This window comes from Fusibacter bizertensis, assembly GCF_029914245.1.
In the GTDB taxonomy this organism is placed as follows: domain Bacteria; phylum Bacillota; class Clostridia; order Peptostreptococcales; family Acidaminobacteraceae; genus Fusibacter_C; species Fusibacter_C bizertensis.
Genome location: NZ_JARYZI010000009.1, coordinates 1 through 57,671 on the forward strand (window position 1 = coordinate 1; position 57,671 = coordinate 57,671).

The 57,671-nt window shown below is 35.9% G+C and carries 58 protein-coding genes and 1 riboswitch (1 of these 59 running past the window's edge); of the genes, 6 read left to right on the plus strand and 52 right to left on the minus strand.

The features are described from left to right. Positions 1-191: 191 nt before the first annotated feature. The 19 genes from hchA to QE109_RS12815 all read right to left on the minus strand — a co-directional run bounded on the left by hchA (position 192) and on the right by QE109_RS12815 (position 20,950). Positions 192-1,043, minus strand: a complete 852-nt coding sequence (hchA, locus tag QE109_RS12725) for a glyoxalase III HchA (RefSeq protein WP_281094914.1) — start codon at positions 1,041-1,043, stop codon at positions 192-194. Between the two features lie 20 nt (positions 1,044-1,063). Continuing rightward, positions 1,064-1,972, minus strand: coding sequence for a N(4)-(beta-N-acetylglucosaminyl)-L-asparaginase (locus QE109_RS12730; RefSeq protein WP_281094915.1), 909 nt, complete (start codon positions 1,970-1,972; stop codon positions 1,064-1,066). Between the two features lie 41 nt (positions 1,973-2,013). Further along, positions 2,014-3,318, minus strand: a complete 1,305-nt coding sequence (locus QE109_RS12735; protein WP_281094916.1) for a type II toxin-antitoxin system HipA family toxin — start codon at positions 3,316-3,318, stop codon at positions 2,014-2,016. Next, positions 3,315-3,665 (minus strand): helix-turn-helix domain-containing protein, encoded by a 351-nt coding sequence (locus QE109_RS12740; RefSeq protein WP_281094917.1) that lies wholly within the window; start codon positions 3,663-3,665, stop codon positions 3,315-3,317. Before QE109_RS12740 ends, QE109_RS12735 begins: the two co-directional genes overlap by 4 nt. 683 nt (positions 3,666-4,348) lie before the next feature. Then, positions 4,349-5,305 (minus strand): NAD(P)-dependent alcohol dehydrogenase, encoded by a 957-nt coding sequence (locus QE109_RS12745; protein ID WP_281094918.1) that lies wholly within the window; start codon positions 5,303-5,305, stop codon positions 4,349-4,351. Between the two features lie 58 nt (positions 5,306-5,363). Next, positions 5,364-5,933 (minus strand): Crp/Fnr family transcriptional regulator, encoded by a 570-nt coding sequence (locus tag QE109_RS12750; protein WP_281094919.1) that lies wholly within the window; start codon positions 5,931-5,933, stop codon positions 5,364-5,366. A gap of 84 nt (positions 5,934-6,017) precedes the next feature. Beyond that, positions 6,018-7,100, minus strand: a complete 1,083-nt coding sequence (locus QE109_RS12755) for a glycoside hydrolase family 5 protein (protein ID WP_281094920.1) — start codon at positions 7,098-7,100, stop codon at positions 6,018-6,020. Between the two features lie 35 nt (positions 7,101-7,135). Next, positions 7,136-8,230 (minus strand): VanZ family protein, encoded by a 1,095-nt coding sequence (locus tag QE109_RS12760; RefSeq protein WP_281094921.1) that lies wholly within the window; start codon positions 8,228-8,230, stop codon positions 7,136-7,138. A gap of 234 nt (positions 8,231-8,464) precedes the next feature. Beyond that, positions 8,465-9,529 carry a protein kinase family protein gene (locus tag QE109_RS12765; RefSeq protein WP_281094922.1) on the minus strand — a complete coding sequence of 355 codons (1,065 nt, stop codon included), beginning with the start codon at positions 9,527-9,529 and terminating at the stop codon, positions 8,465-8,467. A 93-nt stretch (positions 9,530-9,622) separates the two neighbouring features. Beyond that, complete coding sequence (locus tag QE109_RS12770) at positions 9,623-11,713, minus strand: oxidoreductase (RefSeq protein ID WP_281094923.1); 2,091 nt, start codon at positions 11,711-11,713, stop codon at positions 9,623-9,625. Between the two features lie 71 nt (positions 11,714-11,784). Then, positions 11,785-12,492 carry a DUF4386 domain-containing protein gene (locus QE109_RS12775; RefSeq protein ID WP_281094924.1) on the minus strand — a complete coding sequence of 236 codons (708 nt, stop codon included), beginning with the start codon at positions 12,490-12,492 and terminating at the stop codon, positions 11,785-11,787. A gap of 9 nt (positions 12,493-12,501) precedes the next feature. Continuing rightward, positions 12,502-13,425, minus strand: a complete 924-nt coding sequence (locus QE109_RS12780; protein ID WP_281094925.1) for an NAD(P)-dependent alcohol dehydrogenase — start codon at positions 13,423-13,425, stop codon at positions 12,502-12,504. Positions 13,426-13,621: 196 nt separating this feature from the next. Next, positions 13,622-16,237 carry a helix-turn-helix transcriptional regulator gene (locus QE109_RS12785; RefSeq protein WP_281094926.1) on the minus strand — a complete coding sequence of 872 codons (2,616 nt, stop codon included), beginning with the start codon at positions 16,235-16,237 and terminating at the stop codon, positions 13,622-13,624. Between the two features lie 67 nt (positions 16,238-16,304). Continuing rightward, positions 16,305-16,727 (minus strand): GFA family protein, encoded by a 423-nt coding sequence (locus QE109_RS12790; protein WP_281094927.1) that lies wholly within the window; start codon positions 16,725-16,727, stop codon positions 16,305-16,307. A gap of 255 nt (positions 16,728-16,982) precedes the next feature. Further along, positions 16,983-18,014, minus strand: coding sequence for a serine hydrolase domain-containing protein (locus QE109_RS12795; RefSeq protein ID WP_281094928.1), 1,032 nt, complete (start codon positions 18,012-18,014; stop codon positions 16,983-16,985). A gap of 166 nt (positions 18,015-18,180) precedes the next feature. Beyond that, on the minus strand, positions 18,181-18,510 hold the full coding sequence (locus tag QE109_RS12800) for a hypothetical protein (RefSeq protein ID WP_342637144.1): 330 nt from the start codon (positions 18,508-18,510) through the stop codon (positions 18,181-18,183). Positions 18,511-18,673: 163 nt separating this feature from the next. Further along, positions 18,674-19,423 carry a CPBP family intramembrane glutamic endopeptidase gene (locus QE109_RS12805; RefSeq protein WP_281094929.1) on the minus strand — a complete coding sequence of 250 codons (750 nt, stop codon included), beginning with the start codon at positions 19,421-19,423 and terminating at the stop codon, positions 18,674-18,676. Between the two features lie 23 nt (positions 19,424-19,446). Next, complete coding sequence (locus QE109_RS12810; protein WP_281094930.1) at positions 19,447-20,406, minus strand: alpha/beta hydrolase; 960 nt, start codon at positions 20,404-20,406, stop codon at positions 19,447-19,449. Positions 20,407-20,410: 4 nt separating this feature from the next. Next, complete coding sequence (locus QE109_RS12815; RefSeq protein ID WP_281094931.1) at positions 20,411-20,950, minus strand: helix-turn-helix domain-containing protein; 540 nt, start codon at positions 20,948-20,950, stop codon at positions 20,411-20,413. 245 nt (positions 20,951-21,195) lie between these two features. On the opposite strand from QE109_RS12815, the gene QE109_RS12820 reads away from it, so the two are divergent. Beyond that, entirely contained in the window at positions 21,196-21,813 is a 618-nt protein-coding gene (locus tag QE109_RS12820) for an HXXEE domain-containing protein (RefSeq protein WP_281094932.1), read from the plus strand. Between the two features lie 57 nt (positions 21,814-21,870). Next, positions 21,871-22,446, plus strand: coding sequence for a TetR/AcrR family transcriptional regulator (locus tag QE109_RS12825; RefSeq protein ID WP_281094933.1), 576 nt, complete (start codon positions 21,871-21,873; stop codon positions 22,444-22,446). Between the two features lie 64 nt (positions 22,447-22,510). Here QE109_RS12825 and QE109_RS12830 read toward each other — a convergent pair whose 3' ends face one another. Both QE109_RS12830 and QE109_RS12835 read right to left on the minus strand, forming a co-directional pair. Beyond that, positions 22,511-22,882: a VOC family protein gene (locus tag QE109_RS12830; protein WP_281094934.1), complete on the minus strand. Its 372-nt coding sequence runs from the start codon at positions 22,880-22,882 to the stop codon at positions 22,511-22,513. A 23-nt stretch (positions 22,883-22,905) separates the two neighbouring features. Further along, positions 22,906-23,337 (minus strand): SRPBCC family protein, encoded by a 432-nt coding sequence (locus tag QE109_RS12835; RefSeq protein ID WP_281094935.1) that lies wholly within the window; start codon positions 23,335-23,337, stop codon positions 22,906-22,908. Between the two features lie 150 nt (positions 23,338-23,487). On the opposite strand from QE109_RS12835, the gene QE109_RS12840 reads away from it, so the two are divergent. Continuing rightward, positions 23,488-23,613, plus strand: coding sequence for a hypothetical protein (locus tag QE109_RS12840; RefSeq protein WP_281094936.1), 126 nt, complete (start codon positions 23,488-23,490; stop codon positions 23,611-23,613). A 377-nt stretch (positions 23,614-23,990) separates the two neighbouring features. On the opposite strand, the gene QE109_RS12845 is transcribed toward QE109_RS12840, so the two are convergent. The 5 genes from QE109_RS12845 to QE109_RS12865 form a co-directional block, all read right to left on the minus strand. Then, positions 23,991-24,284 (minus strand): hypothetical protein, encoded by a 294-nt coding sequence (locus tag QE109_RS12845; protein WP_281094937.1) that lies wholly within the window; start codon positions 24,282-24,284, stop codon positions 23,991-23,993. 319 nt (positions 24,285-24,603) lie between these two features. Beyond that, positions 24,604-25,437 carry a hypothetical protein gene (locus QE109_RS12850; RefSeq protein ID WP_281094938.1) on the minus strand — a complete coding sequence of 278 codons (834 nt, stop codon included), beginning with the start codon at positions 25,435-25,437 and terminating at the stop codon, positions 24,604-24,606. Continuing rightward, the gene (locus tag QE109_RS12855) at positions 25,434-26,732 is read right to left on the minus strand and encodes an FtsX-like permease family protein (protein ID WP_281094939.1); all 1,299 of its coding nucleotides are present in this window, start codon (positions 26,730-26,732) and stop codon (positions 25,434-25,436) included. The genes QE109_RS12850 and QE109_RS12855 overlap by 4 nt, the downstream gene beginning before the upstream one ends. Further along, positions 26,722-27,393, minus strand: coding sequence for an ABC transporter ATP-binding protein (locus QE109_RS12860; RefSeq protein ID WP_281094940.1), 672 nt, complete (start codon positions 27,391-27,393; stop codon positions 26,722-26,724). Before QE109_RS12860 ends, QE109_RS12855 begins: the two co-directional genes overlap by 11 nt. 131 nt (positions 27,394-27,524) lie before the next feature. Further along, positions 27,525-28,124: a putative periplasmic lipoprotein gene (locus QE109_RS12865; protein WP_281094941.1), complete on the minus strand. Its 600-nt coding sequence runs from the start codon at positions 28,122-28,124 to the stop codon at positions 27,525-27,527. Between the two features lie 165 nt (positions 28,125-28,289). On the opposite strand from QE109_RS12865, the gene QE109_RS12870 reads away from it, so the two are divergent. After that, entirely contained in the window at positions 28,290-29,567 is a 1,278-nt protein-coding gene (locus QE109_RS12870; protein WP_281094942.1) for a DDE-type integrase/transposase/recombinase, read from the plus strand. A 602-nt stretch (positions 29,568-30,169) separates the two neighbouring features. Here the strand turns inward: QE109_RS12870 and QE109_RS12875 are convergent. From QE109_RS12875 to QE109_RS13000, 26 genes are all read right to left on the minus strand, one after another. Further along, a complete protein-coding gene (locus QE109_RS12875) occupies positions 30,170-31,312 on the minus strand; it encodes a Fic family protein (protein WP_281094943.1) in 1,143 nt (380 codons plus the stop codon). Positions 31,313-31,698: 386 nt separating this feature from the next. Then, on the minus strand, positions 31,699-31,827 hold the full coding sequence (locus QE109_RS12880) for a hypothetical protein (protein WP_281094944.1): 129 nt from the start codon (positions 31,825-31,827) through the stop codon (positions 31,699-31,701). A gap of 30 nt (positions 31,828-31,857) precedes the next feature. Beyond that, entirely contained in the window at positions 31,858-32,217 is a 360-nt protein-coding gene (locus QE109_RS12885; protein ID WP_281094945.1) for a hypothetical protein, read from the minus strand. Then, entirely contained in the window at positions 32,217-33,086 is an 870-nt protein-coding gene (locus QE109_RS12890) for an AraC family transcriptional regulator (RefSeq protein WP_281094947.1), read from the minus strand. The genes QE109_RS12885 and QE109_RS12890 overlap by 1 nt, the downstream gene beginning before the upstream one ends. A gap of 288 nt (positions 33,087-33,374) precedes the next feature. Further along, on the minus strand, positions 33,375-34,925 hold the full coding sequence (rlmD, locus tag QE109_RS12895; RefSeq protein WP_281094948.1) for a 23S rRNA (uracil(1939)-C(5))-methyltransferase RlmD: 1,551 nt from the start codon (positions 34,923-34,925) through the stop codon (positions 33,375-33,377). Between the two features lie 66 nt (positions 34,926-34,991). Further along, complete coding sequence (locus QE109_RS12900) at positions 34,992-35,708, minus strand: Crp/Fnr family transcriptional regulator (protein ID WP_281094949.1); 717 nt, start codon at positions 35,706-35,708, stop codon at positions 34,992-34,994. A gap of 135 nt (positions 35,709-35,843) precedes the next feature. Further along, positions 35,844-36,038, minus strand: coding sequence for a 4Fe-4S binding protein (locus tag QE109_RS12905; RefSeq protein ID WP_281094950.1), 195 nt, complete (start codon positions 36,036-36,038; stop codon positions 35,844-35,846). A 100-nt stretch (positions 36,039-36,138) separates the two neighbouring features. After that, the gene (gene ygiD, locus QE109_RS12910; protein ID WP_281094951.1) at positions 36,139-36,903 is read right to left on the minus strand and encodes a 4,5-DOPA-extradiol-dioxygenase; all 765 of its coding nucleotides are present in this window, start codon (positions 36,901-36,903) and stop codon (positions 36,139-36,141) included. A gap of 99 nt (positions 36,904-37,002) precedes the next feature. Continuing rightward, positions 37,003-38,205, minus strand: a complete 1,203-nt coding sequence (locus QE109_RS12915) for a hypothetical protein (protein ID WP_281094952.1) — start codon at positions 38,203-38,205, stop codon at positions 37,003-37,005. A 29-nt stretch (positions 38,206-38,234) separates the two neighbouring features. Then, positions 38,235-38,363, minus strand: a complete 129-nt coding sequence (locus QE109_RS12920) for a hypothetical protein (RefSeq protein WP_281094953.1) — start codon at positions 38,361-38,363, stop codon at positions 38,235-38,237. A 34-nt stretch (positions 38,364-38,397) separates the two neighbouring features. Next, positions 38,398-38,862 (minus strand): RNA polymerase sigma factor, encoded by a 465-nt coding sequence (locus tag QE109_RS12925; protein ID WP_281094954.1) that lies wholly within the window; start codon positions 38,860-38,862, stop codon positions 38,398-38,400. A 269-nt stretch (positions 38,863-39,131) separates the two neighbouring features. Further along, a complete protein-coding gene (locus QE109_RS12930) occupies positions 39,132-39,803 on the minus strand; it encodes a flavodoxin family protein (protein ID WP_281094955.1) in 672 nt (223 codons plus the stop codon). Continuing rightward, positions 39,800-40,369, minus strand: a complete 570-nt coding sequence (locus tag QE109_RS12935) for a TetR/AcrR family transcriptional regulator (protein WP_281094956.1) — start codon at positions 40,367-40,369, stop codon at positions 39,800-39,802. The genes QE109_RS12930 and QE109_RS12935 overlap by 4 nt, the downstream gene beginning before the upstream one ends. Before the next feature lie 256 nt (positions 40,370-40,625). Continuing rightward, complete coding sequence (gene metA / locus QE109_RS12940; protein WP_281094957.1) at positions 40,626-41,531, minus strand: homoserine O-acetyltransferase MetA; 906 nt, start codon at positions 41,529-41,531, stop codon at positions 40,626-40,628. 11 nt (positions 41,532-41,542) lie between these two features. After that, a complete protein-coding gene (locus tag QE109_RS12945) occupies positions 41,543-42,832 on the minus strand; it encodes a homocysteine synthase (RefSeq protein WP_281094958.1) in 1,290 nt (429 codons plus the stop codon). Positions 42,833-42,977: 145 nt separating this feature from the next. After that, positions 42,978-43,077: riboswitch (SAM riboswitch) on the minus strand. 158 nt (positions 43,078-43,235) lie between these two features. Continuing rightward, positions 43,236-44,342, minus strand: a complete 1,107-nt coding sequence (locus QE109_RS12950) for a DEAD/DEAH box helicase (RefSeq protein ID WP_281094959.1) — start codon at positions 44,340-44,342, stop codon at positions 43,236-43,238. A gap of 152 nt (positions 44,343-44,494) precedes the next feature. After that, positions 44,495-45,307, minus strand: coding sequence for a polyphosphate kinase 2 (ppk2, locus tag QE109_RS12955; RefSeq protein WP_281094960.1), 813 nt, complete (start codon positions 45,305-45,307; stop codon positions 44,495-44,497). Continuing rightward, positions 45,282-46,160, minus strand: coding sequence for a diguanylate cyclase (locus QE109_RS12960; protein WP_281094961.1), 879 nt, complete (start codon positions 46,158-46,160; stop codon positions 45,282-45,284). The genes ppk2 and QE109_RS12960 overlap by 26 nt, the downstream gene beginning before the upstream one ends. A gap of 111 nt (positions 46,161-46,271) precedes the next feature. After that, positions 46,272-47,612, minus strand: coding sequence for a threonine ammonia-lyase (ilvA, locus tag QE109_RS12965; RefSeq protein ID WP_342637148.1), 1,341 nt, complete (start codon positions 47,610-47,612; stop codon positions 46,272-46,274). Further along, on the minus strand, positions 47,600-49,309 hold the full coding sequence (gene ilvB / locus QE109_RS12970) for a biosynthetic-type acetolactate synthase large subunit (RefSeq protein WP_281094962.1): 1,710 nt from the start codon (positions 49,307-49,309) through the stop codon (positions 47,600-47,602). Before ilvB ends, ilvA begins: the two co-directional genes overlap by 13 nt. A gap of 30 nt (positions 49,310-49,339) precedes the next feature. Beyond that, positions 49,340-51,010 carry a dihydroxy-acid dehydratase gene (gene ilvD / locus QE109_RS12975; protein WP_281094963.1) on the minus strand — a complete coding sequence of 557 codons (1,671 nt, stop codon included), beginning with the start codon at positions 51,008-51,010 and terminating at the stop codon, positions 49,340-49,342. Beyond that, positions 51,003-52,013 carry a ketol-acid reductoisomerase gene (gene ilvC, locus QE109_RS12980; protein WP_281094964.1) on the minus strand — a complete coding sequence of 337 codons (1,011 nt, stop codon included), beginning with the start codon at positions 52,011-52,013 and terminating at the stop codon, positions 51,003-51,005. Before ilvC ends, ilvD begins: the two co-directional genes overlap by 8 nt. Before the next feature lie 78 nt (positions 52,014-52,091). Then, positions 52,092-52,328 (minus strand): ACT domain-containing protein, encoded by a 237-nt coding sequence (locus QE109_RS12985; protein ID WP_281094965.1) that lies wholly within the window; start codon positions 52,326-52,328, stop codon positions 52,092-52,094. A 414-nt stretch (positions 52,329-52,742) separates the two neighbouring features. Then, positions 52,743-53,963 (minus strand): FprA family A-type flavoprotein, encoded by a 1,221-nt coding sequence (locus QE109_RS12990; protein ID WP_281094966.1) that lies wholly within the window; start codon positions 53,961-53,963, stop codon positions 52,743-52,745. A gap of 189 nt (positions 53,964-54,152) precedes the next feature. Further along, entirely contained in the window at positions 54,153-55,094 is a 942-nt protein-coding gene (locus tag QE109_RS12995; RefSeq protein WP_281094967.1) for a DMT family transporter, read from the minus strand. 149 nt (positions 55,095-55,243) lie between these two features. Next, a complete protein-coding gene (locus QE109_RS13000; RefSeq protein ID WP_281094968.1) occupies positions 55,244-56,413 on the minus strand; it encodes a PucR family transcriptional regulator in 1,170 nt (389 codons plus the stop codon). Between the two features lie 323 nt (positions 56,414-56,736). Here QE109_RS13000 and QE109_RS13005 point away from each other — a divergent pair, with 323 nt between their 5' ends. Together QE109_RS13005 and QE109_RS13010 are read left to right on the plus strand one after the other, a co-directional pair. Next, positions 56,737-57,243: a DUF6323 family protein gene (locus QE109_RS13005; RefSeq protein WP_281094969.1), complete on the plus strand. Its 507-nt coding sequence runs from the start codon at positions 56,737-56,739 to the stop codon at positions 57,241-57,243. Between the two features lie 45 nt (positions 57,244-57,288). Further along, positions 57,289-57,671, plus strand: partial view of a DUF6179 domain-containing protein gene (locus tag QE109_RS13010; RefSeq protein ID WP_281094970.1) — the 5' end (the start) only. The gene runs 1,039 nt beyond the window's last position; 383 of the gene's 1,422 nt are visible here — the first part of the coding sequence; it begins with the start codon at positions 57,289-57,291; the stop codon falls past the right edge of the window.

The following is a 57,671-nucleotide window of genomic DNA, read 5'->3' on the forward strand; positions in this document are numbered from 1 at the left end:
TTTGTCATGCTCACTTTTCAAGAATAAATCTAAATAAAATTCTAGTCTTATTTACTTGACTTCATATAGTTAGTCTATGACTTACAAAATCACGTTATTCGAGTGATTATTCCATACATACCCAATCTGACTGTGGAGTATGCAAAAGCTGAACATGATATTTATCTAGATAATCATAGAACTCTAAATCGTTATAAATTATTCAAAAGTGTAGTTGCAGCAAGTTTACCTAACTCATTTGAAGCCAGTGGACTCGCACCAGTAATTAATCTTCTATCTATACATACCGTTTTATCAGATTTTGTGTTGACAATTTTCGCTCCTAGTGAAATGAGACGTTCATTTAGCGCGTAAGGCATTTTCCCCGGTAAATAGCCAATCTTCGGTGTCATCCGATCTACCGAATCTGGAAACACAGCCATTTGATATCCATCGAAAATAAATTTTTGATGATTCAATGCTGTTGACAAAAAAGCTCCTGGTCCATGACAGAGACTTATAATATACAAGTCATTTTTAAATGCCCAGTTTAAAACCTTAGCAACATTCTTGTCTTCTGGGAGGCCTAATAAAGCGCCATGTCCGCCTGGTATAAATACAGCTGCATACGATTCAGTTTTATTTAACAACTGATTCACTTCAGCCTCTAAACTAATAGGTTTCATAAAGCTATTATTATATTCCTCGAAAATAGATTGAACATATTTATCATTTTGGGGGAAAGCCCACATTTCAAAAACCACTGGTTTTCCAGTCGGTGTGGCTATTTCGAATTCAAATCCTGCATTTTTAAGATGAAGCATCGGTAATAAGGTTTCAACAGGATGATTCCCAGTAGAAAAAAAAGTGCCATTTGCCATGCCCATATTTTTATCTTCTGTTAAAATTATCAATATTTTTGACTTTTCTCCTTGATACTTTTGATAAGCAATATTTTCAAAATCGGTTTTATTGGCAGTAGCCAACTTTAAAGACATCTTTGAAGGACTATATGACCCATCCGATTCAAGTGTTGAATTAAATCCAAATATTTTCTTTAACATGTTAACCTCCTATAGTATGTTTATAAGTTTGCTATAGTATATGTTGTCTTTTTTCCATCCTCATTGTTTGAAATATAAATTTTGGGTTCATGTTGGTCAGATGCCACTACAAATGGAAATTCCACATTTGTACCAACGCCCCACTCCCCTTGGTTATTAATGCATACCAGCGAAATCGCTCCAACTACACCATTTTTCCGCTTTAGCTTTTCAGAAAAATCATTCACTGCTTTGTCGGCAGCGTTTTGTGGCGTATATCCCTCTTCCATCAGTCTAACGACTTCGTATGATAAACATCCTTTCATTATATCTTCACCAAGTCCAGTTGCAGTTGCGCCTCCGATTTCACTATCGACAAAATAGCCAGAACCTGGAAGTGCCGAATCACCTATTCTACCAGGTTTCTTCATAAATAAACCACTTGTAGAAGTCGCCGCAACCATCGATTTATTATGATCTATAACAACCATCCCTACTGTATCATGACCGTCATAAGGACTAAGATTTTTCTCATGAATCTCTTTCATTCTTTCTTTCCATGCCTTATTTGAAAGCTGAGTTAGCATATTTTTTCTCTCAAATCCCTGTGTATGGGCATACGCCTCAGCACCTGAACCGACTAAGAATATATTAAATCGATCTTCACTTAATTTTTTAGCTATTGATACTGGATTTGCATAGTCTTTTATACTTGCTACGGCACCTAACCCCAACGTATCACCATTCATATAGGCTGCATCTAGTTCTACAGTTCCTACATTGTTAGGGAGTCCACCATACCCCACAGAAGTATACAAAGGATTATCTTCAACGCATTTAATTGCAGTTTCAATGGCCTCTGATGCACTGCCATTATCTCTTAATATTTTAGTAGCTTCGCTGACACCTTCAAACGCCATACGCCAAGTTGCTATGATTGTAAAGCTCATTTTTTGGTCCTCCTTTATAATAAAAAACAACAGATTTACAATTATTCATTCAAAAACGAGTCCATCCTATTAATTTCCTTTTCAATCATGTTGATTGTATTTTCTTTGATATTAGCTGAACGCGCAATCGTTCGCCACTCTTTAACAGCACTGTTTACTTCTTCGATGATTTTCTTGCATTTATACCTTGTAAGGTCCATATTTTGACCACATGCAATCATATCTTCCATCAATATATTTGATTTCTTTCCATTAATCGTCATTTGATGTGCCTGAAGCCATTTATTACCTGAATCACTTGCAAATGTTATATCATAAGCTGGAGATAACGACCAAATCCCATTTCTATCCATTAGAAATGAAATATTCTTTACATGATCATCCTGATTGACTGCTAAAACATTAAATACCATTCTTCTGAAAAACTGTTCTATATCGCTACTTGGTAAACCCAATCTTCTTGCAGTTAAAGCTGCTAATTCATAGCTGCATAGTCCAGGTTCATTATAGTCAATATGCATGAGTGCCCCTAATGACTGCATATGCAACTTCTTGCCATCCACTCTATCAAATCTCTTTGTCATAAAATGTTTGCGACTGCCTTCTTCAAGCAACTTACACTCACTCATCACAATTCCCGCTTCAAGTGCCATTTTATAATACGCATATTCAATCAAAGTGTATTCTACAACATCTTCAAGATTATGATCTCCATTTTTAGTGACGCCATCAAACTTAATTAGCCAATAATCGTACCCATCGTCTAGATCAACCTGCCCAGAACGGATATCTCCTGTTTTTATATTGTAGGCGATGACAGCTTTTGCTCTCGCACCACCTGCTGATGTTCCAAGCTTTAAAAGTTGTTTGAACTCAACTTCATTCTGTGATGATAATAAAATATTTTCTTTCTCAGCTAAAACTGCTGAAGCAAAATCCACTAATCTTGCAATACTTATTTTATCATCCTGATTTCCTAGTGCGTTAATTGCTGGGACATATTCCAGTGCACCCATTCCACGTTTTCCTGTATAACATAAACGTTCTATGACATTAAAAGATTCTGGTGTTCTGCCTTCTGATGCAAGCCACTGATCGATCACTGCATTGCCGAACTTGTCCGGCAATGAATCTGCAATTAAGCCTGGAACACCTTTAAAGGCTGGTGATACCAATTCAGGAAACTCATATACTCTATTTGATAAAGGCATCTTAATTGGCGATACCTCGATCCCCATGTTCAGAAAGTTCTTATCATATTCAAATGACACATACTTTTTGCCTTCATCTAAATGAAAGTAGCCTACCGTTGTTCCCCAAAGCAATACGGTCGCAGTATTGTTCATAGGTTTTCATCTCCCCATTTAATATCAGTCTTGGTTTGTTTAGATACTTTTGCACTTACGCGTTTTCTTTGTGGTGGAATCGATTTATCTTTCAAGTAATTTGAGGGTCTCTTATGAGGATCTGGAACGAGCATGTCAAGATTGGCATCTAAATCAAGTGCTATGAGTACCTTTATAAGGTTTCCAAACTGTATATCTTCACCATTTTCCATACGCGAAATACTTCGTTTAGCTATGCCAGATTTAAGTGCTAACTCCTCTTGTGACAAAGGAAAATCTATTCGATATGCTTTGAGTCTAGCACCAATTTCAGTTAATGCGCTATGAGAAGTTAAATATTTACCCATAATATCACCTCTTTCTTTTTTCAGTTAACTTTACTATAACTATATTTACATTATATTCTCACTTGAATTAAATAGCAATATTTTACACCATAAGAATTAAAAAGCGATTTAACAAGTCACATTTGGCTCTTAACACCAATTCATTCGGATTGATTATATGTTGAAATCGACATTAAAATAGACTATATAAGATTGGTTGGATCTTATATAGTCCATTTTGGAAAACATACCACCATGCAGTAATTATTGCAAAGTTTTTTTATTTTCTGGGGAAATAGTAAGATAATATAATTACGTTGATACTAATTACCCCCATCCTGCGTACTCATTCAAACTTCAAAATGCATTCCATAGGCTTTAACCTAAGATTTCTTTCCTTGAATAATTAACAAGGGGCGCTTTCTTGTTTCTTAACATGGAATACCCTGAAGTGTACAATAATTGGATCAGTGTATATTTAGATCAATGAGAGCATTGTATCCTTTATTGACATGAATCTGAGACAATTTAAAGTACTACCTAATTCGTTACTTATTAGATAGTCCTATTAGAATCTCACATTCCTACAAACCAAACCTCAATCCCACTCTTAACCAAACTCTCTATCTTCGATCGTTTATTCCTAAAATATAGTCTGTCGACATCAAAGTACAAAACCACTTAGGTGTAAAGTTCTTAGAATACTAAACTTTCATATTCAAAACAACTGCTCCTGATTTTCTATTACCTTCCACATAGTGATGGGCTTTTACAACTTCATCATACTTATAAACTGCATCAATTAAAGGATTGTACACTCCTATTTTGACTAATTCTATGATATGCTCTAAATCTGATGATTTTGATTTAGTCACATCAAACATAAATTTCTTACCATTTTCTTTATTAAAAAACTGTCTAATGATGACCCCAATTCTAACAACAGTTGTAATATAATTCCCGTTTATTGCCAAACAAGATTTTATAACCGACAAACTTTCCTTTCCTACCGTATCTAATATAATGTCAAACTGCATTTTATAATCTGAAAGGTTCTCAAGGGTATAGTCAATCGTCCTGTCAGCACCAATTCCGATTACAAATTCAACACTTTGGGAATGACATACCCCAGTTACATGAGCGCCAATACTCTTCGCATACTGTACTGCATATGAGCCGACCGAACCCGCTGCTCCTATTACCAAAACTCTTTTTTTTCTTGCAATTCCAGCTTTAGTTAAAAAATACTTTGCTGATAAGGAACCAAAAATTAAAGATGCCGCTTCTTCATGAGTCAAACCCAATGGCTTTTTAACAACGACTGAATTTTCTTCTATAGCAATATACTCTGCATATGTGCCTGATTTAATGCCTAGCGAACCCAATATTTCATCTCCAACTTTATACTTTGATATGTTTGCTCCAACTTGTACTACTTTACCAGAATAAGCTGTTCCCAGTATTTTCTGTCTGGGTACTATTGGACCTGCAAAAATTCTGGCTAACAGAGGGGTTCCACTTCTTAAATGACAATCACCAGAATTCACAGTAGTGGCATATACTTCTACTAATAGTTGGTGATCATTAAAATTCAAATTATCTACTTCTTCAACTTTCAAAACTCTTGGTGCTCCAAATTTATGATATCTAATCGCTTTCATAACGGCCTCCTTGTCTTCCTAATATAATTATATGCTCACAAAAAAAAGATTCATTGACTTAAGTCAATGAATCTAACCTCTTTTTTATCCTAGAAAATGATTCGGGGGTAACACCTAAGTAACTAGCAAGTTGATGCTGAGGTACTCTTTTAATCAGACTGGGTCTGTTTTGTAATAGTTCTTTTACTCTATCTTCTGGCGAAAGCGCTGCAAAGGAATAAATATTTTCATTGATTTCACCTAATCTTTCGCCTAACATTACTGTAGTCATATCCTTTAAGTCAGGATATGCTAAAAACATATCACTCTTAAGTTGCGTTTTACTATAAATAAGTATACAATCTTCTGAACAAATTATACTATACTTAGAAACTTTATCTTTAGCAGTTTCGTTAAATACATTTACCCATTGACCTTCTTCGTAAAATTCACTTGTTACATCATCACCTTTTTCATTTATCCTATATTGTCGCAAACAACCACTAATTACAAATATGCAGTGATTAGACGGCTCACCTTGGTATAAAATCATAGATCCTTTTTTAAACCGCTTAACAGGTAATTTGCTTACAATTTCACTGATTTCTTCATCTGTAGATTGAATATAGGATTTTAGTACTTTTTTCAAATATGCGTCCGCTGATTGATCTCTGATAGTAAACACCTCCCAAGCTATCACCAATACTCCTTTTAAATAGTTACGCTACATCCTCTATTTTCCTCCAATCCATTTTACGAACCACAGTCCCCATGGCGTTAAATCCGAGTCATTCCATCCCGAAACAGTTTTAATATCCGATTTGATCAAAGCGGACGTCTCTTCTTTATTTGATAAGTTCCATGCAACATATCCAATTCCATGTGCGTCTAAAAACTCTAACCAAATCGCACCCTGTTCATAGTCGATTTCTCCACTGCCCGAAGCATCGCTGATACCAAACTCACTTACGATAATTGGAAGCCCCAATTTCAATGCTTCGGAAAGTTTTTCTCTCAAGCCTTCTTTATGAGTTGCCGCATAAAAATGCAGTGCATATAAAATGTTTTCTTGATTCTCAATGGGATCATTTGCAACTAAATCCACATCTTGTGACCACGTAGGTGTCCCCACTATGATGAGCGCATTTTCATCATTTTGACGGATGACATTAATAATCGACTCTGCATAAGGTTTAATATCTCTTGACCATGTGACATCGCCATTTGGTTCATTGCAGATTTCATAAAGCACATTTGGATTGTCTTTATACTTCTTTGACATTGCCTCAAAAAACTTAATGGCTCTATCTTTTGAAAGATTTGGGTTGCCATCAGATAGTATGTGCCAGTCGATGATCACATATAAATCGAGTTCAGTCGCATATGCCACACCCTTCTCAACAAGTGCATGAAGTTGCTCATCATAGCCTGCATTAGGATCGGAGTACATAGCAAGCCTAACGACATTAATATGCCAATCATCTTTCATTGTTTTAAACGTATCTTGCGAAACATATTCAGGGAACCATTGAATACCATGTGTACTCACGCCCCTAAGTTGAATCGGTGTACCTGACTGATCGACGATTTGTAGCCCATCTAGTTTAAGCCTTCCATGTTTTAAAACAGGATTATTGCCCTCTGAAAACGTTTCAGATGTTAAAGTTTCAGTTGTAGTCGTTTCAATTTCTATATTTGTTGATGTTGTCACGTCTTCCGTGGACATTATGTCAGCTCGTTTACAGCCGGCATTTACAAGCATCAATAACATCAATAACACTATAAAACCATTACGTTTTAACTTTACTCGAATCACAAAATTCACCTACTTTCATCAAAAATACACTATGATTACTTAGACACAGCTAATTGTGTATGACTCATTTTTTCATAAAAAAACCGATCTTTCTTCATACTGTTGAGTATAAGATGAACCAAAAACATGATGTCAATAACTGCTAAAATAGCCACTGCAAAAACAGTCATCCAAATACTATATGGATCTTGCAATGCAACCAAAATATCAATTGCTTTTCCAAGCACTCGTATAAGTCCAAAAAAACCAAAATATAAAAGACCATACCTGATAAAGGCCTCTTTAAAGGTAAGTTTTTCACCAGCACCTTTTACTTTAGTTGAAGTGAGCCATTTGCCCAGTGTTCTCCCATTTGTTGCTGTAACAATAAGTATAAAATACGTAAAATACACTGCAGCTTCTATTAGTAGGTTATCATAAAGACGTGCAAATAAACCTAATGCAAACCAATCAATTCCAAGTGCAAGTGTCCGCCTAAATAAAGACACCCGCATTGCTTCTAAATTCACATCATTATCAAGTGTTGAGGGCTTTGGTAAAAAAAACGTGAAGAATGGTGCGAATATATAGCCAAACGCGCCTCCCATTGTATTTAAAAATAAATCGTCCACATCAAACAAACGATAAGGCGCATTATACATTCCATATAAACCTGTAAGCTGTGTGACTTCGAAAAAAAGTGAAAGTAAGAGGGTCAATATAATGGTCTTCTTAAAACTATATTTGAAATAATAACGTAAAAAAATACCAAATGGCATTAACATCAAAATGTTAAACGCCGCCTGTAGAAAAGTCCTTTCTGTCAAAAGGTTTTGATACGTCTCAGGTACGCGGACATCAAAATTAGCTTCACGCATCAAATCTGCTACAAAAGTAAACGGTACCAAATTATAATACGGTGCGTCTTTTATCATCGTACTTTTTATGTCTCTAGAAGCCGGAAGTGGTAAAATTACGAGATAAAAAGCAACGATTAAAAAAAGTAAAAAAGAAAACAAAATAAAAATTCTAAACTTATTGATGTAACCATACTTTTTATACTGAAATATTGCAAAAGGCAACGTAAAAACAAAAGCGAACAGTGGAAATGTTAGAATTGCGATTTTGATGGGAAATAAGTAAGTATCCATGATGTCTCCTAATTAAATATTGAGTGACTTTTCAATACTTAAGTATACCTTTTTTGTGTTTATCATAACACACTTTTATTTAGGTTGAGATTCAACACAATGATTATATATAGTTTATGTAAAAGAAAGCACTTTTTTCAAATTTTGATAGGCAATCTGAAAGATAATGTCGAGAACATCTTGCCTTAAAAAATTTAAAATGAGTGCTTTAGTATAATGATTATCAATTACTGCTTATGAATGCTGATACATAATCGCATTTTCATGAAAGGACTCTAACTCTTGTAAAAACTTTTCCTTTTCAGTGTGGTCTACAAACGTTGCTATTTGACGCCATGTATACTGATTCGTAAGCTCTTTTAAATGACTAATTCTTAATAGGGTATCTGGTGTGCACGATTTTCCAGAAAGGTCATCATGAATATCAAGCAAATGTGATCTTAGAACTTCTTTTAGGTATAACGCCTCTAATGCATCCATATCTGCTATGCCATCACGCCATTCTTCAATAATGTTTTGAAAGTGTACCAACACTTGTTTATTCGCACCTTGACTTTCTAGATATGCATGATGATCTACATAACTTATGATGCCTGCCCTTTTAATTTCTTTAAATAGGTTTAAAGTTTTATTTTTCCCATTTTCTTTCTCATATCGATAAAGTGCCAGCATCAAATACCTTGTTTCAAGTCGCTCTAAAGCATGGAATCTCGGTTCATTTAATCCTTCTGAATTATAAGCAACCAGTGGATCAAATTGATAACAGTAACCAAAATCAAATAATTTAACTTTTTTATCTTTTACTAGAATATTTCCACGACTTAAATCCCATTCAAACAAACCAATCTTTTGCAAATCAAGTGCAATATTGATCGTATCTTGAATCCAATCTATATCCAGTGCTTTGGGATGGTTACCATCAATCCATTCCGAAAGTAATATACCTTTCCTATAATTAGCATATATTGTTTTGACAATATTGTTTTGAAAAGAGGCAAACTTCCATTGATTTTCTATAATTTTTGACCGGCAGATCAGCTCATTTAAAAATGAAAGTTGTCCATCTATATTTTTTACCTTACTTGTTTTCCTTTTTCTTTTTAAATTGTAAACAGCGTCTTTATTTATCTTAAAAATAACACCTGTAAGCCCAGACTCTATAATTTCGCTGACGAGTTTACTGTTCTCATCAATATTTTCCAATTCATCAATTTTAAAATTTGTATTTTGTAGCGTCCCAATAATATATTCTTCATTGCTTTGATCAAATGATGCTAGTTCTCTTTGTCGAATGTTCATTTTAGTCTAATCTCCTTTTTTATAATTCACACCAATTACGCCAATTAATATTAAACTTGCTCCAATGTAATGCTGGTAGCTGCACTGTATACTTTATTCATCTTTCGGTACCCAATCTTCAGTATTGATAATGATATCATGCAACGGATCTGGTATAAATTGCTCGTGTTTTCTTAATGCGCTATACGTTTTGTATGGAACTTGATTTTTTTCCCATTTTTCAATAGTCTTTCCATCTATCAATAATTGTCTACCAAGCGCTATCAATTCCACATCGTATTCATATAATCGTTTTGCTGCTTTTTTTGTATAAATACTTCCAACACCTATTAATGGCTTTCTTGAGTTTATGGTGTCTTTAATAACTTTAATAATCTTTCTTGTATCACTATGCGCTCTAATTGATGTCTGTTCAAAATCGCTTAAGGATATGTGTAAATAATCAAGATCAAGACCACTAATTATATCGATGAACTTAACCGTTTCTTCTAATGAAATACCCGGTTCAGAGTTTTCTTCTGGTGAAAACCGATAACCAATCACAAAATTTTCAAGTTTCATTTTTTCACGCTCAGCTAAGCAAGCCTTTATAATTGCAAGTGGAAACCTCATTCTTTTTTCAAGACTCCCACCCCACTGATCCTCTCTCCGGTTTGAGTGTGGTGAAAAGAACTGTTGTAACAAGTATGTGTTTGCGCCATGAATCTCTATACCATCAAATCCAGCTCTATAGGCTCTATCTACACAGTCTCGAAACGAATTTATTGTATTTTCTATTTCAATCTCAGACATTGCTCTTGGAATGTTCTCAATCTCTCTTTTACCTGGAATAGGAGAAGCACTAACAGTTATCCCATTAGGCATATCATGCGGATTTCCTTTTCGGCCTGCATGAAAGACCTGTAAAATCGCCTTCGCACCTTGTGACTTGATTGTTTTTGCAAGCTCAGTCAAAGATGGCAACATCGTATCATCCCCTGCAAAAAACTGACCAGAAAACCCCTTGCCGCTTGGCTCCATGTAGGTTGTTGCCGTAATAACCATACCTACTCCACTACTCCTAAACTTGTAGTATTGGAGTTCTTCTTCGGAGACAGTTCCATCAGAATTTGCACTCCAAGTTGTCATCGGCGCCATGACAAAACGATTTCTTAGTAACAATTTACCGTTTAGTTTATACTCAGCAAACAATTCTTGAGCTACTTTATTTCTAGCAATCTGACCATATAGTAGCCCCAAATCACTATTTTTATGCATCAAATAATTTTTATGCAAACTATAAACCAATTTGTGTGTGTGTTCATCCTTTGATTTAAGTGCTTTCTCAAAAACCAGATTCCAATCAGTATTTTTCTGATCAAAGCTAATTTTGTTAAGTTTTTTACAGTTCGTCGATAAATATGCTATTTGTAAATGTAGCCAATGTAATTCTATGGCTTTTTTTACATCTAAAATATAGGGGGACAACACAGTCAACGCATGAGTTGATGTAAACCCGTGAAGCATTGTAAAATCTTCAGTCATGGCATAGATTTTCATGGTTAATTCGCTAAGAGCATCTTCAGTCTTGTAACTTTCTGGTAATTTTTTCAGCAGTCCTAGCATATTTTCATCTTCAGAAACCTCTTTCATTCGTCCGATAATTAAAGATTCTTTAAACTTCTTTTTCTTGAAGTATTCACTTTTTGATAATGTTTCAATTGTTTTTAGTGGTTCTTCTTCTAATATCTGATGCTTATCAATATTGAATTTCTTATAGCTATCAGATAAATAAGCTAATGCTCTGCCCACTTCATCACTGTTGTCACTCTCAACTGCATATGCCAATCTTATTAAACCATGAAAAGCATCACCTGAAGAACCCTCAAAGAGCATATCAATATATTTTTTTACGACTTCTTGAACACCATTTGAATTAATCTCAACTTTAAAGTATTGTATTAGCTCACTATAATATTTATTTTGACCTAAATATTTTTCTAAGTTATCAATAATAAATTTAGGTTCATCAATGGATTTAATTTTTTTATCCTTTTCATACCAAAACGCATAGTCATAGATATCTTTTACGTCCATACCAAGATAATGAAGTGCATAAGCTGTCATTGGTAAGTGGTTTGTTAATCCGCCACTATAAGTTGGCATTTGATTGCCAATTGAATCTATTAAGGTTTTAAAATTCATAAACATAATTGTATACTAAAAATAGTATAACTCTCCCTTCTATAAACGATTTGCGAGACACTTGAAAAATTCTATCTCTTATAAAATGACTTTTTCCTGAAACTAAGTCTGATTAGTCCAATGGCAATTGCAAACTCAGTAACAATCCAAATCAGCATTGATACGTTAGACCCTGTATACATTTTGAATTGTGGAAAAATAAAATTCACAATACTGTCTGCTACATATAGCGTACCTGACACGCCAATAAAAAACACTACTATTTTGTTAAAATAATCTGTTTGTCTAAATTGAAGTGCAATAACGATCAGATATAGACCAAAGAAGACTAACGCTAAAAAGTAACCATACCTAAACATCTCAAGTTGATAAATACCCAATATCTGCGAAAATACAGGCTCTATTATATCATTTTTAAAATATAATAACGCTGTGTGCATCCTTTGTAAATTCATTGCCAACAATACGGATTGAATCATCCTTAAAATTAATCCAGTCATAGCTAAGGTTTTGTTTAGATTTCTAAAGATCACATAAAGCGCTATTCCAACAGTTATATCGAGTAGTACCATTAACAAATCACTAAAGAATCCAAGTCTAAATAAAAGTTCATTTGAAGTTATGTTACTTACAGTTTCTGTCATGGTGCCTGTAATAAGTGAGCTTCGAACAAATAACTCAGCAAATAAACCTAGTAGTATTAAGAGTACATAAGATATTCCACCTATTCTTGCAGCCTTTTTAATCGTTTGATCGCTATCAAAGTTTACCGTTTCCATAATTACCTCCTAATTTTCAAAATCAATTATTACTGTACCTACTTTAGCTCCAGACTTCACTCGATCCAGTGCTTTACTCACTTCTTTCAGTGCAACTCTACTATCTATTACTTCTCTTATGCCACCTACTGAATATAACTCAAATAATGTTTCAATATCCTCTTTCTTAAAGCTTGCTATTCCCATTTTTATTCTCACGCTTTTTACTAGCCAGCTCTTTAATAGAGTTCCTATCAATTCAACGCCTACATGAGTGGTTATAAAATCAGAGTCTTTAGACATATGCGCAACAGTTCTATGCACATTCAGTTTACCTACAGCATCAAAAACGACATCAAACTGGTCCAGATATTCCTCAATATTTTCTTGAGTATAATCAATACACCTATCTGCTCCAAATTGTTCAAGAATCGCAAAATTTTTAGCGCTACTTACTGCAGTTACATTGTGTCCATAAGCCTTCATTAATTGAAGGGCTAAAAGACCAACTTCACCTGAGGCACCATTAATTAATATCCATAATTTTCTGTTCATACTAGCCAGTTTTTTAAGAAAATACAGCGCGGCACTCCCACCAAACAACAGCGAAACAGCTCCTTCATAGGAAATATCATCAGGAATTTGATGAATGATACTTTCATTACTTACACATATAAATTCAGAAAGTGTACCATTCTTATGAAGTCCACAAACTCGGTCTCCAATGTTATACTCATCTACACCATTACCTAAACTGACAACTTCTCCAGCATAAAATTGACCAACAATCTTATTTTTTTTTGAACCCATGCGCATCAGTGCAACATCACCTGTAGTCAAAGGAACCTTTTTCACTTTAACTTTAATTTCATATTTTGCAGGCTGAACATCAAAAACTTCTACTAACGCGAGTTCCTTATCATTGTCCTTGTCAATGACACTTATAGCTTTCATATTTCACCTCTTTTCAAATTTTTATACTGATACCTTAAAATTTCTTACATCATACCGTATTGCAGATGTCATAAACTACCCCCTTTAGTGGGTAAAAAAATAAAAGACAAGCAATAAAAAAGCCATAGACTAAACATAGCTTGTTTAATCCATGACTTTGACTTTGTAATTTCTAGAATAATAGTTATTCTTAGAATTATTTTAAGAAGCCTAATTCTTTTGCTTTCACAATGGCTTGAGTCCTTCTATTTACGCCCAATTTTCTATATATACTTTTATTGTAACTTTTTATAGTTTCTTCTGATAAATATAATTTACCACTAATCTCTTTATTTGTTAAACCTTCGCTTATACATAGAAAAACATCCAACTCACGCTTAGAAAGTGGTTCTATTAAGCCATTATTTGAATTTGAATAAATTAGACTTCCACGGCTAATTGGAATGTTTTCAATAATATTCTCTATAGAATACAAAATAAAAGGTAACTGGTAGCCTTCTAAATTAGCGTATTTCTTACTTAACTTATAAAATTCTAGGCGCTTAATGTCATTTTTCTCATAGTGATAACAGATGCTTAAGAGCAAATTAAATGTTACCATACTGCTTACTCGTTTTTGTTGCTCGAAATGTTTTATGTTTCTAACTAGAAATGCTTTTATATACGCTAGATTAAGCTTATCTTTATCATTGGCCTTTATCTTATATAAAGCGGACAAAACTAATAAAATTGTGGCATATTCGGTTATAAAACTGCTTAACTCATTTTCATGAATATGACTTAAAACAAGTCCTGTTTCCTTAGTTTGTCTCAGTCTCATAGCCTCTTCTAAATCTAATGTTGTTAAATATTCTGGGATCGGACTGGGATTTATCACCATACGCAATTGCGCAATAGTCTCATAAGCTTCTTCATACATATCTTGACTGATCAACATGCGTGCTTTAAGTTTCAGCATCTTATATTTCCAGTCATCAAGCGCACAAATACTGCCACTTTCCTCACTCAATCTCAGTTTCTCATAAGCTAATTCTAAATCTCCTTTATAAAAAAACAGCTTACCTCTGAATAAGTCTAGACTTGCATTTAGTATTTTTAATATACTATTTTTATCTACTCTACTAGACACTAAGTTTAATAAAAATTCCGCTTTTCTAAAATAACCGAACTCACAATACAGTTCAATTAAAGTTAAATCCACTAGATTATATACGAGATCATCTTTAAGATACTCTTTGCTTTTGATCAATGACTGCTCTGCAAGAAGGAATTCTCCTTGAGCCCAATACGCACACGATTGCAACGTATAGATTACACCTACATATTGAATGCTGATTGATTCATATTCATTAAAAATTTTGTGCACTATGTCGAGTGTTCCATCATGCTGATTATTCATGGAAGCAATATAAATCTCTGCAATTTTACATGACAAAGGAATTGTTTGGGTTATTTCTGGGTACGCTAAATAGTTACACTGTGTATAGATATCAAAAGATAAATTAAATTTTGCTTGAGCTAACTTTATATTTCCATCTTGTAATAGCGACCAACCCAACCCCAAATAAATGATCGGATTATCTGAGTAGGTCTCTAAAGGAAGTTTTTCAACTAGTTCTCTCCAGCTTTTGTGCTCCATTTTAACATCTACATCCGGCCATATTTCAGACAATAACTGCACCGCTTTAGAATACGCTTTAATTTGTATATATTGGTTTATCGCATCTAAGAACATATCATGCTGTTCATACCAATCTGCAATTATTAAAATAATTGATTGTAGATTAACCATAGATTGAGTTTCAAAATACTGTTGCCGCGTTATATCTAAAGCTTCTTTGAACAAATGATGATACCGATAAGTGTTCTCCTTTTCAAGTTCAACTAAAAACAAGTTTTTTTTCTTCAACTTAACTAGAATTGATTCAATACTAAGTTTTGTGTCATCCATGATTTTTTCACAAATAGATATATTAAAAAAATCAAGTACCGAAGTTCTATACACAAAATCAATGATGGACTGATCTTCAAAAAGTAGAATTTCATCAATCATATATTGCTTAATTGATGCGATTTGTTTTGACTTTAACTCATTGTGAATGGTTTCCCCTTTTACTACAAATGAAGACATCAACTGAACACCGAATAGCCACCCTTCTGTTTGGCTATAAATAGACTCAACCAATTGAAAATCACTTGTTTTAGGACTCAGCATGTTTAAGTAACTTTGAATCTCTTTCTTCGACAAAGCCAAATCACTCAACCCAATCTGAGTGACGAAGCCTTCTAGGACTTTAGTTATAGGTGGAAAATGTTGTTCTTCCCTTGATATGACAACTATCTTTAAATATTGATTCTTTAAGCTTAAAAGCCTATTAAGAAAAATAAAAATATCATTGTTATTTAGTGAATGAAAATCATCAAAAATAAGATAAAAATCATATTTAATATTTAAAAATTGACTTAATAGGAATGCACTCATGTTATATTCGGAATGATTGAACATCTTAAGTACACCCAGATATTCTTCTTCACTTATAATTTCACTAGAAACTAACCCTCTCAATAAATAATTATAAAATCTAATCAAATCATTGTCAGTTGGATCAAGTGAATACCATAAATGTGGATACTCCTTTTCACTCACCCAATGACTGATTAAAATTGATTTACCGGAACCGGCTGGAGAAACAACTTGAATTACATCATATACGGGATTTTCATCTAGCTTTCTTAATACTTTTTTTCTTTTAATCCAGTTCAGCGGCAATTGTGGCTTCGACAATTTGTTCTCATAAAACCATGTATTCATCAAATCGTCCTTTCATATATTAATAATAAACCGCTTCGCAACCAATGTTGAAAAGCGGCTATTGTATTTATTTATCTGACAATTCATCAAACATTGGCAACTCATCAAACTTTGGTACGTTCTCAAGTTCAGTGTCCCAGCTTGCTCTACTTGCATAGAAGATATGTCCTTGTGGCACTATGTTTATATCACTATTAAGACTTCCTGCGGGAACTACAAGTAATTTTCCCTCCATTTGTATATTGGGCAATGCAGATCCACAATTTGTACAAAAACTTTTTATATGACCTTCTGAACGAAAATTGAAGGTTTTAACTTTTTCTTTACCAGACAACCATCTTAACTTGGCTGTAGAAGAAAAAAGGTTGGCAGCATGTGCTGAACCTGTATCTTTACGGCATCGCTTACAATGACAGAGATAAAAATTTTCAAAATCTCCTTCTACTTCAAAAGTAACATCACCACAAAGACATGATCCTAGATATTTCATAACAAAACTCCTTCCTATATGATTCTTTGTACTTTTGATCCCATTGGTTATTCTTATCTCTAAGTATCTATAAAACGAAAAGTGGCTATTTTGTTTTTCTTTAATTATACCTAGTGACTGGATTTTTGTCTATTACTCTCACTTTGATCAATAATTCCGAATCTATTCAATTCTAATTCAAAAAAAAGCCCCAACAAAACTAATCTTCGTCAAGGCTTGATTCTATTTAAGTACTATTTGGATTCTATTTTGATATTATTTTGATAATATTTTCATAATTCTATTATAAAGTATCTCAATTTTCGTCCATGAATCACCACCACTTGTATTAACAAATAATATAACGACAGTATCTCGTTCTTTATCATATCTCGCTATACTCTGATACCCTGGTAGTAATCCCGTATGTTCATACACATATAGTTCAGAATAGAGGGTTCTTTCGCTCTCTGTCATCAACGATCCATCATTAAGTGCTCTTAAAAATATACCAACATCTTCAGCAGTTGCAACCATTGAGCCACCAGGAATTGTATAATCACTGAGTTTCAAATCACCATCATACCCTACATCATAGCCACTCATCACATTTTGCTGATTCACCTCTTTAAGGAAGCTAAATGTATTGGTCAGATTCAACGGTTCCAAGATTTCTTCTTTGATATATTGCTGATGCGAATACCCTAAAGCTTTATCCATAATCTCACCGATTAGCAGATAGTTGGTATTGGAATATGCGTATTTACTATCTGGAGAAAAATCAGCTGACATGCCAAGAACTAGCTTTAGTGCATCTTTATTACTTATTGGCAGATTTGACCAAGGAAACGCTTTCAATTTAATAAAATCTGGGATACCGCTTCGATGCTTTATTAGCATTCTTAATGATATTTTATCAGAGAACTCAATCTGATTTGCGTATTCTGGCATAAGCGTACTCAAAGTATCGTCAAGATTTAACCGTTGTTCATCGATAAGTTTCGTTGCTGCAACCGCAATATAGAGCTTGCTTATGCTAGCAATTTTGAATAAAGATTCTGGATCCGTCTCAATCTTCTTATCCCTATCTTTCCAACCGGCGCTATAAAATGATGCCTTTCCTCCTTGATTTACATATACGATAACCCCATCTAGATTATGATTTGTCACTGCGCTTTCTATATCCATTTGTATCGTTTCCGATAGTGGTGATGCCCACATTTTCACGATTCCCCATGGGACAAAAGCTAATGAGACTATAAGCATGACAAATGTAATTATTCTTATTATCACTTTTTTACTTTTCATTCAATCAATCCTTTCAATAAATATCACCAAAATTTTGGAATTCTGGACCATTTGTGAGATCAAGTTGTTTTATATTGTGTATGTTGTGTATGCACAATATATCACTAAATAATAGGATTGTCAAACGAAAGTATACAAGTACTTACTTTAGTGACATTTTGCAAGGCTACATCTGGATGGCTGTAATCCAAAAGCATGCTGCTCCAATAAACGAAAGTGGAGTCATAACATTTCTCTCTTTTTTACTTTTAGAAATAAGATTCATAATCGTATTCAGAGATAGATAAGCAGCAAAAAAGAAACAAATAGATTTAGTTAATCCCAAAGAAAACATCAGTGGAATGATTCCTCCAGCCTGTAAAACAATAAAAATGGCAAAAATCTGGATAACAACAGAAACTATTGCCATGATTCTAAATTTAATTGGTAGGATTTTATATTGTCCTCCCATTGTAAATTCTCCAAGTGGAAATCCTAAAGCAACTAGAACTGTCAAAACAGCAATACAAAAAATATTAATGCACCTAATACCGCGAACATAATATATGCCTCTCTTTCTTCTAAAATAATTAAACACTAATCCAAGTACTAGATATAAGTTATGTTATAAGAATTATAACCATAAATATTCGGATTCAATCAACAACTTAGCATCAAACTTATACAAGTGCTTGCAATACCATAAATGCAATGCTTAATTTGGTCAAAGTATTGGCAATAACATGCAAAGTAATAACGAGTTTAATATTTCCATACTTCCAATAAGCTACTGCCAATATCAAACTAGAACCAAAAATACCAAAGAAGCTATAAAAACTGTATGCATGATAAATTGTGAATAGAAAAGCGTTTAAGATCGCTCCATAAATGCTTTGAATTGGCATATGCTGCAATAAATAGCCTCGAAAATAGATTTCCTCAATAATTGGCACTATGAATGCCGTTATTACCAAGAATGCAAAAACAGTTATATAACTTAACATCTTATTCGAAGAAGTAAAATCCTCTAAACCATCAAACACAAACCATTCTGGCAGATGAAGAAGTTTTAGTAGCTCTTGGTCAAAAAAACTCAATACAGATATCAAAACTGTTGCAATCACTAAGAAGCCCAGTACCAAACCTACAAATTTCAGTTTGGTTAGTTTTTTATCTTGATTTAAGATGTTCCCCCATATATGTCTAAGTGGAATGCTTTCCCTGATGCAGATGATGCCAAGTTCAAGACCACATGTAATGAGAGCCAATACACTAAATGTTAAAATCGGTGGAATCCCATGCGTCTGAAGTATTGGTGTTAGACTGATAAAGGTCATAAATAAAAATAATCCAGGAAGCAGATGTAGTACAATTGATTCAATCAATTTGTGCTGAGTAAAATTGTTTATTTCTTTATTTTTTTCATACATATATCTCTTCCTTTCCATAGCAGTTATACTATAAGTTCGTTTCTATGTGCCCACTCTTTAATAACATGAACGAGTTCTTGATGCATTGGTTGATTCAACTCAGCTTTGTACTGTTTTTTAACATCTAATACGCTCAGTTTTCCACTAAATCTTTTTAACATATGGTCCATATTTTCTATCACATAGATCTCCATATGCTTAGAATCTAATTCAGATAAAGCATCTAGATTCCGATAATCTGTTTGCACATCTTTATCCCCCGTCACTGCTAGAATAGGAATTGTCTGATGATTCAACTTGTTGATTAAGTCTTGATTAGAAAATTTCAAATGTTCTCTAAGCCATTTTGCAGGAAAGTTCATCAACTGGATGCGTACAGTATCTTTTGTACTTTTACTGATACGCTCAAAAAGTTTCTTTTGCTTTTCAATAACCGATTTTTCACTTAGTGCAAAGCGTAAAAACTTACCTTTTATTCCCTTAATTTCACTCACTTCATCCAGTAAAAATCTTCCTTGTTCCTCCATACTTGTTTTCATAGAGACGCCTGCGCCAGAAATCAATATCAATCCCGCTACAGATATAACTTCTGCTGATAAAGTTGATAGAATACACCCTTCACTATGGCCAACTAGAATAACCTTATCTGAATCCACATAGGATAGCCCTTTTAAATACTGGACACATTCAACAACGTCATCTACCATATCTACAACACCGACTGCATTTGCTTTACCTTCACTCTTTCCTATGCCTCGTTTATCATATCTAAGGGTGACAAAACCTAATTCAGTTAAATTTTCCGCTAGATTTTTATAGATATTCATCTTAAAACCAAACCCATTACCATCGCGATTCAGTTTTCCAGTACCTCCGATTATCACTGCTGCTGGGTAAGTACTTGATTTAGAAACGGGTCTAGATAATGTTGCAGCAAGTTTAACTTGGCCATGAATTGTTACATCTTCCATATATCTTTCCATAACGCTACTCCTTTTCTTCTGTGGGCATAAATGCAAATGAATACTTTCTCAATCGCCTGCCTTCTTTTGATTCTTGATTATTTGCTTGATTGATTAATTGATACATATTAGTGATAAACACATCACTTTCCTCATCTGTCATATACATAGGGATACTTCTTAAGCCTATTTTATCCGCTTTCAAATCGAACTCATCCTGCTTTAAATATTCGCCAAAATCCATGAGTATAGACATTGCAAAGGTATAACAGACATTGTACAATTGATCTCTATCTTTCTCATCAACTATCTTATTTATCGTATTTAAAGGGTTATTTTTTATTTCATATATTTTTTCATAGACGCCTCTAATCTTATTCTCACCATAGACACCCAAGATATCATCCTTCATCATTTTGTTAAGATGTCTATATAAACTTGCTGGTGGTACATCAGAAAGTTCTTTGGCAATCTCAGCTGTTGTTGCCTGTTTGTTCATTAGGACAAATTGGAATATCTTCATGCGTATAGGATTAAGCAATCCTTTTAATATTTTTTGATCCATGGCAGTGCCTCCAAATTCCATTGCGCAAACATTATCATTTTTGATAATGTTATCACTTTTGATAACATCATAGCACCAATGATAACCAGTGTCAAATCAATGATGTTATTACATATCTTAATGGATATAACAACTTATATTTAACATATCCTATAAGAAGCTCCTATATAGTTGACAATTTGCAAAATAGGGTTATAATGAAACTGTATTAGTTTTAATAGTTTCATTATTGAGGAGGAAAAAACATGTTAGAAAAAAAATCATTGGTTTCAAATTTAATTATTGCAAGTTTGATGGGAATTTTATTTTGGTATATGAGTAGTGGTTTATCACTTATAGTCACTTTTGTTGTAGGGGTAATTTTTGTCTTTGGTCTGCTATTATACTTATATAAAAATCAAAATTTAGTGTGGGAAAAAGACAAAATGATTCAACTGTATTTGATAATGTTGAGTGTCCAATTTGTGCACTTTGCTGAGGAGTATGTGACAGGATTTGCTGAAAAATTCCCGCTACTTTATGGCGGTGTTCCGTATAGTGATAACATGTTTGTTATCATAAACATGGTTTCATATTTTATATTTACAATAACAGCAATGTTAGTCCTCACAAGAAATAATTACCGGGTTATGACGCCAATGCTATTTTTCATAGTATATGGTGCAATGGGTAACGCAATCGCACATACTGTGTGGAGTATTTATTTGGCAGGTTATTTCCCAGGACTTTATACAGCTCAGTTATACTGGATTGTTGGTCCATTAATGCTCAACAAAGTAATCGGTGATTGGAAGAAAACAATAGGATTTATTACCCTTTATGCAATTGTTTTATCAAGTATACTAATTATATTTATAAACTAGTTTATACTGCTTAATTTTGCTATAGTATAATCAGGCGAAATGTTAGGGAGTTAAAGCATGGGAAAACAAAAAACATATAAGAGAATCCTTGAATATTCAAGAAACATTTTTTTTGAAGTTGGATATTCAAAAGTATCTATGGATGAACTCGTTCATGAAATTGGAATGAGTAAAGCTACTCTATACAGATACTACAGTTCAAAAGAAGAATTATTTGAAGCCGTTGTTGATGACTTTTTTGATGAAATTGAAGAAGAAATTTATCATATTTTAAATACTAACCTATCAAGTGATGCTATTATTGAAAAATTTATTTACACCATGAGTAAAAGATTAAGTATTATTGATCCAAATGCTGCATATGATATTGAGAAAAGTACCCCCTTGCTGTTCAAAAAATTCTTGGAGAGAAGGAAAATAGCCATTTTAGATAATTTAGTAAATATACTTGAAAATGGCAAAAAAGAAGGGATTTATAGATCTGATATATCGTCAATTATTGTTGCCAATATTATACTAGCTTCAATCGACCAATTAACAAAAAAGGAATTTGTGATAAATAATGAATTTAGTTATAGTGATATATTCGGTAGTGTGATCAGCACCGTCATTGACGGTTACAAATTAAGATAAGATCTAAAGTAAAAAAGACACTCACTATTCTCTATTAAATAGTCAGTGTCTTTTTCGCTGTATTTTATCTATGTTGATCTACTAAAATCGGATTGCCGTCAGGATCATTAATTACAAAACTACCCGGCCCTTCTGTGTTAATTTCCACTTCACTTTCAAACTGAATTCCTTTTTCTTTTAATTCTTTTTGAATTTCACGAATATCTTTAAATGCATCTAAATTTTCTGCTTGATCGTTCCAACCTGGATTAAAAGTCAACATATTTTTCTCAAACATGCCTTCAAACAAGCCTATAGTAACGTCACCATTTTGCATAATAATCCACTTTTCATCTAATGCTCCACCGAAACGCTTAAAACCTAGCGTTTCATAGAATGCCATTGACACCTTAATATCTTTTACTGCTAAACTTAACGAAAATGCTCCAATTCCCATATCAATCTCCTTTCTTACAAAATTCAATTTTCCAACTCAGCAACTATTTTAAATGCATTCATATCTTTTGTTGTCTGCTTAACAAACATACCTTTCATTAAACCAAAGAATTTCATACATCCTGAAAATTGAAATTCATGTTCGGCTATCCAAAGCACTTGATCACCTTGGTCAACAAATCTATTTCTAGCCCAGTTCTTGACACCTTTAGTTTCATACAAAAAATCAAACCGATCTGGTAATTCCTTTAAAATTATTGTTTCAATAATTTCAGAGGTTTTGCCATTTGACATATAAGATAACCTACTTCTGGAACCTACCTCTCCGGGTACACCTTCTAACACATCTAAAGACTGAAAACTTGGTTGCCACTTTTTCATGAAATCCACATCTTGAAACAGAACTAACATTTTTTCTCTTGTTATGTCAATTTTTAACTCAATTTTGTATTTCATCTTTTACCCCCAATTTTCTTTATATTGAAATTATTACCCAAATGAAATAATACCTAAACTCCATATCAAATCATTTGAATGAAAGCGCAATGTTTTGAAAATTGCTGTTTTTGCAACAATTGATTTGTAGTGTGGGATTATTTTAATTGAATGAACCTTTTGATGGTAAGACGATGCATATCAAAATATCCAGAATTAGATGCGCATTTCAAGAAAAGCAAAAGTGAAACAACTTCTCAGTCTCTCATGAGATTTGAAACTGAACCAGGCGAGTAAGCACAGTTAAACTGGAAAGAGTCTATGAACTTCACTTTATGTACAGGTGAAATCATGAAAATCAACCATCTGTTTAATTCTTTGACTATAATAGTCCACTTCACTTTCATTGACTATTTTAATAAATTGAATTGAAAACACTACGCTATTGGTGAACTTACCAACTCCTTATTCTTGATGACTTTTGTAAAGGCTTCTACCATTTTGGCGCAACCTCTGGTAGTAACTAAGAAAATTAGCGAAAATAAGTTTGCACATTACTACTTATTACTCACTTAATAAATAAAATATGATAGTTTATCAGGACAGTTGCTGTATAAAGTAGTCTAATTTAGTCTACTAAGAACAATAGTTCAATTTTTTTACTAATAAATGAATTACAGATAAAAAAATAAAATTAGTGTACTTGAAATAAATAGTTTAAAAGCTGTTGATAATTCAGAATTATTGTTCTTTCTATTTACAAATAATACACCATAATGTATTACTATAGAAATTGGTAAGGAATATACTTCTAGAAAAATTACCATTAAAGCAACAAGTTCTAGATTTCCACTATCCTTAAATAAAGTTAAGATTAGTTTGAAAAAACTAACCAAATACATTTGTAAAATTACAATTAGTAAACTTTTTTTCTCGTTTGTCCAATAATTAATGTTCTTTAGTTTCATAATTTTACCACCTAATTAATTTATAATGCCTAAGTGATTTCCTTGTTCCTTTAATGGTTTCAGGGGACTTCAATTATCGGAATTCCTATTTATAGAGTTTGAAATACTTTCAATTACAATACATTCAGTCGCCTTGCCCTTCACATCTATGCTGATAATTGTTTTTCCGAAATATGAACAAGAATTTCTTTCACAGTAAACTCAGGCGTATTACAACTACTAATTTTTGTAGTTCAGCTATTGCAAAATAATTTTTTTTTGATTTACCAATGATGCTAAACTTCCAAATAACTGCCAATGAATGTTGGCTTTTCTATACTTATCTAGACGAAAACCGACTTATCAATTGGTTACCCTTATAAAGGGAAACCAATACATTTATTAACACGAAAACAACTATAAAAGGCGTTAAGCTTAAAAACATGTTCAAAGATATAAGTAGTGATGCAATCAAAGTCTGTGTATGAGCTATAAATAAAAATATAACACAACTCACGGTTAACACACTTAATATTACGTTTATGAAAATAGCGATTGTGAGGAAAATCAATGTACCTGCAAATAAAAGCATGATATTACGTCTATCTGTGCAGCCAACGATCCATAATCGGTACATTTCTTTTTTACGTTTTTCTAAATACTTACTCACTAAAACCGCATAAGTTAAAAATGATATGATTTGAGTTAGTCGATTGATGATATTTGTTGATATTTGAATGCCTTTAATCAAATTTTGACTGGCTGTGTACTTGCCACTTACCGCTGTACCACCAAAATAGTGTGACTGTATATAATTCCCCATTTCCAGTAAATCACGATAATCTCTTATGATGATGACCGCTGTATTCAATTGATCGGCATCATATAGAACTTGTTCAATATCCGGATGGTTTTGAAGTTCAACTATGCTGACCATTATTTGTTCTTCTGTGATTAAATGTTCCTGTAGTGTTTCTTCAAATTGCCATCTTATAGTTCTATTCGTCTCAATATCTGCTTGTACTTCTTCCTCTGTAAGCTTTACAATCCATGCTGATACCATTTGTGTAGAAAAAAAGATAAAAAGACCTATTGAAAAAATCGTTATAAAATGTCGACTTGAGTTTTTACTCCCCATCATACTCATCCAAAGATAGTACCCCATTTTTTTCATTCCACCACCTCGGCGATGGCATCTAACGGTTGGATGGCATTGATTCTTTTAAGGTTTATAAAGCATGAAAGAATTGGTAAAAGCGTTAGCATGGCAAAAGTAAAAATTAAATCTCGACTTTCGAAAATCAATTTTAAATCTCTAAAAAAAAGTGAGCCATTATCAATTATGAATTTCTGACCTATGCCCACAAAAATTAAACTGAATAGCATCGTTACGAGATAAGTACTGATTCCCCATATAGCTATTTCCATCAATAACATTAAATTGACATCCTTATCTTCATAACCTAAAGCTTTCAAAGTGCCTATTTCATTTGTTCTAAGTAAGATGATTCGTTTTACCAATTCCGTTTGTAATAAGAATCCTAGAAAAAATAGTATTAAACTTATAAATAATACCAATTGCATAAAAGGTTCTATCATTCTTAGTCCAGAGCCAGGTCGTGCACGCATGTGTAAAATTACACTATAATTTTTTAGTAAAACTTGTAAGTCAGCTATCGTTTCATTCGCTTGTTTCTCATCATCCACCATAAGTGAATAAACGACTGAAAATGGTGAATTCATATCATTTAAGACTGTTTCTACCATATCAATTGATTTTTGATTGTCAATTATACCAACACAAGATAACTGATGTGCTTTTAAATTATCATAAACACCAATCACAGTAAATGTATCTGTGTACTCTTTGTTTTTAACCAATTGGTTATCTAACAATTTATAAGAAAAATAACTTAATTCTATTGATTTACCTATGAAATCAGAACCATCAAAATAATCAATATCTAGTTTTAAATGCTCTTCATATATTGCATTGAAACTTAGAATCTTAGGGAGAATGATGACATTCTGTTCACCCTCTTTAAACCATCTGCCTTCAATAAGATATCTTTCATCCACATATTGATTTGATGTTGTGCTCAGCTCACCATATCTTATTTCATTTTTGGGCTTCTTATTGCCAGTTAATTCAGATACGTTGTTTATATTGATACTGACTCCCCAAGATTCTTGACTGATGCTTTTTACATGTGGATTTTTTTCTTTATATTCATTTAGAAAATCTATGACAATAGGCCAATTGTCAGTGTCATCAATGTCTATCATTATTGAACGAAAACCTGGTGACTTAAACAATATATTCTCAGAATGTATGATTAATGAGTGCGTCATAACCCCTATCAATATAACCAATTGGGCCGTTAGCATCATGACGATGCTACTTTTAAACCAACTCTTTTTCCAATAGTTCAGATTTTTCAGTATAAGGAATAATCGCTTATTTGACATGGCGCACCTCGATAAGTCGCCCAGCCTTCATGGTAAGAAGTGTATCAGCATACTCCCATGTTTGCTCACTATGTGAAGCGATAATGATCGTTTTATGAAGCGCCTTTAATTTGACAAATTGATCTAATACCAGCTGCTCATTTTCAAGATCTAAGTTTGCAGTAGGCTCATCCGCTAATATGTATTTGGGCTCATTGGCAAGCGCTCTTGCAATAGAAACGCGCTGTTTTTCTCCCCCTGATAGTTGGCTGGGATAATGCCCTAAACGATCGGTTAGCCCCATAAGATTAAGTAGTTCATGTGCACGTTCTTTAGTATCTTTAAGTGTATACTTTGGATTAATTAGCAATGGGACCATGACATTTTCAAGTGCTGTATAGGCAGGATTTAACTGAAAATCTTGAAATACAAAACCAAGCATTTCTCGCCTATGATGCGATTTTTCCTTATGTGATGACGCTATTGATAAACCTTCAAGGTTTATCGTCCCTTCAGTGGGGGTATCCAAGTAGCCGATGAGACCCAGCAAAGTCGATTTGCCCGAACCTGAAACACCTCTGATTACATAGATGTGACCTTCTTCTGCTTCAAATTGAAATGAAAAATCACTTACTGCTGTTACATTTCCGAAACTCTTAGTGACATTATTGACTGATATCATGATGCCTCCTTTTTGATGCCTTTCTTAAGTGAGATTGACTATTCATTTAGTTTACTGCTAATAAAACTTACTTTTCAAAGTAATTGTACTTCAATTTTTCAATACTTTGTATTATATAAAAAATATATTCGCTATTTTTTTCCCCGTTCCCAAGAATATAACATTACTCCTTTTGTTTCTGTTAAAACCCATTCATCATTCTCGTTTTTTCTAAAGATATTTGTTCTATAGAAACCAGAAGCATAATTAGTAATCGTTTCATTACTTTTTTCCTCAATTATGAGCTCTATTTTATCTAAATAGGAATATTCTTCCTTATACTTACTCTCCTTTAAATATGCCCTTTCAATAATTACGCCTTCATCGTAGATTGTAGGTATATACACTTCATATTCACCTTTATCAAAAAGAATAATTCCATTAGGATCCTTTACTTCTTTGCCGTTAGAATCAGTAACTACAAGACTTTCATAAATATCATTTTTTATTAAATCGTTCATATATGTGAACTTATATATATTAAAAAATTCTTCTCTCGAAGGTATTTCTACTCTGGGTTTAGTCACAAATTTAGAGTCTGTCATAGCTTTTATAGGTTCCCAAGTTTTTTCTAATATAATCATTGCTTCATCTAGATCGAAATCATTTTCAATGACTTCATAAGGTTCTATGTTCTTAGCGCATCCTCCTAGGAAAAATAATACAATAAATAAAATTAGTAATTTTTTCATATTCCCTCCTCTATAAATCAAGCGTATTGTCAACTAAACTTACTTAGTTTAGCCTTACAACCTTTGTTTTTCGAGGTTTCACAAAAAAATATAGTGACCCCCCATTTTTTAAGTATAATTGATTCACCACAAACCATTATCCTGCCAAAAAAGAAAGGAGTCACTATGGTGTCAATTATACGCTATTTACTCGTTTTAAATCAATCTTTGTTAGCTCAAATCCAATATCTTTTGAAATTTATTGCTTCAAACATCAACCTTTACAAAGATGAAGAACTCCCGAATTACCCTTACAAGAAGCTTGTTGTGGACAAACCACCAATAATCAAAGAGGTTAAGCTTCTTAACTACAAGGAATTGCTTAAAGAACATCTGATGTCCACTGGCAAGGAAATCAAACCAGTTGCCCTTCGAAAAGATTCTTCAATTCCCAAAGATGCTGTTTGTAGTCGTTGTGGTGCACCTCATCAGTATCTTTATGATAACAATGGTGGTCGTGATCAGCTCCTTTGCAAAGTTTGTAAGAATACATTTGATAAAAATACCAAACAGTTCAAGGTCTCGCGTATTCACTGCCCTTATTGTGGCAGACAGGTTGATCTTAAACACTCCAGATCAACTTTTAATGTCCATGATTGTCGCAACAAACAATGTTCTTTCAGGCACAATGCTTATGCAAAACTGACGGCTTCAGAAAAAGAAGACTGTGAGCTTCATCCGGAAAAATACCGACTTAGATACACTTATCGCGAGTTCAAGACTGACTTTTTCAAGATGGATATTTACTCGCTACCTAAAAATGCGCATACACTTCAGTTCAGAAAATTCTCACCGCATGTCATGGGACTCTGTCTCACTTATCTCGTCAACTGTAATCTTTCAACACGTGTTACGGCTAGAGTGCTTCGTGAAGTCCATGGCGTTTCTATTTCTCATGCTCACGTGGCCAACATGGCTAAAACCGCTGCTATTATTGTTAAGCCTTTCGTCGATAATTTAGGCTACAAGCCTACCGATTCTCTTGTTGCTGATGAGACATATATCAAAACCAAGGGCAAGCTTCATTACATCTGGTTTGTACTTGATGCGGTTAAAAAATCAATTCTTGGATACAAAATCTCTTCCAAAGGAGACCTCGAACCTTGCATGCTTGCCCTTCGAATGGCCTTTGATAAGTTCAAACCTTTCATCCAAGACAAAATCCAGCTCGTTGCAGACGGCTATCCCGTCTACAATCTTGCACATTTACTCTTTTCAATGAATCAAATGCCTTTTAAGCTGATAAAAGTAATTGGCCTTACAAATGATGATCCTGTTTCCACTGAACATCGTTTTCTTAAGCAGATCGTTGAACGATTTAACAGGACTTACAAAGCGTCCTATCGAATCACCCTTGGCTTTAAGTCTGATGAAGGCTCAGATTTTATTTGTAGCCTTTTATAACTTCTTAAGACCGCACAGCGCCTTCACAAACTATCTGCCTCTCAACATCATTCCTGAGGTTCAAAAGGCGCCTAACATGCCAGCCAAGTGGCAAATCCTTATCAAACTTGCACAACGACAACTCTTAGAATCTCAACTCAACTCTTAAATCTGCATTTCTGAGTTAACCAAGGGTGAAATCTGCATTCATCCATAATCAAATGGTCTTAATCAACCTTTGACTCACAAGAAAACGTTGATTTTTTTTAAAACCTTTTTTCATAGGTTATTTGACACTACCTTATAAACATAATAATTTACGAAATATATTTCCATTATACCCCAAATAAAATTTTGTTTCATTAATTATCCAATTGTATAACGCACCCAATCTTATATATAAAACTTAATCCAGTTGACATGTTTCCACATACAAAAATCCACTGAATGTCATCTAAGCACTCAGTGGATTTATTCATTGATTTTACTACGTGTTAACGTCTTTCCAACTTAACCACACACTCCACATGCTCCGTCCAAGGAAACATATCAACCTATTTTATGCATAAATATTACGTCACTATTTTTATCACTTCAAGGGTGGTTGAAGGAGCCACTCTTAATCAATCCTTATTGAACACATCAATATATCGCTTATAAATGAAAACTTTCTTGCGTGTACGATTATCCAAGTTGCTCAAGATACCTTCTTCGCAAAGCCTATCTAACAAGCGACCACTTGTTGCTACGCTTATTTCCAATTTTTTTGTAGCTTCTTCGATATTGACTGTCGGTTTGTCAAACAAACCTTCATATATAATGAGAGCATTCTCACTCGTGCGCCCCATTGCATTAATTTTCTTCAGGTCTTCTTCGCGAATGGATGTAATGCTTCTTGCAATCTCCACTGCCTCCTGAGCTGTTTCGATAACCCCGGTTAAGAAAAATTTAATCCAGGTTTCATAATCACCCTTTGCATGGATGTTGAATAAGCATTCATAATAGGCATGTTGGTTTCGTTTTATAAACTTTGATAGATATAGCGTTGGTTTATGCAAAATATCATTGGCTGCTAAATAGAACGCAATGAGTAGTCTGCCAACTCGTCCATTTCCATCTAAGAACGGATGGATCATTTCGAATTGACTGTGGATTAAAGCCGCTTTTACAAGTGGAGACATCCGATCATTTTCATGCATGAATTTCTCAAAATTATCTAAGCAGCTATTCAATTGATCAATTGAAGGAGGGATATAGCTTGCTGTACTGATTGAATATCCTCCAATCCAGTTTTGAGATTTTCTGAATTCCCCTGGCGTTTTGTTTTCTCCACGAACACCTTCCATGAGAATTCCATGAATTTCTCTAATCAATCTTAATGAGAGTGGTAGAGTTTCCAGTCTATCAAATCCATAACTTGTTGCTTTCACATAGTTCTCAATCTCTCTTACATCATTGGGGACTTCATCTGACATACCTGCTTCTGCCTTAATCAAGTCAGAAAAGGTAGCTCTGGTGCCTTCTATCTGGGATGATAAAGTCGCTTCTTTTCTGGCATACATATAAACAAAGTAACTGGGTGAGATTAATGTGTCTGTGACTTCATCTAGTCTCCCAATATATCTATTGGCTTCTGAAATCAAATAAATCATTTCATCATCATATTGAATTGTTGGATTCTGCGGTGGCAATGGAGCAGGTATAAAACTTGAATACTCTGCGTTTCCATTACCAACTTTTATATTTCTACCAGCTCTATTTTCCACATCACCACTCCTCACTTTTCACTATGAACTGATTATACTTTATTTTAATTAGCATTTCAATGTCTAAAATGAAAACAAAGTATTTTAGTACTCACTTTATCCCATTATACGCAAACAGAGCGCCCCTCATATAGAGCACTCTTTTTGAATGAATACTTCTTTAATTAATTAGCTTCGATTCCACAAAAAATTCTTAATCGCCTGTGCTGCTTCTGCATAAGTCAGATTTGATTACGACTTTGAAGCCGGTGCGACTTACACTCTTGAAAGCAACTTGAAATGAATCGATCATAAGATGAACCTCTACCATTACTATTCAGACATCCAATATCTGAATCAAATCTGAATTGTTCTGGTAAGGTGGGCAAGACCTCTTCTTCTCTTTCTTATGTTTCTGCCTTTCCAAATCCATGGACCACAATTATTCCTCTACCCCTTGATGAGAAATTTGGAACCAACATCATCAACTGCTCTAGTTCCTGAAGTTCTGAATCATTCATAAAATACTTTGACATCTTTTTATTAATTATTATGAATTCTGAGTTCTACATTCTTTCAACAAGATTGATTTCCAAATAAGCAACTAACTGACTATAATCATAATCGGAAAATACACCTTTTATGTTATCATAAAACACACTTTTGTAATAAAGCAAGAAATGTCCATGTTCACTTAGTATACAACACTCAGGCAATTCAACTTGTTTTCCTCTATTATATTTCATTTTCTCTGCACGATCGACTTGAAACAAATCCAATGCCTCAAATAATTTTCTTCCCGACATTTTCCCTTTACCACATTTTGTCGCTTTTACAACTTCTTCTACACTCATATTCATCAATAATGCGATGCAAGTCTGGCCACAAAGCCCCCTCAAATCTTGTGCTAATATCGCTGTATTCATCAATCTACCTCCACAGCTATCCATAATTCTTGACGATTCTCTTGGAGATAACATTCAATGACTGGCAAATTTGCTAATTTATACCCTGAATTAGGAAGCCACTCAGAATAAAATTCTCTATAGATATCTTGGACGGCTTTGGGAAGTTCACCATCTGCATTAATTACTACCCAGGTTGCTGATGGATAAGAAAATTCAGTCATTCCTTCAAGAACAGGCGCATGCTTACATTCAGGTACATCAACATGGCTCGTTACTGCAATTATATAATCCATTTCTTCTGAATTTCCCCATTTTCCTCCTACTGCAATCCCTAAAAATCCCGCAGGTCTGTAATCCGGAAAGTTCTCTATAAATCTTTTCATCGTCCCATCTTTCCAAGCATTTTCCCATATACTTGGCACATCTTCGAACGCAGTTGATGTACTTATACTGTTTAGTATTCCCATCACTTTAAATGCAGGCCACTGTTCAACTTGATAGTTCATTTGATTTTCTCCTCTGATTGAAATTTGAAAGGAGAGTTTTGGACAAGATTTCAACTGAACTATTCCAGTTCTGACACTTGAAGGTAATACCCCATGAAAATTTTTAAACGCCCTAGAAAAAGCATCTTGGGATTCATACCCGTACTTTAAAGCAATATCGATGATTCTATCCGAACTGTTTAACAAATCAAATGCCGCCATTGTTAAACGCCTGTATCTTATATATTCAGATAATGGCTTATCTGCAATATAAGAAAACATCCTTTGAAAATTATAAACTGAACACCCTGCGATTTTTGATATCAAATCATAGGATATTTCATCAGTAAGATTTTTCTCAATGTAGTTTATTACCTCGTTCAAATGCTTAACCCAATCCATTCTCTCACTCCCAGATCAATCATATCTTGTTACTAATACGTTTACTCGACTTTCTGTGCCGCATTTTGTAGTAGAGTTTTCGTTACTTTCACATGTCAAATCTCAAATTTGATTTACATTTCAACATTTCTATAATTTCACGAATGTATGTCTATAATAACCTTAACTTCCCGAAATCCAATCATGTCATCTATATTTTTGCCCATTTTAAAGGGCCAAAAACGTCATTTTTTTGATGTTTTTTGGCCCCAAAATCGGTTTAAAACCACTATATAATGTGGTCAAAATCTACTTTTTCGTGTTCGAACCACTACGCGTCATAAGAACTACCGCTTCAACATGCTCCGTCCAAGGAAACATATCATACGCATGCATCTCTTTAACCTTATACCCATTGTTCACAAGATACTTAAGATCACGTGCCAAAGACTCAGGTCCACACGATACATAGACAACTGTTTTAGGTCCAAGCTTCACAAGTGAACTGAGGAAACGCTCGTCACTGCCTGAGCGTGGTGGATCCATGAACACGACATCTAGTGATTCGCCTGCTTCTTCAAGCTCAAGCATAAAGTCACTTGCATCTGCTTGGAAGAATCTCGCGTTGCTGATGTGGTTGTTTTTAGCGTTAAATATGGCGTCTTTTACGGCGTCTTTGTTGAGCTCTACGCCGATGACTTCGCCTGCTTTATGGCTTGCGATTAGGCCGATTGTACCGATGCCACAGTAAGCGTCAAGCACGTTTTCTTTACCAGTAAGTCCAGCAAGTTCAATGGCTTTGTGATAAAGCTTTTCTGTTTGAACTGAGTTGATCTGGTAAAAAGACTTTGGTGAGAGTCTAAACACGGTATCACATAGTGTATCTTCTATATAACCTTTTCCGTAAAGGACAGTTTCATTTGGTCCAAGTACCATGCTTGTGCGTCTGTTGTTGACGTTAAACACAACCGTCGTAATTTCTGGATGTTCTTTTACAAGTGCTTTTACAAAGTTGTTCTTCGATGGGAAGATCGGGCTGCCACCGATGATGACCACCATGATATCGCCACTCACATGACCTTTTCTGATCATTACATGTCTTAAGAAACCTGTATCATAATCTTCATTGTAAGGTGTCAACTTAAACGAAGGCATTAAGCTTTTTACAGTATCTATGATGGCATTGGCTTTTTCATCTTGTATCATGCAGTTTTTAATGGGAATTACTTTGTGTGTATGTTCTTCATAGATGCCTGAAATATATTTCCCATTTTTATCATATCCATAAGTAGCCAGTACTTTGTTACGGTAGTGCTTCGGTTTATCCATACCGATGATCGGTGCAACTTTGCCAAATGGCTCAAGTAATTCACCAATTTTATGGTCTTTGTATTTCAGCTGGCCTTCATAAGTGAGGTGTTGTAATTGACAACCGCCACATTTTCCAAATACGCCGCACTTTGGCTCTGATGCAAACTGTTTTGCGATTCTTCTAATAACTGCGCTTTCAATTTCAAATTGACCCGGTTTCACATACTTGTTGCGCGGTGCGCTGTTTTGTGGTTTCTTATCCACTTTGCGTTCATGATAAAGCTTGGCTTTGCCATGTGAAGGTGTATCTGAAGAGGTAGATGAAGCGGGTTTAGCACTTCTTACATGCGATGGCTTAGCACTTTGCGGAGCCACTATTTCATCATCATAATCACTTTCATCATCCCATAGATCTTCATAGGCTTTGGGGATAAACTTCTTCTTTTTATCAAATGCCTCGTAAAATGGGCTGTTCTGTTTTTGTGATGGTTTTGGTTTCTTAGATTTTGATTTTGACGATGACTTTGGTGATGATTTTTTCTTATCCATATTGCACCCTTTTTCTATAAATTTATACGATTACGCGTGTGTCGCAATCTATTAATAATCTCGTTCTTAAATCAGTCCAACGATTTGTCTGAGTCTCGCCTTATCTAAGATGGTGATGCCGCCACGCTGTAGGGTGACGATGCCTTCTGAGGCGAAGTATTTGAGCATACGTGAGACGACTTCTCTGGCTGAGCCGACGTATTTGGCGATTTGATCGTGTGTCATGTGGATTTCTAGGGAACCGTCTCTGGAGATCTCGTCCAGTAAAAAGCTCGCAAGGCGTTTGTCAAAACTCATAAAGAGGATTTGCTGCATCGCCCACATTACATCTGAGAACCTTGCCACGGCTTCTTTGTTGGTGAAGTTTTCTATATATAAGTTGTTGGCTGCTAGGTCTGAGTAAACATCGGAGTTGATGATCAATAACTCACTGTCGAAATCCGCATCGATATGCACATCAAAAGTGATGTTGCTGAGCACACATGAAGATGATAAAACACAGACATCACCGGGTGTCAGTCTGTAAAGTGTCACTTCTCTGCCGTCCTCTGAAAGGATATAGGTTCTAAGGCCACCAGTTTGAATGAGCAGTATACCGATACAGTCACTATCGCCACCGTGGATGCTTTCACCTTTTTTATATTTAACGGGGTAAGTATTATCTATAATCCGTGTTTTGTCATTTGATGAAAGGTCTTCCCAAAAGGTTAGTGACTTTTCCAGCTCTATTTCAAGTGCCTCTTTATTGATTTCATGTAAACTCATAACCCAACTCCAGTTCATTTAAAATGTACCTTTTGCAAAGAAAAAAATCCCATCTGCATAGGTATACACATTATACCATACAATTGGGATTTTTACAGGGTGAGGCTTATGCCTTCACTATAACATTTTCGCCATTTATTCTGATGCGATCGTCTATTCTAAAACAAGCGCTCTAGTTGGACAAAATCTAATACATTTGCCACATTTGATGCATTTATCCATGTCTACTGTTGGTGCACCATAACCAATTTGACGCATTGCATCAACTGGACATACACGAATTGCTGGACATGGATGATTTTGTGGACATCTGTTTAATTTCACTACTAGTTTTAAATCATTACTCATTTTAACACCTCTTCTATGAAATACCTATTCTTCAAATTACTTTTTAGTCAACAGATGTTATTATAGGCTTTTCCCAAAGTAGCATCAGTGATTAAATCACTTATCTAAATAAATACCCAGTCATAGACATGGTCCCCATCAAGCATTTGTCATTGAAAACTTCGATTTCATCATCGTCAGTTACTGCACCTAGTGCATACAAAAGCGGAAAATAGTGATCCGGAGAACTAAATGCTCTATCTGTATAAATGTCTGTTTCATGATAGTTAATCGCTGCATCATAGTTACGACTAAGGATGTTCGTTTTGATGTAATCGTCAAAAGCTTGAGCCTCTGGGTAACCACCTTCCATGTTCCAGTTTATCAGTCCAAGGTTGTGGACGATGTTGCCACTTGCTAAGATGAGAACGCCTTCTTCCCTAAGTGACTTCAGTGCTTTTCCTATTTGATAATGCGCCTTTGCGGGTGCTTTATAGTCCACACTAAGCTGTACCACTGGGATTTCAGCTTCTGGAAACATACGACAAAGAACGGACCAAGTGCCATGATCGATGCCCCATTTATTATCTATAATAGTATTCACACCTACCAGACGCATTACTTCATCAGCGAGTTCTTTTGAACCTTTCACAGGGTATTTTAGTTCATATAGTGCTTTAGGAAAACCATACATATCGTAAATTTGATTAGGCACATCTACATCTGAAGTCTTCGTGCCATCAGTATACCAATGCGCAGAAATAGCCAAAATTGCTTTTGGCTTTGGTAGTTTACGCCCTAATTTTTCCCACTCTTTTGTGAATTCATTGTCTTCAATTGCATTCATAGGTGAACCATGCCCTACAAATAGTACTGGCATCTTCATTGTGACCTCCCTCTAAATAGGTTTATGTTAAAAGAATATACCCATTTAGAGAGAAGTACAACGAGGAAATAAGAAGGATGATACTAAAGTGTTTTTAAATTATAGTTCAAAGGATCCCATATTGGAAATCACTTGATCTGAGTTTTCGTCTTTGCCATGTTTTTCTCCGTCTTTAGAAGCACTTGAAGCTTTGATCACGCCATGGTTAACTTTAACTTTTTTCATGATGATGCCATAAAGCGATTCAGGGCATTTGAGTGCACCATAATTTTCTATTTTAACGAGTTTTTCTTCAAGCTCATCAGGTGAAACACTGTCATCAAACTTAAGTGAACCATAGTTGATGAGTGATAATGTTTTAAGTGTTTTAAGATAAAAATCTGTTATTTTCATCGCGCTAGTATTTGTGACTGCATTTGGATCAATGACTTTCACGTTTTCTACTTTTTCGATGATATTTAAAACCTCTTTATAATCAGGTTCATTGACTTCTAAGTTTTTACAGATAATCCCTGTCACTTTAGCAATCAATTCCTGTGCAGAAACTTCTATCACTAATTTGCCTCTTACATAGAGTTTTGGTGCTTTTAAGTTTGTAATAGTGTTTGCATCAAGTGTTAACTTGTCAAAATATTGATATTCAGGTGTAAGTACATGTTTTTCTACCTCTAAATAATTCTCAATTTTACCAGCGATTTTTTTGATGTTATCTTTGCTCACAATCACTGATTTTAGTACGCGAATATTTTTAAAGGTCTCATCAAAGAGCGCTTCATCAAATGTATCAAGTGCAATCAATTCATCTATCACAAGTTTAGTTCCAGGTGTTACACCATACATGTTGTTGTCAATCAAGATAAATTTACCTTCAACTAGTCGCTCTCCTTCTTTGTAGACCACTGAATCACCATTTACTTGTAATTTTCCAGTGAGGACACCAAGATCGCTTTCCATGATGAAGACGCGTCCGTTGATGGTTCCACGGTATATTTTACTTAAAAGCTGCGCATCGCCAATAGGTTCAACAAAGAGTTTGCCATTAACGACGATGCACACCTGACCTTCAAACGCTTCAAGCATCACTTTAGTCAGTCTATACTCACCATTTTGGATCACAAGTTCTATACCATCAGGTAAAGTCAACACGTTACCGATATTTGATTGTTCTACATTACTAATCGCAGCGCTTTGTTCATCTGTCACAATAATTGTACCGATATTTTCAATCTTGCCAATTTCTAAAACTTCTTCTTTTGTTGCTTTTCTTAGATCCAATAATCCGATATTTTTATAAATTTTCATGTAATCCTCCTAAGATTAATTTAATAGATTTATTTTGTCCAATTAAACCATTTTGCTTTTTGCTCTTCAATTTTTTCTTCTTCTTCGATAGGTCTAAATATGATTCTACCACTTGGATCATTAAGCCATAAGCCGTTATATAATTGATTGTTTTTCATAGGAATGCTCCTTCCTCATCTCACATAAATGATGCTATTCGTAAGGAACTGCCCTTCTAAGTTGACTGATTGCTTGACTGAGTCTCGACCTAACTGTCGATGGGTTCAGCCCTAATCGTTCGCCGATTTCTACACTGCTATAACCTTCTAGGTACCTAAGTACCACGACAACGCGTAGTGAATCGGGAAGCTGACTGAGCAAATCTGATGTGATCAAATGGTCTTCAATATTTGCTTCATAAGGCACTTCCATTGCTTCGTCGAAAACACCCTTTCGTCTTTCACGTCTAAATTGATCGATGAAAGTCGTTTTGATGGTAGTCAGTAGCCAACCTTTAATCTGCATCGGATGCATCTGTGCAAATAGCTCATATTGATCTATTGCTTTGACATATGCTTGCTGTACGAGATCTTCCGCATCCTCTTTGTGCCGGCATAGAGAACTGGCATATCTCAGTAAGTCCGATTGATAAGTTTCATAGATTTGATAAAGTTGCATGTTAACCACCTTTTGTGTTGTGTTTGCGATTACACTAATATAACGAATGAGAATCACAAAGTGTCCAAAGAAATTTAAAATATTTAAAAAGTTTTTTTTACATTCCTACTATTATATGCCCACACACAACATAAATAAAACGCATAAATCGAAATAGATCACAAGGATAGCTGCTTTCACATTATTCAGAGTATACGCAAAAAGACCCTATAGGATAGACATTTTTCTTTGTCTATTCTATAGGGTTCAGTACGCTCCAATATATAGCTTTATTTACTAATGTACTCAACGTACTTTTCAATCGGCATCAGTTCCATATCTAATTTGGCTTTTGTTTCTTCAGATACCTTCAAATTACTAGCTAACTCATATCCTGTAGTTGATACAATCTCCAAGTATTTGTTAACAATTTTCATGACTTCTGGATCTTTACTTTTAAGTAGCATACCACAATTTCTGTACACTTCTAGTATTGGATCCATTGTTTTCATTACCATTTTCATGGTTTCAAAATTATGCTCTCCTGGAAATCCAGCATTAGCTATAATGACCACCTCAGGTAATTTAATTTGCTGGTTTGCCATGTTATAGTTTCCATCATGTTCTACCACAGTTGGCCGCTTAATAGGGATAAGTCTATCCATGAAGTTTTTTAGATGTGCTGTCATATTCCATAGATAAACTGGTGTAGCAAAACAAACGATATCAGACGATAAACAAGTTTGAAGAAGGGTATCCATATCATCTCTGTGAATACATTTACCAGGCGTTTTATGCCAACATGCGAAACACCCGACACAATGGTTCACGTCTTTCTCACTTAAAAAAATATTTTCGACATCTGCACCAGCTTTTCTTGCACCCTCTAATAATGCAGTAGCAATGATATGCGTATTGCTATTTTCACCTCGAGGGCTTCCATTAAATACAGTTATTTTCATATGATGAGCTCCTTTAATAAATTAATTTGTAGAGTTAACATGTCCTTAGACATTGCAAGTATTGATGACGAGGTCTTCAGGCTATCCATAAAATATATAATATGTGTGGCAACAACTTCTATGTCAAAAGTCTTAAACACCTTTGTTTCTTGTCCATGTTCAAGAATCATCTTGAGTATATTGACACTATCTCTTATCCGCTGATTTAAACTTTCTCTTTGATCAGGTTCTGCAAATGCAAATTCATGAATTGCAAAATAAAGTCCATTCTTATCACTAAAGATATCTTCTACTTCCTTACGAAAATAGGCATCTATAATTCTCTCAGCAGGTACTTTTTTCTCAATATTTTCCACTACCACTGAACGATTCATCTCTAGATCAGCATCAAGCATCTCGATGAAAATCTCCTTAGTAGATGAAAAATGCCTATATACCCCTCCCCGGCTCATTTGGCATCTATCACATACATCTTTCATTGTTGCAGCAGTATATCCTTTTTCTGAAAACAAATTAATCGCGTTTTCAATAATAAATTGTCTAGTTTTATCCCCTTTAGTGATCATAAGCTAAATCCTCCCGCTCATAAGCGACACGCGTGTCTTTAATCGATTATACGACACACGTGTCGTTTTTGTCAAGGCTTTTTAATCACATATTAAATACCATAACTGCTAATACGAATTATTCTAACTGCAAGCGTTTATTGGAATTCAGCCTTAAAAAAAACCGAGCTTTAGAAAATTAGTTTTTATGCTAATTTCTAAAGCTCGGTTTAAACTAGTATATCATAACCTTTTGAGGCTATATTACATAAATAAATTAAAGCTCAAATGGCGTCTCCTGATACACATAGTAGTTCAGCCAGTTGGCAAAAAGCAGATGCCCATGCGAGCGCCACTTCACCACGATCTCTTTCTCTGGGTCATCCTCTTCAAAATAATTAGCAGGCACATCAATCGGAAGTCCTCTCCCCTTATCTCTAAAATACTCAAGTGATAACGTCTCTGGGTCATACTCCGAATGCCCAGTCGCATAAACCTCTCGTCCATCTTCTGACACGATTAGCCCAATTCCAGACTTTTCTGAGTAAGCCACGATTTCAAGGTTACCAGCTTTCTCAATATCCGCACGTCTAATTTCAGTATGCCTAGATTGCGGAATATAAAATGCATCGTCAAATCCCCTGAGCAACTTCACATGCTTGCTTTCAAGCTTATGCTCAAAAACACCAAAGCACTTTTTCGATAGTGGGTATTTTGGGATGCCATAGTGTTTATAAAGTGCCGCTTGCGCCCCCCAACAGATGTGGAAAGTAGCAAAGCCATGGTATCTGCTCCACTCCAAAATCGCTTCAAACTCCTCCCAGTAACTAACTTCTTCAAAGGGAAGATTCTCAACCGGTGCACCTGTGATGACGAGACCGTCAAATTTCAGGTCCTTTACACTTGAAAATGGGACATAAAACCTTTCAAGGTATTCTTTTGACGTATTTTGAGGGATATGACCATCTAACTGGATGAGCACAATTTCAGTTTGGAGTGGTGAATTCCCAAGTACTCTTAAAAGCTGCGTCTCAGTGGTTTCTTTCGTAGGCATGAGATTCAAGATACCGATCCTAAGTGGTCTGATATCTTGGTGCTCAGCTCTAAATTCTGTCATGGTAAATATATTTTCAGCTGCCAGTGTGGAAGCCGCTGGCAATTCATTTGGTATTATTATTGGCATGGGTCGCTCCTTTACAGCTGCGAAACATCAAGTGCCTGAGCAAGATCATCAAGTAAGTCATCTACATTTTCAATCCCGATAGAGATCCTAATAAGATCTGGTGCTACACCTGCTTTGATAAGATCTGCTTCGCTGAGCTGTGCATGAGTGGTACTTGCCGGATGAATCACAAGCGACTTAGCATCTGCAACATTTGCCAGTAGTGAGAAGATTTCCAGTGCTTCGATGAATTTCTTACCCGCATCAGCACCGCCTTTGATTCCAAAGGTAAAGATCGAACCCGCCCCTTTAGGATAAAACTTCGTTGCTAGGTCAAAATAAGGACTGCTTTCAAGGCCCGGGTATTTTACCCAGCTTACAGCAGAATGTGCTTCAAGATAATGCGCGATTTTTACAGTATTGCTCACATGTCTCTCAAGTCTTAAGGATAGCGTCTCAAGTCCTTGTAGAAGTAAAAATGCGTTAAAAGGACTTAAGCAAGCGCCTGTATCTCTGAGTAGCTGTACCCTTGCTTTTGTGATGTAAGCGGCTGCGCCAACATCTTGCGCATATCTGATACCATGATAACTCTCATCAGGTTCAGTTAAACCGGGGAATCTACCAGAAGCTACCCAGTCAAAATTGCCTGAGTCTACAAGTAAGCCACCGATTGACGTCCCATGACCACCGATGAACTTTGTCGCCGAGTGCACGATGATATCCGCACCGTGATCAAAGGGTCTAAAAAGATATGGCGTTGCAAAAGTGTTGTCCACGATTAGTGGGATACCGTGTTTATGTGCTATTTTAGAGAGTTTTTCTATATCGATGATATTGATCTCAGGGTTACCGATAGACTCTACAAAGATCGCTTTCGTTTTATCAGTGATCGCTTCTTCAAATGATTCAAGTCTAGAAGGTTCAACGAACTTTGTGGTGATGCCAAACCTAGGGAAAGTTACTTTAAAAAGGTTGTAAGTGCCACCGTATAGTGTGGTAGCCGCTACGATTTCATCACCTACACCAGCGATGTTCAAAATCGCATAAGTGACAGCTGCTGAACCAGAAGCGACTGCAAGTGCGCCGACACCACCTTCAAGTAATGCGATGCGTTTTTCAAGGACATCTGAGGTTGGGTTCATGATACGCGTATAGATATTACCCGGTTCTTTCAGGGCAAAAAGGTTAGCTGCATGCTCTACATCTTTAAAAACATAAGATGAAGTTTGATAGATGGGAACTGCTCTAGAACCCGTTGTCGGATCTGCTTCTTGTCCGCCGTGTACTTGAAGTGTTTCGAATTTAAGATTTTTGTCGCTCATGTTGTCATTCTCCTTTAATTTTAATTTACCAGAAGAAGAGAATCTTTGGGCATCGAGCCCTCTTATTCTGTCACAAGCAAGTTGTGACGAAACAACAAAGACCCCTTTCCAAGAAAGAGGTCAAAATATAAAAAGTTTGGGTCCTCTCTCATCTCTCAGTTTAAAAACTGCAGGAATTAGCACCATGCTAAAAAGCTGGTTGCCGGGCGTCATAGGGCCTGTCCCTCCGCCACTCTGGATAAGAGTATCTCGTTATTCGGTTTTGACTATATTAGCATGATAAAAAAGCGTTGTCAACATGAGATTTACAAAATACTGTTCTAATTGAAAATTATTCTCACATGTTAATTATGCTCAAATTTTCATAAAACTCATTTTATTACATGCCTTGTATACTGGTAGCTTAAGAAAAATGAATGCGCTTTATACTCATCTGGATGTATTCTTCAATATCCGCTAGTCTTTTCTCATCTTTGATGGTTAAAAAAGTATAGGTTACGCCAACAGTGCCAGCACGGCCTGTTCGTCCGATACGGTGAACATAGTTTTCAGTATCATCCGGTAAGTTATAGTTAAACACATGGCTCACGCCATCTATATCAAGCCCTCTTGCTGCGACATCTGTTGCCACAAGGTACTGAAGTTCTCCCGTTCTAAACTGCTCCATGACAAATTCTCGCTTTGCCTGAGTGAGTCCACCGTGTAAGACTTCTACAGAAAAACCATCTGCAAGCATATCTTTATAAAGGGATTCTGAACCCATCCTAGAGCGACAAAAAACCAGTGCTTTTTGCGGAAAATTTTGTTTTAACACGGTTTTAAAATCTGCATATTTCTTACGGTTTGAAGTGACAACTACGAACTGCTCTATCGCCTCTAACGTAATCTGCTTTTTAGGCGCTTTTACAAGCACGGGATCTACCAAGATCTCATGTGAAAACGAATCTACGGTTTGAGAAAGCGTCGCTGAAAAGCATAATGTCTGCTTTTTAACAGGTGTCTGCTCTAAAATCTCATCCACTTCTTTTCTAAAACCTATATGGAACATCTGATCTGCTTCATCGACGATCAACATCTTAAGCGCATCAAAATTAATAGCACCTCTTCTGAGATAATCTAAGATTCTACCCGGCGTACCAATCACGAGCTGTACTTCGCCACCAAATTTGTGAAGCTGTGCAACGACGTCTTGTCCACCATAAGCAGTGAGTATCCGCATCGGTGTGATTTCAGCAAGCTGTTTTGCCACTTTAGAGATCTGGATCGCAAGTTCTCTGGTTGGTGTGATCACGAGCCCTTGTATACGGTGGTCTTCAGTATCAATCGTTTGAAATAACGGTAAAAGAAAGGCTAAAGTCTTTCCAGTTCCAGTTTGTGCTTCACCTAGTACGTCTTTTCCCTTTAATGCCTGCGGTATACTAAGTGATTGTATCGGTGTTGGGGTATGAATCTCCATTGTTTCTAGTGCATAGACGAGTTCAGGTGAAACCCCTAATTTATAAAATGACATATTATCCTCCATGAAAATCATATCATTATATCACATCGCAAGATTTATAAAAAGTTACTACGGCTTTGTTTTTGGGGTAAATACTTAAGAGCTATATCAAATATACACTTTGATATAGCTCTTTCTCAATAGTCTTATATAACTTTTCTTATTTATTTATCCTTTTTTTGATGCTTTTCAGCAATCTTACTGGCTACATCTGGTACAAAATTCATAGAATCAATCGGCGGACGTACGTAACCCGTATTTTTTTGACGTTTTGGTAGTTCAAGTTTTTTCATCTCTACTTCTTGATATGGAATCTTTGATAGCAGATGCGATATACAATTAATTCTTGCATTTTTTTTGACATCTGATTCAATCACATACCAAGGAGAAGTTTCAGTATCTGTATACTGGAACATCACATCTTTAGCTTTAGAATACTCAACCCATTTTGACCTTGCTTCCAAATCCATCTCACTCAATTTCCATCGCTTTGTTTCATCATTGATCCGGTCTTGGAACCTTTCTTCTTGCTCCTCATCACTTACTGAAAACCAGTACTTAATCAAGATGATCCCCGAACGTATAAGCATGTCTTCAAACTCAGGAACAGTTTTAAGAAATTCCCAATACTCCTCATCTGTACAAAATCCCATAACACGTTCAACACCTGCACGGTTATACCAACTTCTATCAAACAAAACCATCTCACCAGCACTAGGGAGATGTGCTACATACCTTTGGAAGTACCATTGGTCTCTTTCCTTTTCTGTAGGTTTTGGAAGCGCAACCACTCTACAAGTTCTTGGGTTAAGACCTTCAGTGATACGCTTTATCGCGCCTCCTTTACCAGCAGCATCCCGACCTTCAAATAAAATGATTACTTTGAGTCCTTCTTGAACAATCCATTCTTGCATCTGTATCAATTCTGCCTGAAGTTCTTTCAGTTTTTTCTTATAGATTTTTTTGGATAGTTTCATTTGCCACCTCATACTTTCTTCTTTTATTTTCGTACATTTTTTGGTCTGCTTTTTTTAAGGTTTCATTGAGCATTGTTCCTTTTTCATCGCTTTCATATCCAATAGATAATGAAAGCCAACGCTCAGCGGATTGATCTTGATTGTACTGTTCAACAAGCGTATCTACACGCATCATGATATCAAGTGCTCCTTCTTCGCTACATGATTGTGCCAGAATTCCAAATTCGTCTCCTCCAAGTCTTGCAAGCGTATCGCCAAACCTCAAACTCTTGCCAAGGATTTCAGCCGCCGAAATGATTTGTTCATCACCCGCGGGGTGACCAAAATGGTCATTGACCCTCTTAAGCCCATCAATATCAATCACCATTATCACTACAGGTAACTTTAATTTAGTACCCAATAACCACTGAAAATATCCCCTATTATAGACTTTCGTTAATGCATCGTGACAACTCTTATATGTGAGTGTGCTAATCTTTATTTGGTATCGAAGTTCTTTTTTCCATATTTCGTTGAGAATAATCGATATCAAAAGTATGATCATCGCCCTTATAAAAATACTATAAGAAACTTCTGATTTGATAGATATTTCAAGTAAAATGTGGTAAAGAGAAAAAAATATGCCTAGCGGAACAGTCCATTTTGGGCGCCAAATGGCACTCATAGCTATGGGGATATAAAAGAAGTGTGTATAGAGTCGATCTGTTTTATATAAAATAGAAGCTACCATCGCTATAAACATTACGATCACAACGGTCGCTTTAATCAACAGCATTTCTTTTTTAAAAGAGCGTTCGCCACTTATAGCTTCTTCTTTTTTTTCGATTTTTTTATCTTTCAATTTGTTTTGCATCATATCACCAATAAAGCCACGATAAAACAAAAAAATATATAAGGGAATGGTTTAACAACTCACTCCCTTATATACCCAGTTTATAGGCAACATCACAAATTTGCAAAAGGCTTAATATACTTGTTTCACTGTGTAACCTATTAAGTTAAGTCCACCTACGATTTCTCTGATATGATCGTGCCCATTGGTTTCAACAGTAACCTGTAGCTGCACATGACTAAAACGATCAAAGTTCATAAACTGATTATGGTCAAGTTTGATGACGTTTGCTTTATGCTCTGATAAAAGCTGTGCTATATTCACCAGTTGTCCAGGTGTATCAGGTAAATCGACTGAGAAACAAAAGATTCGCCCACGCCTTGTCAGTCCTTTGTTAATCATCGCTGAAACTGTGACGACATCTATGTTGCCACCCGACACCACACACACCACTTGTTGATCAGTAACATTTAGTTTTTTTAGCCCTGCAAGAGATAGTACCCCTGCATTTTCAGCCACAATTTTATGCTTTTCAAGTAGCATTAAAAAAGTATCCATAATATCATAGTCACTTACAGTGATAATCTCATCTACATAACGCTTTGCCAGCTTGTAATTTGCATCCCCTACCCTTTTTACTGCCACACCGTCTGCTATGGTATGCACAGCATCAAGTTTACAGCTAGACGAGTTGTTAAAGGCTAGTTTCATAGAAGCAGCACCTTCTGGTTCTACACCGATTACTTTACATCTTGGATAATGTGTCTTCACATAAGCCGCTATCCCACCGATTAGACCACCACCCCCTACAGGTACCAGGACAATATCAGCCCCTGGAAGTTCTGACATAATCTCAGCACCGATGGTACCTTGTCCCGTCATCACATCAAAATCCTCAAAAGGATGGATAAAGACACGACCTGTTTGGGTGTTAATTTGCTTAGCATATTGATAAGCTTCATCGAAGTTATCACCGAATAGTATGACCTCGGCACCATATGCTTTTGTTGCATTGACTTTGATCAAAGGCGTTGCAGATGGCATCACAACAGTTGCCGAGATCCCCATCTCGCTTGCAGCCAGTGCTACACCTTGTGCATGATTTCCTGCAGATGCAGTGACCACACCAAAATGCCTTTCCTCTTCAGAAAGTTTACTCATTTTATAATAAGCGCCTCTGATCTTAAAAGCACCTGTCCTTTGCAAATTTTCTGGTTTGATATAGACTTGATTCCCACCTTCTTCACTAAAAAAAGAACTATAAATCAATGGCGTCTCCTTGATGACACCTTTTAGCACATCAGAAGCTCTGGGAATTTCATCTATAAGTTTAGCAATTTGATCTTCTATTTTGGAATCTAAGCGACTACTTTTACCATCACTTGGCGACATAGGTTGTGAAACTGTACCTTGAGGCTCAAATAAAAAATCGCGATGATATTGCTCTTTTGGTTTTAAATTTAAGTTCTCCATGGTGCTACCTCTAACATCTCTTCGATGCCCTTTCCTGCTGGAATAATAGGATATACACCTTCGTCAGGGTGAATTTCACATTCTATAAGTACAGGTCCTTCAACCCACTTTACTAAATCAAGTACTGTCTGAAGTTCAGCATGTGAGGAAACGCTATAACCTTTTATACCATAAGCCTCAGCCAGTTTGACGATATCAACTGATTGGTTGGCATCAGTTTCACTATACCTTCCTTCGCAAAATAGACCTTGCCATTGTCTCACCATACCAAGTGAATGATTATTCATAATCACAGTTGTAATCGGTAAGTGGTATTTGCTCACCGTCTCAAGTTCATTACAATTCATCTTAAAACTACCATCTCCTGCAATATGAAGTACACGCCCTTTTTTTGCCACTGCTGTTCCTATAGCTGCACCAAGACCAAACCCCATAGTACCAAGCCCACCTGAAGTGATAAAAGTTCTAACATGCTCAAAATGATAGTATTGTGCCGTCCACATCTGGTGTTGACCCACTTCAGTTACTACTGTTGTTTCTGCACCCGCATAAGCCTTTAATTGCCTAAACAGTGCTGGGATGTTGAAGCTTTGAACTTGAGTCGATGCTTCATTGGTTACTTCATTTCCAGTCTCATCAGAACTTTCAATTTGAAGCTTTTCAAGGTCTTTTTCTCCTGTCCAAACACAACCTAATGATAGCTGAGTCAAGGTTGCTAACGCCTCATGGATACTAACGCGCCATGGAAAATCCACTTGTTTATTCTTTCCAAATTCACTTGAATCTATGTCTACATGGATGATTTTAGCCCCTTTACAAAATTCTTCTGATGCACCTACCACACGATCGCTAAACCTAACACCTAGTGCTATGATCAGATCAGCACTTGCCATGTATCGATTTGATGGTGCATGACCATGCATACCTATGAGTCCTAGTGATAAAGGATGCGTCTGTGGAAAAGCACCACTGCCCATAAGTGTATTGGCCACAGGAATATGTGCTTTACTTGCCCACTTAAAGAGAGCATCGTTTGCTTTTGAGATATTGACACCACCACCTGCTATGATGACAGGACGTTTGGCAGTCTTTACGGCATCATATATCCCTTCCGGTAGCGGATGTTTTTCATATCGCTTCCTATCAGCTTGCTGCACACTTGCTACATCTGAATTTGTTTTATATTCCGTTTTTTGTGTCAATATATCTTTTGGGATATCTATCAGCACTGGTCCTGGTCTGCCTTCTTTTGCAATCTCCATCGCCCGGTAAAGTACTTCTTGAAGTTGCTCGATGGATTTGACCATCTCACAATGCTTGGTGATGGTAAGCGTCATCGCTGTTATATCAACTTCCTGAAAAGAATCCCTTCCAATCAACCCACTAGAAACTTGTCCTGTAAGGATCAAAACTGGAGAGGAGTCCATATAGGCGGTTGCTATGCCTGTGATTGTGTTGGTCGCACCGGGTCCTGAGGTCACTAAGCAAACGCCAACTTTTCCCGTCGCTCTGGCGTAACCATCTGCTGCATGAACCGCCCCTTGTTCATGACAAGTACGATAATGTTTGATGCCTTGATCATCCTGATAAAGTGCATCATATATAGGGATAACTGCACCACCAGGAAACCCAAAAATACTTTCAACCTTATATTCTTTTAAACACTTCAATACTATCTCAGCCCCTGATAGCAACATGTTTTCACCCCTTCATAAACTCATATTATTTTATCTGTAGATTGCCCCTTCTGCTGCGGAACTTACATGTCTGGCGTATTTTGCCAAATAGCCTTTAACTTGAACAGGTCGATGTGTCATCTGATCTCGTCTATTTGAAATTATGGCATCCTCTATTTTATGGTTGATGGTGCCAAGAGAGATATCGATCTCTATAAGGTCGCCATCCATTAGATATGCTATATCTCCCCCTGCTTGTGCTTCTGGTGAGATATGACCTATAGCAGCACCTTTCGTCGCACCTGAAAATCTACCGTCAGTGATCAGTGCCACCGAGTCATCAAGCCCCATCCCTACGAGTGCAGATGTCGGTGTGAGCATCTCAGGCATACCAGGTCCACCTTTGGGCCCTTCATACCTGATAACGATAACATCTCCACTTTTGATCTCACCACTTAGTATGGCTTTTACTGCCGTAGCTTCTCCATCATAAACCCTAGCTGGACCAGTGTGTTCCATCATGCTAGGTAGAACTGCAGATTGTTTCACAACTGCGCCATCTTTGGCAAGGTTTCCCCAAAGTACTTTGATCCCGCCTTTATGGCTATAGGGTGCATCAACTGATCGCATCACTTTTCCATCTACAGATTTGATTGGGTGCTTCATCAGTTGAGACTGGAGTGACAGCCCTGATACGGTTAAGACATCTCCTTTTAAGTATTTAGCAACGTTCAGTTGATAAAGAAGTGTTTGGATACCCCCCACATGATAAAGGTCCTCAATATGATCAGCACCAGCAGGACTAAGCCTACACAGATTTGGCGTTTGATTGCTAATCGCATCCACTATATCAAGGTCGATTGTCACGCCCGCTTCATTTGCAATCGCAGTTAGATGGAGTACTGTATTGGTTGAACACCCAAGTGCCATGTCAGCAGTTAATGCATTGTGAAAAGCATCTTTTGTCATGATTTTACTTGGCGTTAGCCCTTCTTCCACCATCTTTACGATGCGCATCCCTGATTCTTTTGCTAGTCGTTGGCGTTTAGAGTAAACGGCTGGAATTGTTCCGTTTCCCGGTAGCGCCATACCAAGTGCTTCAGTCATACAGTTCATAGAATTAGCTGTGTACATCCCTGAACATGAGCCACACGTTGGACAAGCTTCTTCTTCATAAACTGAAAGCTCATCTACTGATAATACACCGGCATTTACTTTCCCAACTGCCTCAAAAACAGCACTAAGATCCAGTACCTTTCCCCGATGGTTGCCGGCTAACATAGGACCACCACTGACGACGATGGCTGGAATATCCAGCCTAGCTGCTGCCATCAACATCGCAGGTACAATTTTGTCACAATTAGGTACTAGTACAATGCCATCAAAGGGATGTGCCATCACCATGGCTTCGATACTATCTGCAATCAGCTCTCTACTAGCGAGCGAATAGCGCATGCCTTCATGGTTCATGGCTAAACCATCGCACACACCAATCACGGGAAATTCAAAAGGTGTGCCGCCAGAGATTCTGATACCTGTCTTTACACTATCCGTTACTGTTTTTAGGTGTGCATGTCCTGGAACGATTTCACTAAAAGCACTTACCACACCTATAAAAGGCTGATTCATCTCTTCGTCTGTAAGACCAAGTGCTTTTAAAAGTGAACGATGCGGTGCTCTCTCTACACCTTGTGTCAACTGACTGCTACGACTATTAAGCATCAAATCCCTCCTGATTTGGCAACCAACTCATCATTGACCTTAATTTTTTACCAACACCCACCATTGGATGTTCTGTTTCTTGTCTTCTTTTCGCATTGAAGACTGGACGACCTGCCATATTTTCTAAAATCCATGCTTTGGCAAATTCTCCGTTTTGAATTTCACTTAGCACTTTTTTCATCTCCGCACGGGTTTCTTCGTTGACGATGCGTTTCCCCACTTGATAATCACCGTATTCTGCTGTATCACTTACTGAATAGCGCATACGTTCAAGGCCACCTTCATAGAGTAAGTCTACGATTAATTTAAGTTCATGTAGGCATTCAAAGTAGGCAATCTCCTCTTGATACCCTGCTGAAACCAACGTTTCAAAGCCCGCTTTCACAAGTTCAGTAACACCACCACATAGGACTGCTTGTTCACCAAAAAGGTCTGTCTCAGTTTCTTCTTTAAAAGTAGTTTCGATAACGCCTGCTCTCGCAGCACCTATACCAAGTGCATATGCCATGGCAAATTCTCTCGCCTTTCCCGACGCGTCTTGGTGAACTGCAAAAAGTGCTGGAACACCCATCCCCTCTTGGTAAAGTCTTCTCACAAGATGTCCAGGTCCCTTTGGAGCAACCATAAATACATCGTTACTTGCAGGTGGAACAATTTGACTAAAATGAATATTGAAACCATGTGCAAAGACCAGCGCTGCATCTTTTTTTAGGTTAGGTTCTACTTTTGACTTATAAACACTTGCTTGCTTTTCATCTGGTAAGAGCATCATAACAAGGTCTGCATCTGCTACTGCTTTTTCTGCTGTCTGAACTTCTAGCCCTGCTGACTCTGCTTTCTTCCAGCTCTTAGAACCTTCATAAAGACCAACCACGACTGAAACACCACTTTCTTTAAGATTAAGTGCGTGAGCGTGTCCTTGACTTCCAAAACCAAGTACCGCCACCTTTTTTCCTTTAAGTAATTCTAATTTGCAATCCTTCTCGTAATACATCTTCGCCATTTCATTTTCTCCTTATATTTTTATGATTTTATATGATGATCTCTTGATCACGTTTTACTTTTTTTCACTGCTTTGTTGTTACTGCTTCACCTCAACTACAGAATAAACATTGACCACGCGTTTTAGAACCAAAAGTGCTGCATCAAGTGCAGGTCCATTGTTTTGCATGGTGATTTCTAGATTCGCTTTCTTTTGGTCATCGTCACTTTGCATTACGATGCGTTTCATCTGGAATCCTTTTCTTTTTAACAGTGCTGTTACACGCATCAGCACTTCAGGTTCATTTTCAATCGTCGCTCTTAACATCCTCTCCATCACGTTCCTCCTTGTATTTTGGTAAATAAAATCAATTTTGGACAAAATAAAAACCCCTCGACAAATATGATTGTCGAGGGGCGAGTAATCTTTCTCGCGGTACCACCCTGCTTTTTAGATATGCTTAAAACAAATAAGCCATCCACTTACTAAGTCGCACGATAAATCGTGTTAACTCTGATCACTTTAACGAAGATCAAACCGGCTCAGTCTACTGTCATACGTTCGACTTTGCTGCTCTTGAGTGATTATTAAATACCACATCCCTGCTACTTTTCACCAACCGTAGCTCTCTATGAAGAATGTTTAGGTATGTTTCTCTCAGTCGTTGCATTTGGTATATTAAAAACGATAATACACGTTTATTGACAGCAAGTCAACCCTTTTTTCTAAATTTTCTGATTTATCTGTGATTTAACTGTTTTCTTTCACCTTTTCGATCAAAACATCAACTTGTCTCAAGACGTGCTCGATGTCCTCTTGCTTAGCACGTCCTTTGAACTCGTATGGGGCTACAAAGTTCCACCCCATCCTAAGTTTCTCATGAATTTCATCTAACTCTTTTTGTGCGCCTCCTGACCAGCCATAAGAACCAAATCTAAATGCAATCTTTCCATGTGCTTTTTTCTTTCCGATCTCTTCAAGCGCTGCTGCCATAGGTGGAAACATCTTATACTCATAAGTTGGCATAGCTAGTATGATGCCTTTTGAAGTCCAGACAGAGGTCAAGATTTCACCCCATGATGTCTCTGGAACGCGATGTACATAATATTTAATCTCCGATTTCTTAAGTTTTTCTTCAACTGCCATCACCACTTCTTCTGTCATGCCATACATACTTCCCCAGAGTAAAGTGATCTCCTCTTCAGCATCACCTTTTTGGTTGTTGGCTAAATGGGTATAGGTTTCTAAGATCCAGTCTTTACGCTGATGCCAAATAAGGCCATGTCCAGGTGCTATCATTTTGATGTCAAGTCCTTTACATTTTTCAATTGCTTTAAGCACAAAGGGTGAAAAAGCACCAATGATATTGGAATAGTATCTATTAATTTCTCTTTGATATGCTTTGATCTCAAGATCTGTATAAGCATCGTCAATTGTAGATTGCTCAAAAGTACCAAACATACCAAATGCATCACAACTAAAAAGGATTCCCGATGACACTTCATAAGTCAACATGGCATCTGGCCAATGTACATGTGGTGTTGTTAAAAATTTCAGAACTTTACCAGCCCCTAGATTGATCTCAGAAGTATCATTAACTACATGAATCACTTCATCTTCTCCAAAAAATGCTTTATAAAGCTCAGCACCTTTATCAGTGCATATCACTTCAAAATCAGTATGCATTTTTTTGAACTCTGTAATCCACCCAGAATGATCTGGTTCAAGATGATTGAGTACTAAGTATTTTACTTTCTTGATGTCAATATCAAGCTGATCAAACAACTTAAAAAGATCCTCTGGAACACCTTCCCAACCACAAACACCATCTATTATTGCGATTTCATCGCCTTTTACAATATATGAATTAAGCGTTACTCCTTTTGGCATCTCCCATAGCCCTTCAAAGAGTATATCTTTAATATCTACTGTTAGCTGTTCGATGCCTTGTCCTAAGTTTACTGTTTTCATCTGTCGCTCCTTTTTTGATAATTATTCTCAAATACATATATACCATGTGAACACAAGGCTCAAACATAGAAAAACAATAAGTTTTCAAAAAAAATCAACCCCCAGACAGGCATCCGACTTGAGAATTGCCCATCTGGGGTGAAATAACTGATCGTGAATATGAACCTAGAGTTAAAGTTAAATTTCAGACTAATCCAGAGCAGGTTTAACCTTCTTTTTTGCTGGTGAAAAATTCATCTGAGAGATGAGAATTCCCGTTAATATGAAGCCACATCCCACTAATCCTCTCATGCTCATACGCTCACTTAATAATAAGGCACCACCTATTGCTCCAAATACAGATTCCATGCTTAGTATAATCGCTGCATGGGAAGGCTTTGCATGTTTCTGTGCCACGACTTGCAAGGTATATGCTACCCCAACTGAAAGGAGTCCACCATATAACAGTGGGATTAAACTACCTGTTAGCCCTTCTAAGGTAACAACTTCCGTGAAAAAAGCTGTAATAATACTTAAGATTGAACACGTTGCAAACTGTATGCTAGAAAGCTTAAGCGGATCTACTGAATTGGCAAAACGATCAATCGTTAAAATATGGATTGCCCAAAATATGGCACCAATTAGTACCAAAAAGTCACCAGTAGCAATACTAAACCCTTCATTAACGCTCAGTAGATATAGCCCTATAACAGCTATGATCACTCCTGCCCAAGAGTTCTTCGTAATTTTGTGTCTTAACAAGATGCCAAACAAAGGCACGAAAACCATGTACAGACCAGTGATAAAACCAGCTTTTCCTGCAGTCGTATATGCTAAGCCAATTTGTTGGAGGGTCGCTGCGACATATAAAACAGCCCCTACTAAAACGCCAGGTAAAATGGTACTTTTAAGGATGTTGTCTGTCGCCGTCTCCACCACGGTCTTTTGAACCGCTACTCTGGTAGACCTCTTTCGCTTAGAATCCATGTATAGGATCAAAGGTATCAATGAAATTGCCCCTAGTCCAAAACGAATTCCATTAAAGGTAAAAGCGCCGATGTACTTTGCACCCACGCGCTGTGCTACAAAACCAAATCCCCATATTGCAGCTGTCAATAAAAGTGCCATATTCGCCAGTACTCTCTTGTTCATCTAATGCCCCCATGACTCAAATTTTATCTACTTAATATACTCATAAAATGCTTTTTAATTATACTTTATTTTATCAGTATTAACGTTTTATGTCATTGTTCAACAAACAAAAAAAACAACCTTTTTTTGTTTGTTATACAAAAGGCTGTTTATCTATTTTGAATCTGATTCAGTTGATGCAACTTTATAGCCACTGATAGCTGTTCAAAAAAAGACTCATCATCTTCTTTAAAACCTAAAATTTCTGCAATTTTTGAGAGACGATAACGTATCGTGTTTTTATGAACAAAAAGAACATCAGCAGCTTTTTGAGCGTTCCCATAATGTGTCACATATACGATTGCTGTTTCTAAAAGCTCAGAGTGATATTGCGTATCATATTTGAGTATAGGATCAACCATTTGCCTCATAAAGGTTCGAACCCAATGGTCATCACAATAAGGTAATAAAATTTGATAAATCCCTATTTCAGAAAAAGCCATTTGATCTTTTTGCGTGTATGCGGCAATCTTTTGTGCATAAAAAGCTTCATTTATTGCAAAATCAATATCATATAGACTTTCATGCGAACAACTGATTCCAACATGAAAATCATAGATATTAAGTGCTACTTCTTCAAGTGAGGCATATGCACTTTGGATCGCTTTGTCTACAGCTATAACATCGTTCCAAGTTATAACAATTAACAGACCAGTTTGATATTTTATTAGACTTGTACTTTTATGAAATAACTTTTGCTTCTTAGCTTTTTCAATAAAGGTCATAAAAGTCACGTCATGAAGATACTTCTTACTTTTAAGATAAATTACAAGATGTTTATCACAAAAATGACTATTCAACTCCAAGGCAACTTCTTTAACTGTATTTTTATCTAATTGCTTATTTGCCAATAAATCGACTTTCGCCTCCATCAGTTCAAAACTGTCTGCAAAGCGAATGCGATCATTTACCTCTGTGATGATATCTTCAAAATAAGCACTATTGTCAAATATAAAAATTGGGAAACGTTTTTCATTTGATAATTCAATGACTTCTGGTGGCATTTCACTATAATAGATATTTTTTACTGCAAGACCACTTGCACCATCTATTATCAGATCCCGTACAGCTTCAAAGATATATTCTGGATGATCCTTAGCAAACAAGAGACTCGTCAGCACGAACTCGCCATGAACAAACTGTCCCTCTTGTCTTGAAAAAAATTCCCAGTCTAATATCCCTACTTTATCGACAGGATTATCAAGACCACCTACACCTGAAACCAATCTAAATTTCCTAAACGTATGCAGTTTTGTTGCTTCATAAAGTGATATCGACATATACCCTCTCTTCATCATTTGATGACTACATCATTTCATCTACTACACTGAAAACACTAGAGCCTCTAAATAATATTATCGCAGATTCTCCATTTGAAAGATAGAGTAGATTTCCATGGTCAAAAAAACAAAAAAAGCCAATAAAAAACAAATTCTCGATTTGCTAGTTTATTGACTAATCATCTAAATAGTGATAGAATTAAATTTGAAAGTTTTATTTTGCCAACAATACAAACTTACATTAGTATTATTTCATATTTTTTCGTTTTTGTCAATATTTAAAAACGGTTTTTTCAAAATCAACCATTCGATAGGAGTTTATTATGCAACTAGACCTAAAAGTAGCCAACATATTTGCTTTCACCCCTGCCACCCTTGAAAAAAACATCGAGAGTGTCTTACGATGTAATGACTTTACAGAACCAAAAGGTTTATCACTCAATTATGCTCAAGCTTTATATCTAGTTGATACACGTACCAATTCGCTAAAAAGCAACGGTCGTATAGAATTTTCAGATAGTATCATAGGCAAAATCATTTATACTTTCTCTGATTCAGCTTATATTGATAATATAAACTACGAGGATACAATTCATGATTTAATTGAGCTTTTTTATTATTTTAAAAACGAATCTTTAGATAGGTATAATGATGATCAACTCATTGCTTACCTGTACTCTGCATTTGAAGGCTATTGTCAAGGTTCAACCGAGCTTCTCGCTAGCAAAGGCCTAGAAAAACTACTTCATCCTGAAACTGCAATTGAAGACGAACTTGAAATAAAAATTTCAGATATTCAGCTTGAAGCAATAGATGAGCTTGAATTATAATTAAAAACATTTTAAATTCAATATATAAATAAAGAGGTCGATCCCATGAATAACGATAGTACAAACGAACGAAAAAATAAATTGCTTAATCCCATAGTAGACCAAGAAACTTTTGCTGTGAGTAAAAATTATGTACTGGATAAAAAGCAGATAGACAAACGCTTTTATTTTCAGTCACTGGTAGATACGGCTTCTCTTATGGGACTCATAGAAGATGAGATGTTAGACCATTTTCAAGTGAGTTTAATCGCTCTACTTGGATTTAAAGTTGATCAGTTTACTCAAGGCAAAAGTAGTTCTGTGCGCATGGAAATTGCTGAGATGCTAATGAAATCCAATTTATTTACCATCAGTCATTACCTTAAATCACTTGACTCACCCGATGATGCACTTCACATTATTAAAACTACACCACTAAAAGAAGTCTA

Bases quoted from the DNA above. Each gene is read 5' to 3' on its own strand.
- QE109_RS12785 (WP_281094926.1), bottom strand. From the start codon at position 16,237: ATGAATACATGGTTTTATGAGAACAAATTGTCGAAGCCACAATTGCCG.
- rlmD (WP_281094948.1), bottom strand. From the start codon at position 34,925: ATGGATAAGAAAAAATCATCACCAAAGTCATCGTCAAAATCAAAATCT.
- ygiD (WP_281094951.1), bottom strand. From the start codon at position 36,903: ATGAAGATGCCAGTACTATTTGTAGGGCATGGTTCACCTATGAATGCA.
- ilvC (WP_281094964.1), bottom strand. From the start codon at position 52,013: ATGGCGAAGATGTATTACGAGAAGGATTGCAAATTAGAATTACTTAAA.
- QE109_RS12945 (WP_281094958.1), bottom strand. From the start codon at position 42,832: ATGAGCGACAAAAATCTTAAATTCGAAACACTTCAAGTACACGGCGGA.
- QE109_RS12985 (WP_281094965.1), bottom strand. From the start codon at position 52,328: ATGGAGAGGATGTTAAGAGCGACGATTGAAAATGAACCTGAAGTGCTG.
- QE109_RS12925 (WP_281094954.1), bottom strand. From the start codon at position 38,862: ATGCAACTTTATCAAATCTATGAAACTTATCAATCGGACTTACTGAGA.
- QE109_RS12860 (WP_281094940.1), bottom strand. From the start codon at position 27,393: ATGATATCAGTCAATAATGTCACTAAGAGTTTCGGAAATGTAACAGCA.
- QE109_RS12730 (WP_281094915.1), bottom strand. From the start codon at position 1,972: ATGAGCTTTACAATCATAGCAACTTGGCGTATGGCGTTTGAAGGTGTC.
- QE109_RS12885 (WP_281094945.1), bottom strand. From the start codon at position 32,217: ATGAATACAGCGATATTAGCACAAGATTTGAGGGGGCTTTGTGGCCAG.
- QE109_RS12795 (WP_281094928.1), bottom strand. From the start codon at position 18,014: ATGAAAAGTAAAAAAGTGATAATAAGAATAATTACATTTGTCATGCTT.
- QE109_RS12950 (WP_281094959.1), bottom strand. From the start codon at position 44,342: ATGTCATTTTATAAATTAGGGGTTTCACCTGAACTCGTCTATGCACTA.
- QE109_RS12900 (WP_281094949.1), bottom strand. From the start codon at position 35,708: ATGAACTGGAGTTGGGTTATGAGTTTACATGAAATCAATAAAGAGGCA.
- ilvB (WP_281094962.1), bottom strand. From the start codon at position 49,309: ATGTTGCTATCAGGGGCTGAGATAGTATTGAAGTGTTTAAAAGAATAT.
- QE109_RS12880 (WP_281094944.1), bottom strand. From the start codon at position 31,827: ATGTCAAAGTATTTTATGAATGATTCAGAACTTCAGGAACTAGAGCAG.
- QE109_RS12735 (WP_281094916.1), bottom strand. From the start codon at position 3,318: ATGAACAATACTGCGACCGTATTGCTTTGGGGAACAACGGTAGGCTAC.
- QE109_RS12825 (WP_281094933.1), top strand. From the start codon at position 21,871: ATGGGAAAACAAAAAACATATAAGAGAATCCTTGAATATTCAAGAAAC.
- QE109_RS12995 (WP_281094967.1), bottom strand. From the start codon at position 55,094: ATGAACAAGAGAGTACTGGCGAATATGGCACTTTTATTGACAGCTGCA.
- QE109_RS12855 (WP_281094939.1), bottom strand. From the start codon at position 26,732: ATGTCAAATAAGCGATTATTCCTTATACTGAAAAATCTGAACTATTGG.
- QE109_RS12830 (WP_281094934.1), bottom strand. From the start codon at position 22,882: ATGGGAATTGGAGCATTTTCGTTAAGTTTAGCAGTAAAAGATATTAAG.
- metA (WP_281094957.1), bottom strand. From the start codon at position 41,531: ATGCCAATAATAATACCAAATGAATTGCCAGCGGCTTCCACACTGGCA.
- QE109_RS12805 (WP_281094929.1), bottom strand. From the start codon at position 19,423: ATGTATGAAAAAAATAAAGAAATAAACAATTTTACTCAGCACAAATTG.
- QE109_RS12865 (WP_281094941.1), bottom strand. From the start codon at position 28,124: ATGAAAAAATTACTAATTTTATTTATTGTATTATTTTTCCTAGGAGGA.
- QE109_RS12840 (WP_281094936.1), top strand. From the start codon at position 23,488: ATGAACCTTTTGATGGTAAGACGATGCATATCAAAATATCCAGAATTA.
- QE109_RS12915 (WP_281094952.1), bottom strand. From the start codon at position 38,205: ATGAAAATTTATAAAAATATCGGATTATTGGATCTAAGAAAAGCAACA.
- QE109_RS12960 (WP_281094961.1), bottom strand. From the start codon at position 46,160: ATGCAAAACAAATTGAAAGATAAAAAAATCGAAAAAAAAGAAGAAGCT.
- QE109_RS13005 (WP_281094969.1), top strand. From the start codon at position 56,737: ATGCAACTAGACCTAAAAGTAGCCAACATATTTGCTTTCACCCCTGCC.
- QE109_RS12820 (WP_281094932.1), top strand. From the start codon at position 21,196: ATGTTAGAAAAAAAATCATTGGTTTCAAATTTAATTATTGCAAGTTTG.
- ppk2 (WP_281094960.1), bottom strand. From the start codon at position 45,307: ATGAAACTATCCAAAAAAATCTATAAGAAAAAACTGAAAGAACTTCAG.
- QE109_RS12990 (WP_281094966.1), bottom strand. From the start codon at position 53,963: ATGAAAACAGTAAACTTAGGACAAGGCATCGAACAGCTAACAGTAGAT.
- QE109_RS12935 (WP_281094956.1), bottom strand. From the start codon at position 40,369: ATGATCACTAAAGGGGATAAAACTAGACAATTTATTATTGAAAACGCG.
- QE109_RS12835 (WP_281094935.1), bottom strand. From the start codon at position 23,337: ATGAAATACAAAATTGAGTTAAAAATTGACATAACAAGAGAAAAAATG.
- QE109_RS12890 (WP_281094947.1), bottom strand. From the start codon at position 33,086: ATGGATTGGGTTAAGCATTTGAACGAGGTAATAAACTACATTGAGAAA.
- QE109_RS12780 (WP_281094925.1), bottom strand. From the start codon at position 13,425: ATGAAAGCTATAAGTGTCATTGACAAGGACAATGATAAGGAACTCGCG.
- ilvD (WP_281094963.1), bottom strand. From the start codon at position 51,010: ATGCTTAATAGTCGTAGCAGTCAGTTGACACAAGGTGTAGAGAGAGCA.
- QE109_RS12765 (WP_281094922.1), bottom strand. From the start codon at position 9,529: ATGAACATTCGACAAAGAGAACTAGCATCATTTGATCAAAGCAATGAA.
- ilvA (WP_342637148.1), bottom strand. From the start codon at position 47,612: ATGGAGAACTTAAATTTAAAACCAAAAGAGCAATATCATCGCGATTTT.
- QE109_RS12775 (WP_281094924.1), bottom strand. From the start codon at position 12,492: ATGGAAACGGTAAACTTTGATAGCGATCAAACGATTAAAAAGGCTGCA.
- QE109_RS12810 (WP_281094930.1), bottom strand. From the start codon at position 20,406: ATGGAAAGATATATGGAAGATGTAACAATTCATGGCCAAGTTAAACTT.
- QE109_RS12740 (WP_281094917.1), bottom strand. From the start codon at position 3,665: ATGGGTAAATATTTAACTTCTCATAGCGCATTAACTGAAATTGGTGCT.
- QE109_RS12930 (WP_281094955.1), bottom strand. From the start codon at position 39,803: ATGAAAATAACTGTATTTAATGGAAGCCCTCGAGGTGAAAATAGCAAT.
- QE109_RS12905 (WP_281094950.1), bottom strand. From the start codon at position 36,038: ATGAGTAATGATTTAAAACTAGTAGTGAAATTAAACAGATGTCCACAA.
- QE109_RS13000 (WP_281094968.1), bottom strand. From the start codon at position 56,413: ATGTCGATATCACTTTATGAAGCAACAAAACTGCATACGTTTAGGAAA.
- QE109_RS12770 (WP_281094923.1), bottom strand. From the start codon at position 11,713: ATGAATTTTAAAACCTTAATAGATTCAATTGGCAATCAAATGCCAACT.
- QE109_RS12790 (WP_281094927.1), bottom strand. From the start codon at position 16,727: ATGAAATATCTAGGATCATGTCTTTGTGGTGATGTTACTTTTGAAGTA.
- QE109_RS12870 (WP_281094942.1), top strand. From the start codon at position 28,290: ATGGTGTCAATTATACGCTATTTACTCGTTTTAAATCAATCTTTGTTA.
- QE109_RS12850 (WP_281094938.1), bottom strand. From the start codon at position 25,437: ATGAAAAAAATGGGGTACTATCTTTGGATGAGTATGATGGGGAGTAAA.
- QE109_RS12745 (WP_281094918.1), bottom strand. From the start codon at position 5,305: ATGAAAGCGATTAGATATCATAAATTTGGAGCACCAAGAGTTTTGAAA.
- QE109_RS12815 (WP_281094931.1), bottom strand. From the start codon at position 20,950: ATGGATCAAAAAATATTAAAAGGATTGCTTAATCCTATACGCATGAAG.
- QE109_RS12760 (WP_281094921.1), bottom strand. From the start codon at position 8,230: ATGGATACTTACTTATTTCCCATCAAAATCGCAATTCTAACATTTCCA.
- QE109_RS12845 (WP_281094937.1), bottom strand. From the start codon at position 24,284: ATGAAACTAAAGAACATTAATTATTGGACAAACGAGAAAAAAAGTTTA.
- hchA (WP_281094914.1), bottom strand. From the start codon at position 1,043: ATGTTAAAGAAAATATTTGGATTTAATTCAACACTTGAATCGGATGGG.
- QE109_RS12920 (WP_281094953.1), bottom strand. From the start codon at position 38,363: ATGAAAAACAATCAATTATATAACGGCTTATGGCTTAATGATCCAAGT.